This is a genomic window from Streptomyces sp. NPDC002926, from assembly GCF_053591755.1.
Window position 1 is genome coordinate 170,444 of the sequence record NZ_JBSFUK010000010.1, and the last position, 55,779, is coordinate 226,222.

General features: G+C 70.4%; 49 protein-coding genes, 1 tRNA gene, 2 pseudogenes and 1 riboswitch (2 of these 53 only partly in view). Of the genes and pseudogenes, 32 read left to right on the plus strand and 20 right to left on the minus strand.

The features are described from left to right. From ACWDZ6_RS18580 to ACWDZ6_RS18635, 12 genes are all read left to right on the plus strand, one after another. Window positions 1-96 carry the end of a nucleoside triphosphate pyrophosphohydrolase gene (locus tag ACWDZ6_RS18580; RefSeq protein WP_451503720.1) on the plus strand. 909 nt of this gene lie to the left of the window's left edge, so 96 of the gene's 1,005 nt are visible here — the last part of the coding sequence; its start codon lies beyond the left edge, outside the window; the stop codon is at window positions 94-96. A gap of 212 nt (window positions 97-308) precedes the next feature. Beyond that, complete coding sequence (locus ACWDZ6_RS18585) at window positions 309-2,147, plus strand: pentapeptide repeat-containing protein (protein WP_451503721.1); 1,839 nt, start codon at window positions 309-311, stop codon at window positions 2,145-2,147. Window positions 2,148-2,228: 81 nt separating this feature from the next. Continuing rightward, the gene (locus ACWDZ6_RS18590) at window positions 2,229-3,497 is read left to right on the plus strand and encodes a cytochrome P450 family protein (protein ID WP_451503722.1); all 1,269 of its coding nucleotides are present in this window, start codon (window positions 2,229-2,231) and stop codon (window positions 3,495-3,497) included. Window positions 3,498-3,662: 165 nt separating this feature from the next. After that, window positions 3,663-4,553 carry a transglycosylase family protein gene (locus ACWDZ6_RS18595; protein WP_451503723.1) on the plus strand — a complete coding sequence of 297 codons (891 nt, stop codon included), beginning with the start codon at window positions 3,663-3,665 and terminating at the stop codon, window positions 4,551-4,553. Window positions 4,554-4,819: 266 nt separating this feature from the next. Beyond that, a riboswitch (cyclic di-AMP (ydaO/yuaA leader) is annotated at window positions 4,820-5,002 on the plus strand. A 3-nt stretch (window positions 5,003-5,005) separates the two neighbouring features. Continuing rightward, on the plus strand, window positions 5,006-5,689 hold the full coding sequence (locus tag ACWDZ6_RS18600; protein ID WP_366731847.1) for a transglycosylase family protein: 684 nt from the start codon (window positions 5,006-5,008) through the stop codon (window positions 5,687-5,689). Window positions 5,690-5,986: 297 nt separating this feature from the next. Next, entirely contained in the window at window positions 5,987-7,273 is a 1,287-nt protein-coding gene (gene eno / locus ACWDZ6_RS18605) for a phosphopyruvate hydratase (RefSeq protein ID WP_326650368.1), read from the plus strand. A 138-nt stretch (window positions 7,274-7,411) separates the two neighbouring features. Then, complete coding sequence (locus ACWDZ6_RS18610; protein ID WP_451503724.1) at window positions 7,412-7,885, plus strand: FtsB family cell division protein; 474 nt, start codon at window positions 7,412-7,414, stop codon at window positions 7,883-7,885. 24 nt (window positions 7,886-7,909) lie between these two features. Continuing rightward, complete coding sequence (locus ACWDZ6_RS18615; RefSeq protein ID WP_451503725.1) at window positions 7,910-8,506, plus strand: DUF501 domain-containing protein; 597 nt, start codon at window positions 7,910-7,912, stop codon at window positions 8,504-8,506. Continuing rightward, a complete protein-coding gene (locus ACWDZ6_RS18620; RefSeq protein WP_389182355.1) occupies window positions 8,503-9,417 on the plus strand; it encodes a Ppx/GppA phosphatase family protein in 915 nt (304 codons plus the stop codon). The genes ACWDZ6_RS18615 and ACWDZ6_RS18620 overlap by 4 nt, the downstream gene beginning before the upstream one ends. 358 nt (window positions 9,418-9,775) lie before the next feature. After that, entirely contained in the window at window positions 9,776-11,173 is a 1,398-nt protein-coding gene (locus ACWDZ6_RS18625) for an NAD(P)/FAD-dependent oxidoreductase (RefSeq protein ID WP_351455910.1), read from the plus strand. A 274-nt stretch (window positions 11,174-11,447) separates the two neighbouring features. Further along, window positions 11,448-12,749, plus strand: a complete 1,302-nt coding sequence (locus tag ACWDZ6_RS18630; protein ID WP_451503726.1) for a class I SAM-dependent methyltransferase — start codon at window positions 11,448-11,450, stop codon at window positions 12,747-12,749. A gap of 185 nt (window positions 12,750-12,934) precedes the next feature. Further along, window positions 12,935-14,155: a phospholipase D-like domain-containing protein gene (locus tag ACWDZ6_RS18635; RefSeq protein WP_451503727.1), complete on the plus strand. Its 1,221-nt coding sequence runs from the start codon at window positions 12,935-12,937 to the stop codon at window positions 14,153-14,155. Window positions 14,156-14,355: 200 nt separating this feature from the next. On the opposite strand, the gene ACWDZ6_RS18640 is transcribed toward ACWDZ6_RS18635, so the two are convergent. Together ACWDZ6_RS18640 and ACWDZ6_RS18645 are read right to left on the minus strand one after the other, a co-directional pair. Next, a complete protein-coding gene (locus ACWDZ6_RS18640) occupies window positions 14,356-16,902 on the minus strand; it encodes an ABC transporter permease (protein WP_451503728.1) in 2,547 nt (848 codons plus the stop codon). A gap of 49 nt (window positions 16,903-16,951) precedes the next feature. Beyond that, window positions 16,952-17,722 carry an ABC transporter ATP-binding protein gene (locus ACWDZ6_RS18645; RefSeq protein WP_326650360.1) on the minus strand — a complete coding sequence of 257 codons (771 nt, stop codon included), beginning with the start codon at window positions 17,720-17,722 and terminating at the stop codon, window positions 16,952-16,954. A gap of 352 nt (window positions 17,723-18,074) precedes the next feature. On the opposite strand from ACWDZ6_RS18645, the gene ACWDZ6_RS18650 reads away from it, so the two are divergent. Continuing rightward, a tRNA-Leu gene (locus ACWDZ6_RS18650) sits at window positions 18,075-18,157 on the plus strand. 166 nt (window positions 18,158-18,323) lie between these two features. Next, window positions 18,324-19,190 (plus strand): Bax inhibitor-1/YccA family protein, encoded by an 867-nt coding sequence (locus ACWDZ6_RS18655; RefSeq protein WP_389182341.1) that lies wholly within the window; start codon window positions 18,324-18,326, stop codon window positions 19,188-19,190. 81 nt (window positions 19,191-19,271) lie between these two features. Here the strand turns inward: ACWDZ6_RS18655 and ACWDZ6_RS18660 are convergent, their stop codons facing one another. Further along, a complete protein-coding gene (locus ACWDZ6_RS18660; protein WP_326650358.1) occupies window positions 19,272-19,502 on the minus strand; it encodes a DUF4287 domain-containing protein in 231 nt (76 codons plus the stop codon). A 99-nt stretch (window positions 19,503-19,601) separates the two neighbouring features. Here ACWDZ6_RS18660 and ACWDZ6_RS18665 point away from each other — a divergent pair, with 99 nt between their 5' ends. After that, window positions 19,602-19,928 carry a hypothetical protein gene (locus tag ACWDZ6_RS18665; RefSeq protein ID WP_451503729.1) on the plus strand — a complete coding sequence of 109 codons (327 nt, stop codon included), beginning with the start codon at window positions 19,602-19,604 and terminating at the stop codon, window positions 19,926-19,928. An 18-nt stretch (window positions 19,929-19,946) separates the two neighbouring features. Here the strand turns inward: ACWDZ6_RS18665 and ACWDZ6_RS18670 are convergent, their stop codons facing one another. From ACWDZ6_RS18670 to ACWDZ6_RS18680, 3 genes are all read right to left on the minus strand, one after another. Further along, on the minus strand, window positions 19,947-20,762 hold the full coding sequence (locus tag ACWDZ6_RS18670) for a hypothetical protein (protein ID WP_451503757.1): 816 nt from the start codon (window positions 20,760-20,762) through the stop codon (window positions 19,947-19,949). Window positions 20,763-20,996: 234 nt separating this feature from the next. Next, the gene (locus tag ACWDZ6_RS18675) at window positions 20,997-22,217 is read right to left on the minus strand and encodes an acetyl-CoA C-acetyltransferase (RefSeq protein WP_366731858.1); all 1,221 of its coding nucleotides are present in this window, start codon (window positions 22,215-22,217) and stop codon (window positions 20,997-20,999) included. A 136-nt stretch (window positions 22,218-22,353) separates the two neighbouring features. After that, the gene (locus ACWDZ6_RS18680; RefSeq protein ID WP_389182338.1) at window positions 22,354-23,346 is read right to left on the minus strand and encodes an SGNH/GDSL hydrolase family protein; all 993 of its coding nucleotides are present in this window, start codon (window positions 23,344-23,346) and stop codon (window positions 22,354-22,356) included. Between the two features lie 162 nt (window positions 23,347-23,508). On the opposite strand from ACWDZ6_RS18680, the gene ACWDZ6_RS18685 reads away from it, so the two are divergent. Beyond that, window positions 23,509-24,897: a cystathionine beta-synthase gene (locus ACWDZ6_RS18685; protein ID WP_366731860.1), complete on the plus strand. Its 1,389-nt coding sequence runs from the start codon at window positions 23,509-23,511 to the stop codon at window positions 24,895-24,897. 431 nt (window positions 24,898-25,328) lie between these two features. Here the strand turns inward: ACWDZ6_RS18685 and ACWDZ6_RS18690 are convergent, their stop codons facing one another. After that, window positions 25,329-25,745, minus strand: a complete 417-nt coding sequence (locus ACWDZ6_RS18690; protein ID WP_389182335.1) for a hypothetical protein — start codon at window positions 25,743-25,745, stop codon at window positions 25,329-25,331. A 274-nt stretch (window positions 25,746-26,019) separates the two neighbouring features. Continuing rightward, window positions 26,020-26,268: pseudogene (locus ACWDZ6_RS18695) on the minus strand (glycine betaine ABC transporter substrate-binding protein); the annotation flags it as partial. A 142-nt stretch (window positions 26,269-26,410) separates the two neighbouring features. Here ACWDZ6_RS18695 and ACWDZ6_RS18700 point away from each other — a divergent pair. Continuing rightward, window positions 26,411-27,925 (plus strand): aromatic amino acid ammonia-lyase, encoded by a 1,515-nt coding sequence (locus ACWDZ6_RS18700; protein ID WP_451503730.1) that lies wholly within the window; start codon window positions 26,411-26,413, stop codon window positions 27,923-27,925. Continuing rightward, window positions 27,922-28,758, plus strand: a complete 837-nt coding sequence (locus ACWDZ6_RS18705) for a MurR/RpiR family transcriptional regulator (protein ID WP_366731863.1) — start codon at window positions 27,922-27,924, stop codon at window positions 28,756-28,758. Before ACWDZ6_RS18700 ends, ACWDZ6_RS18705 begins: the two co-directional genes overlap by 4 nt. Before the next feature lie 147 nt (window positions 28,759-28,905). On the opposite strand, the gene ACWDZ6_RS18710 is transcribed toward ACWDZ6_RS18705, so the two are convergent. From ACWDZ6_RS18710 to ACWDZ6_RS18730, 5 genes are all read right to left on the minus strand, one after another. Next, window positions 28,906-29,280 (minus strand): hypothetical protein, encoded by a 375-nt coding sequence (locus ACWDZ6_RS18710; RefSeq protein ID WP_326650350.1) that lies wholly within the window; start codon window positions 29,278-29,280, stop codon window positions 28,906-28,908. A 57-nt stretch (window positions 29,281-29,337) separates the two neighbouring features. Beyond that, window positions 29,338-29,766 (minus strand): roadblock/LC7 domain-containing protein, encoded by a 429-nt coding sequence (locus ACWDZ6_RS18715; RefSeq protein WP_326650348.1) that lies wholly within the window; start codon window positions 29,764-29,766, stop codon window positions 29,338-29,340. A 37-nt stretch (window positions 29,767-29,803) separates the two neighbouring features. Next, complete coding sequence (locus ACWDZ6_RS18720; protein ID WP_451503731.1) at window positions 29,804-30,622, minus strand: transcriptional regulator; 819 nt, start codon at window positions 30,620-30,622, stop codon at window positions 29,804-29,806. After that, the gene (locus ACWDZ6_RS18725; RefSeq protein WP_451503732.1) at window positions 30,619-31,053 is read right to left on the minus strand and encodes a hypothetical protein; all 435 of its coding nucleotides are present in this window, start codon (window positions 31,051-31,053) and stop codon (window positions 30,619-30,621) included. The genes ACWDZ6_RS18720 and ACWDZ6_RS18725 overlap by 4 nt, the downstream gene beginning before the upstream one ends. Before the next feature lie 326 nt (window positions 31,054-31,379). Continuing rightward, window positions 31,380-32,699, minus strand: a complete 1,320-nt coding sequence (locus ACWDZ6_RS18730) for a diaminopimelate decarboxylase (RefSeq protein ID WP_451503733.1) — start codon at window positions 32,697-32,699, stop codon at window positions 31,380-31,382. A 118-nt stretch (window positions 32,700-32,817) separates the two neighbouring features. On the opposite strand from ACWDZ6_RS18730, the gene hutU reads away from it, so the two are divergent. The 4 genes from hutU (at window position 32,818) to hutI (ending at window position 38,336) form a co-directional block, all read left to right on the plus strand. Then, window positions 32,818-34,482 (plus strand): urocanate hydratase, encoded by a 1,665-nt coding sequence (gene hutU / locus ACWDZ6_RS18735; RefSeq protein WP_451503734.1) that lies wholly within the window; start codon window positions 32,818-32,820, stop codon window positions 34,480-34,482. A gap of 56 nt (window positions 34,483-34,538) precedes the next feature. Further along, window positions 34,539-35,729 carry an allantoate amidohydrolase gene (locus ACWDZ6_RS18740; protein ID WP_451503758.1) on the plus strand — a complete coding sequence of 397 codons (1,191 nt, stop codon included), beginning with the start codon at window positions 34,539-34,541 and terminating at the stop codon, window positions 35,727-35,729. Next, entirely contained in the window at window positions 35,726-37,069 is a 1,344-nt protein-coding gene (locus ACWDZ6_RS18745) for a formimidoylglutamate deiminase (protein WP_451503759.1), read from the plus strand. Before ACWDZ6_RS18740 ends, ACWDZ6_RS18745 begins: the two co-directional genes overlap by 4 nt. A 94-nt stretch (window positions 37,070-37,163) precedes the next feature. Next, window positions 37,164-38,336: an imidazolonepropionase gene (hutI, locus tag ACWDZ6_RS18750; RefSeq protein WP_451503735.1), complete on the plus strand. Its 1,173-nt coding sequence runs from the start codon at window positions 37,164-37,166 to the stop codon at window positions 38,334-38,336. Here hutI and ACWDZ6_RS18755 read toward each other — a convergent pair. The 3 genes from ACWDZ6_RS18755 to ACWDZ6_RS18765 all read right to left on the minus strand — a co-directional run bounded on the left by ACWDZ6_RS18755 (window position 38,315) and on the right by ACWDZ6_RS18765 (window position 40,690). Next, window positions 38,315-39,181 carry an SDR family oxidoreductase gene (locus ACWDZ6_RS18755; protein WP_451503736.1) on the minus strand — a complete coding sequence of 289 codons (867 nt, stop codon included), beginning with the start codon at window positions 39,179-39,181 and terminating at the stop codon, window positions 38,315-38,317. The two genes, hutI and ACWDZ6_RS18755, sit on opposite strands and share 22 nt — an antisense overlap. Window positions 39,182-39,310: 129 nt before the next feature. Further along, window positions 39,311-39,745, minus strand: a complete 435-nt coding sequence (locus tag ACWDZ6_RS18760; RefSeq protein ID WP_451503737.1) for a DUF6196 family protein — start codon at window positions 39,743-39,745, stop codon at window positions 39,311-39,313. A gap of 45 nt (window positions 39,746-39,790) precedes the next feature. Continuing rightward, the gene (locus ACWDZ6_RS18765; protein ID WP_451503738.1) at window positions 39,791-40,690 is read right to left on the minus strand and encodes a hypothetical protein; all 900 of its coding nucleotides are present in this window, start codon (window positions 40,688-40,690) and stop codon (window positions 39,791-39,793) included. A 95-nt stretch (window positions 40,691-40,785) separates the two neighbouring features. Between ACWDZ6_RS18765 and ACWDZ6_RS18770 the strand changes: the two genes are divergently transcribed. Further along, on the plus strand, window positions 40,786-41,481 hold the full coding sequence (locus ACWDZ6_RS18770; RefSeq protein WP_451503739.1) for an aspartate/glutamate racemase family protein: 696 nt from the start codon (window positions 40,786-40,788) through the stop codon (window positions 41,479-41,481). A 21-nt stretch (window positions 41,482-41,502) separates the two neighbouring features. Here ACWDZ6_RS18770 and ACWDZ6_RS18775 read toward each other — a convergent pair whose 3' ends face one another. After that, window positions 41,503-42,708 (minus strand): cytochrome P450 family protein, encoded by a 1,206-nt coding sequence (locus ACWDZ6_RS18775; protein WP_451503760.1) that lies wholly within the window; start codon window positions 42,706-42,708, stop codon window positions 41,503-41,505. A gap of 164 nt (window positions 42,709-42,872) precedes the next feature. Between ACWDZ6_RS18775 and ACWDZ6_RS18780 the strand changes: the two are divergent. From ACWDZ6_RS18780 to ACWDZ6_RS18810, 7 genes and pseudogenes are all read left to right on the plus strand, one after another. Continuing rightward, window positions 42,873-42,932: pseudogene (locus ACWDZ6_RS18780) on the plus strand (lasso RiPP family leader peptide-containing protein); the annotation flags it as partial. Window positions 42,933-43,061: 129 nt separating this feature from the next. Further along, window positions 43,062-44,171: a GNAT family N-acetyltransferase gene (locus ACWDZ6_RS18785; protein ID WP_451503740.1), complete on the plus strand. Its 1,110-nt coding sequence runs from the start codon at window positions 43,062-43,064 to the stop codon at window positions 44,169-44,171. Window positions 44,172-44,205: 34 nt separating this feature from the next. Further along, window positions 44,206-45,732 carry a glycosyltransferase gene (locus ACWDZ6_RS18790; RefSeq protein ID WP_451503741.1) on the plus strand — a complete coding sequence of 509 codons (1,527 nt, stop codon included), beginning with the start codon at window positions 44,206-44,208 and terminating at the stop codon, window positions 45,730-45,732. A 17-nt stretch (window positions 45,733-45,749) separates the two neighbouring features. After that, window positions 45,750-46,541: a polysaccharide deacetylase family protein gene (locus tag ACWDZ6_RS18795; RefSeq protein WP_451503742.1), complete on the plus strand. Its 792-nt coding sequence runs from the start codon at window positions 45,750-45,752 to the stop codon at window positions 46,539-46,541. Between the two features lie 117 nt (window positions 46,542-46,658). After that, window positions 46,659-48,602 carry a hypothetical protein gene (locus ACWDZ6_RS18800; RefSeq protein WP_451503743.1) on the plus strand — a complete coding sequence of 648 codons (1,944 nt, stop codon included), beginning with the start codon at window positions 46,659-46,661 and terminating at the stop codon, window positions 48,600-48,602. After that, window positions 48,599-48,997, plus strand: coding sequence for a hypothetical protein (locus ACWDZ6_RS18805; RefSeq protein WP_451503744.1), 399 nt, complete (start codon window positions 48,599-48,601; stop codon window positions 48,995-48,997). Before ACWDZ6_RS18800 ends, ACWDZ6_RS18805 begins: the two co-directional genes overlap by 4 nt. Continuing rightward, complete coding sequence (locus ACWDZ6_RS18810) at window positions 48,997-50,136, plus strand: glycoside hydrolase family 26 protein (protein WP_451503745.1); 1,140 nt, start codon at window positions 48,997-48,999, stop codon at window positions 50,134-50,136. The genes ACWDZ6_RS18805 and ACWDZ6_RS18810 overlap by 1 nt, the downstream gene beginning before the upstream one ends. Here ACWDZ6_RS18810 and ACWDZ6_RS18815 read toward each other — a convergent pair. The 3 genes from ACWDZ6_RS18815 to ACWDZ6_RS18825 form a co-directional block, all read right to left on the minus strand. Beyond that, a complete protein-coding gene (locus ACWDZ6_RS18815) occupies window positions 50,111-52,330 on the minus strand; it encodes a lipopolysaccharide biosynthesis protein (protein ID WP_451503746.1) in 2,220 nt (739 codons plus the stop codon). The two genes, ACWDZ6_RS18810 and ACWDZ6_RS18815, sit on opposite strands and share 26 nt — an antisense overlap. After that, window positions 52,323-53,501 (minus strand): DegT/DnrJ/EryC1/StrS family aminotransferase, encoded by a 1,179-nt coding sequence (locus ACWDZ6_RS18820; protein WP_451503761.1) that lies wholly within the window; start codon window positions 53,499-53,501, stop codon window positions 52,323-52,325. The genes ACWDZ6_RS18815 and ACWDZ6_RS18820 overlap by 8 nt, the downstream gene beginning before the upstream one ends. A 174-nt stretch (window positions 53,502-53,675) precedes the next feature. Next, window positions 53,676-54,584, minus strand: a complete 909-nt coding sequence (locus ACWDZ6_RS18825; RefSeq protein ID WP_451503747.1) for an RNA polymerase sigma factor SigF — start codon at window positions 54,582-54,584, stop codon at window positions 53,676-53,678. Window positions 54,585-54,900: 316 nt separating this feature from the next. Here ACWDZ6_RS18825 and ACWDZ6_RS18830 point away from each other — a divergent pair, with 316 nt between their 5' ends. Together ACWDZ6_RS18830 and ACWDZ6_RS18835 are read left to right on the plus strand one after the other, a co-directional pair. Then, the gene (locus ACWDZ6_RS18830; RefSeq protein ID WP_389182284.1) at window positions 54,901-55,269 is read left to right on the plus strand and encodes an STAS domain-containing protein; all 369 of its coding nucleotides are present in this window, start codon (window positions 54,901-54,903) and stop codon (window positions 55,267-55,269) included. Between the two features lie 155 nt (window positions 55,270-55,424). After that, a protein-coding gene (locus ACWDZ6_RS18835; protein ID WP_451503748.1) for an ATP-binding protein crosses the window boundary here: on the plus strand, window positions 55,425-55,779 show its 5' portion. It continues 134 nt past the right edge of the window; only the first 355 of its 489 coding nucleotides appear in the window; it begins with the start codon at window positions 55,425-55,427; its stop codon lies off the right edge, out of view.

The window sequence follows — 55,779 nt, forward strand, 5'->3', positions numbered from 1 at the left end:
GCGGAGGCGGCCGGCACCGATCCGGAGGCCGCGCTGCGCGCCGCCGCCCGGGCTTACCGGGATGCGATCCGCGCGGCGGAGGGGCATGTCGGTTAGTCCCGTTGCCGGACAGTGGTGCCGCGGGGGTGCCGGCATGGGGCCACCGACGGATTCATCCACCTTCGGTTTCAGGGACTCAGGCCCCTGGCGGATCCCGCGATGATGCCGCCGGGTTCGCTGGAGTGCCGGCCAGGGACCGGTGCCGACCGAGCCGGGAAAGGTCGACCGCCTGCGGCAACCGGGCATCGGCCCGGAACGTCCCAGCGGACATGACGACCACCGGCACACCGCTCTCCTTGTCTGCGCCGACCTGGCCGTACTGCGCACGCGGTGCGGACCCGACCAGCGACCCGGTCGGCTGCCGCGGCCGTCAGGTAGAGCCGTACGGCGCATGTCTCGCTCACCTCACGAACGCCGATCGGGCCACCTACCTCGGCGCCCTGGCGCCCGGCAGCGACCTTGACCACCGCAGCACCCCCATCTCGCAGAGCCTGCTGCGGCAACTCCTGGACGCGCTCCGCGAGCCCACCACCGGACGACCCCGCCTTGGCGACGTCAGGTTCGGCGGGGCGGCGTTCTCCGACGGCGCCGGGTTCGAAGAGGTGACGTTCTCCGGTGACACCGTCTTCAGCGGGGCGACGTTCTCCGCCGACGCCCGGTTCGACGAGGCCAGGTTCTCCGGCTACGCCGCGTTCAGCGGGGCGACGTTCTCCGCCGACGCCCGGTTCGACAGGGCAATGTTCTCCGGTGACACCGTGTTCGGCGGGGCGGCGTTCTCCGACGGCGCCGGGTTCGAAGAGGCGGCGTTCTCCGGCTACGCCGGGTTCGACGAGGTGACGTTCTCCGCCGACGCCAGGTTCAACAGGGCAACGTTCTCCGGCGTCGCCGGTTTTGACGAGGCGACGTTCTCCGCCCGCGCCCGATTCGGCGGGGCGACGTTCTCCGCCCGCGCCGGCTTCGATCGGGCGACGTTCTCCGCCCGGGCCGGCTTCGACGGGGCGACGTTCGAGACGGCCTCGCAGCTGGGCCCCCTCGTCTGCAAGGGAGCCCTCGGCCTGTCCGGAGCACGGTTCGGCAGCCCCGTAACCGTCGAGGCAGCAGCAACCCGCCTCGAGTGCCGGCGAACGAGGTGGGACTCCACCGCCGCCCTTCGGCTGAGATACGCCACTGTCGACCTCAGCGACGCGGTATTCGAGTATCCGCTGAGCATCACCGCTCGGACCGCCCCCTTCACCGATACGGCCGGAACAGCCTTGGCGGAGGAGGATCTGGTCAGCAGTGATCCAAGGGTACGAATGGCGTCCCTGCGGGGAGCGGACGCGGCGCACCTGGTGCTCCACAACGTGGACCTCAGCGCCTGCCTGCTGTCCGGCACAGTGCACCTCGACCAGCTGCGGCTGGAAGGGGAATGCCGTCTTGCCCCCGCCCCGTCCGGTCTGCGACGGCATGGGCTGCTTCTTGCGCGGTGGACCGCACGGCAGACGCTGGCCGAGGAGCAGCACTGGCGTGCCGCACGGGGACGGTCGGGATGGACGGCAGCGCCGGCCGGGCTGGAGGTGGTGGGTCCGGCGGGACTGGCGCCGGTGTACCGGCAGCTGCGGAAGTCCTTCGAGGACAGCAGGAACGAGCCGGATGCCGCCGATTTCTATTACGGCGAGATGGAGATGCGACGCCACGACCACCAACGGCCCGGTGCCGAGCGCGCGCTGCTGGCTTTGTACTGGGCGATGTCCGGGTACGGTCTGCGGGCGTCGCGCGCGCTGGGCTGGCTGCTCGGTTCCATGGCTGCCACCGTGCTGGTCATGATGCTGTGGGGGCTTCCGGCGGACGATCCGAAGCCCGCCACCACCGGACGGGTGACCGGGCAGGACATCTCACTGACCACCGACAAGCCCGACCCGGTCAACCCCACCGGCCCGCTCTCCTTCCGGCTCACCTCCGATCGGTGGGAGAAGTCCCTGCGTATCGTGGTGAACTCGGTCGTCTTCCGCTCCTCGGGCCAGGACCTCACCGCCGTCGGCACCTACACCGAGATGGCATCCCGGCTGGCCGAGCCCGTGCTGCTCGGCCTCGCCGTTCTCGCCGTCCGCGGACGGGTCAAGCGGTAGGCGTGACCAACAGCATTCCGGCGCACCGCAGGTACTCGACGCGAAGCCGGGGAACGTCGCGAAGCCGGATAACGTCGGGGCGTGAATGACGCCGCATCCGCCCCCGAACTCTTCACCTGGGAGTTCGCCACCGACCCCTACCCCGCCTATGCCTGGCTGCGTGAGCACGCTCCCGTACACCGCACCCGGCTCCCCAGCGGGGTCGAGGCATGGCTGGTGACCCGGTACGCCGATGCCAAGCAGGCGCTTGCCGACCAGCGGCTGTCCAAGAACCCGCTGCACCACGCCGAGCCCGCGCACGCCAAGGGGAAGACGGGTATCCCGGGCGAGCGCAAGGCAGAGCTGATGACGCATCTGCTGAACATCGATCCGCCGGACCACACCCGGCTGAGGCGGCTGGTGTCGAAGGCGTTCACCCCGCGCCGGGTCGCCGAGTTCGCGCCGCGGGTGCAGGAGTTGACGGACCGGCTCATTGACACAATCTTCGAAAATCAGCACAGCGCGGAGAAGGGGGAGGCGGACCTCATTCATGAGTTCGCCTTCCCGCTCCCCATTTATGCCATCTGCGACATGCTCGGCGTCCCGCGTGAGGACCAGGACGACTTCCGTGACTGGGCGGGGATGATGATCCGGCACGGTGGCGGGCCGCGCGGCGGTGTCGCTCGTTCTGTGAAGAAGATGCGTGGCTATCTCGCGGAACTCATCCACCGCAAAAGGGAAGGCCTGGGGCAAGACGGGGACGACGACCTCATCTCGGGTCTGATCCGCGCCGGCGACCACGGTGAGCACCTCACCGAGAACGAAGCCGCGGCCATGGCCTTCATTCTTCTCTTCGCGGGCTTCGAGACGACGGTCAATCTCATCGGCAACGGCGTGTACGCGCTGCTGCGCAACCCGGGGCAGCGGGAGCGGCTCCAGGTCTCGCTCGCGGCGGGGGAGAGTGAGCTGCTCGAGACGGGTGTGGAGGAACTGCTGCGGTACGACGGGCCGGTGGAGCTCGCGACCTGGCGGTTCGCCACGCGGCCGCTCAGCATCGGTGGACAGGACATCGCCGCCGGTGACCCCGTCCTCGTCGTGCTCGCCGCGGCCGACCGGGACCCGGAGCGGTTCACGGACCCGGACACTCTCGACCTCTCCCGGCGCGACAACCAGCATCTCGGGTACGGGCACGGCGTCCACTACTGCCTCGGTGCGCCGCTCGCCCGGCTGGAGGGGCAGACGGCACTGGCGACGCTGCTCCGCAGGATGCCCGACTTGCGGCTTGCGGGGGATCCAGACGATTTGCGGTGGCGTGGGGGGCTCATTATGCGCGGATTGCGCACTCTGCCCGTTGAGTTCACACCTCGATGAATCTGACGGTGCGTCAAGACTGTGACTTTCACGTTATCTCCGCTGCATCGACTTGTGACTCACGTTCGAATGCCGCTACGTTCACCGTCGTCCCACCAGTCACGTCTGCGGCAGGTCCGCAGGCATGGCTGTTGTCACGTCTGTAGTCACGCGAAAGGCAACCGCATGCGCTCCGGGAACGGACGACACCGCCGACCCCGCCAGGCTCCGGCCATCGTCGTCGCGGCAGGAGTGACGGGATCGGCCATCGCCATCCCGCTGCTCGGCGCCGGGTCGGCCTCCGCCGCCGATGCCGCCACGTGGGACCGCGTCGCGGAGTGCGAGAGCGGCGGCATGTGGAGTGCCGACCTCGGCAACGGGTTCTACGGCGGTCTGCAGTTCACGCAGGAGGCCTGGCAGGACTTCGGCGGGACGGCGTACGCGCCCACCGCCGACCTCGCGAGCCGCTCCCAGCAGATCGCGGTCGCGGAGAAGGTCCTCGACGCGCAGGGTCCGCAGGCGTGGGCCACCTGTTCGCTGATCGCGGGGCTGGCCAACGACGGCGCCGCGACGGGCGTCGACCCCGGCGCCATGCCGTCGCCCGGGCAGAGTGCTCCCGCACAGTCGGCCACGACCGCGAAGCCCTCCGCCGGGGCCGCCGAGTCCGCCGAGCCGTCCGCGGACCCCTCCGCGCCGTCGACCCCCAAGGCGTCGACCCAGCCGTCCGGGTCGGCGGATCCGGGCACGGGGCAGGACGCCGACGCCGACAGCGGCACCGGAAAGCACCGTGGCACCCCGGAGGAGACAGAGCCGGGCAATACGGACAATCAACGCGAAGATGCCCGCCATGCCTCGCGGGGTGACGGTGCGGCACGTGACGAGGCCGGCAAGACAGGCAGTGCGGACGCGGTGCCCGGCGAGTACACCGTCCGCCCCGGCGACAGCCTGTGGGCCATCGCCGACGAGCAGAAGCTGGCCGGTGGCTGGTCCGCGATCTACGAGGCGAACCGGAAGACCGTCGGTATCGATCCGGACCTGATCCACCCTGGCCAGAGCCTCGATCTGGATCTGAGGTAGCGGCAGTTAGCGGATATATGTCCGAGTTTGACCAAGTGAGACATGGGTCTCTTTGTCCCAACTGACATATCTCGCCCCCCTGATTGGGTCGTTCCGCTTCTCACCTGCGAAAACGAGAGTTCCCCGAGTGGCGGAATGGGCGATTTCTCCCCGATGTTCGTCTTTGAACATCGGGGAGAGCTGTGTCTACGGTCTGAACCGCTCGCCACCGCGGGCACCACTGACCGTCACGCCGAATCCTGCCGCCGGTCGGGGGGAGCAGTCGTTCGCACAGAGCGCCGAAGGCAGGAGCGGGGGACCCAAGGTAAGTGCCGGGCCCGGCCGTTGAGAGCAGTACGCAACGGCCCACGGACCGGCTTGGGGTGAAGCCGCGCGCCACGACGCGCGGCCGGGCAACTCACTTGGCCCGAACCCGACAGCTCACCTCGCAGGCGTCGGTGAGGAGTCGTTCCATGCTGTTTTCCAGCAAGAGCAAGCACCGCCGCCCGGCCGCCTTCAATCGGACTGCCCGTATCGCCGCGCTCGCCGGTGTCACCGGTGCCGTCGTCGCCGCCCCGCTGATGGGCGCCACCTCGGCCTCCGCCGCGACCGCCTCCGAGTGGGACCGGGTCGCCCAGTGCGAGGCCGGCGGCAACTGGTCCATCAACACCGGCAACGGTTTCTACGGCGGCCTGCAGTTCTCGGCCTCCACCTGGGCCGCGTACGGCGGCACGGCGTACGCCTCCTCCGCCGACCAGGCCTCCAAGTCCCAGCAGATAGCGGTCGCCGAGAAGGTTCTGGCCGGCCAGGGCAAGGGCGCCTGGCCCAACTGCGGCGTCGGCCTGTCCAACACCCCCTTCGACGGCGGCTCCGCCGACTCCGGCACCACGCAGAAGGCGCAGCCCGCCCCGAAGCGCGCCGAGGCCCCCACCACGCGCTCCGAGCGCCCCGCCGCCCCGGTGAAGTCCGCGAAGCCCGCCGCCAAGGGTTTCAAGAAGGGTGACGGCGAGTACAAGGTGAAGGCGGGCGACACCCTCGGCACGATCGCCGAGACCCAGAAGGTCAAGGGCGGCTGGAAGAAGCTGTTCGACCTCAACAAGGACATCGTCGAGCGCGCCGACGTGATCTTCCCGGGCCAGCAGCTCCACCTGAGCTGACCCCGGGTCCCCAACGCCCCGGTCCGGCGCGTCTTCCCCCGTACGCGCCGGGCCGGGGTTCTGTCTGTCCCCGGCCGGGTTCTGTCCCCGGCCGGTACCGGTGGCCGCGAGTGTCTCCGTCGGCTCCCGTGGCGTTACCCGCAGGTAGTTCACGTGCTGTTTGTCCTGCGTCGCGAGTCTTCGCGCCGTTTTTCGTCCCAGCGGGCGGGCAACGGCCGACCGACGCCGTGGAGCCGGTTAGGCTCATGTCGCAAGGCCAAGAGACCCTGCATTCTCAGCGTCACATCCCAGAAGGAGATGCTCGTGCCGTCCATCGACGTCGTCGTAGCCCGGGAAATCCTGGACTCCCGAGGCAACCCCACGGTCGAGGTCGAGGTTGGCCTCGACGACGGCAGCACGGGCCGTGCTGCTGTTCCGTCCGGCGCCTCCACCGGTGCGTTCGAGGCTCTTGAGCTCCGCGACGGTGACCAGAACCGCTACCAGGGCAAGGGCGTGGAGAAGGCTGTCCTCGCCGTCATCGAGCAGATCGGCCCGGAGCTCGTCGGCTACGACGCCACCGAGCAGCGCCTGATCGACCAGGCGATGTTCGACCTGGACGCCACTCCGGACAAGTCCTCCCTCGGTGCCAACGCCATCCTCGGCGTCTCCCTCGCCGTCGCGCACGCCGCCTCCGAGGCGTCCGACCTGCCGCTCTTCCGCTACCTCGGCGGCCCGAACGCGCACCTGCTGCCCGTTCCGATGATGAACATCCTGAACGGCGGCTCGCACGCCGACTCCAACGTGGACATCCAGGAGTTCATGATCGCGCCGATCGGCGCCGAGTCCTTCTCCGAGGCTCTGCGCTGGGGCGCCGAGGTCTACCACACCCTCAAGTCCGTCCTGAAGACCAAGGGCCTCTCCACCGGCCTCGGCGACGAGGGCGGCTTCGCGCCGAACCTGGAGTCCAACCGCGCCGCCCTGGACCTCATCCTCGAGGCCATCAAGCAGGCCGGTTACGCCCCGGGCAAGGACATCGCGCTCGCGCTCGACGTCGCCGCGTCCGAGTTCTACAAGGACGGCCTGTACGAGTTCGAGGGCAAGTCCCGCTCCGCCGCCGAGATGACCGAGTACTACGAGGAGCTCGTGGCGGCCTACCCGCTCGTCTCCATCGAGGACCCGCTCTTCGAGGACGACTGGGCCGGCTGGAAGGTCCTCACCGACAAGCTGGGCGCCAAGGTCCAGATCGTCGGCGACGACCTGTTCGTCACCAACCCGGAGCGTCTGGCCCGCGGTATCGAGGACGGCGCCGCGAACGCCCTGCTCGTCAAGGTGAACCAGATCGGTTCGCTGACCGAGACCCTGGACGCCGTGGAGCTCGCCCAGCGCAGCGGCTTCAAGTGCATGATGTCCCACCGCTCCGGCGAGACCGAGGACGTCACCATCGCCGACCTGGCCGTTGCCACCAACTGCGGCCAGATCAAGACCGGCGCCCCGGCCCGCTCCGAGCGCGTCGCCAAGTACAACCAGCTGCTGCGTATCGAGGAGATCCTCGACGACGCCGCGGTGTACGCCGGCCGCTCCGCCTTCCCGCGCTTCAAGGGCTGATCACCGGCTGAGGCCCTGCCGTTCGCCCTTGCATCCAGAGAAGTGAATGGGTCGCAAAGGCGTAGTGAAGCCAAGCGTCCCCGGTCGCGGTCCCGTACCGTGTCCGGGGACGTATGCGCGTAAAGGGGAGGCGAGACCATGGCACGCAAAGGGGACCAGGACCGGTTCTCCACCGCGACCAGGCTGCGGCTGCTCGGCGAGCAGACCGCGGCTCGCGTCTACCGCTCCCAGAACCGCCGGCAGGACCGCCGCTCCCGGCTCACCGGCCGGGCGGCGTTTCTGACCCTGGTGATCTGCTCGCTGGTCGTGGCGCTCGCGTACCCGATGCGTCAGTACGTCTCCCAGCGCGCCGACATCGCGGACCAGAGGCGCCGGATGGGCGACGCCAAGCAGCAGGTCGAGCGGCTCAGGGACGAGAAGGCGCGCCTCCAGGACGACAGGTACGTCGAGCGGCTGGCCCGCGAGCACCTGCACTTCGTGCTCCCGGGAGAGACTGGGTACACGGTGATCGACCCGGAGGCCGCCGAGCGCCGCCGTACCGACGAAGGGGCGGCGGACCGCCCCTGGTACTCGAACGTCTGGGACGGCGTCGACAACGCCGACCGCAAGTAGCAGTCAAGTAGAACCAAGGCAGGCATGGAAACGCCCCCTCCCACCACCGACCCCACTCCGCCGACCGACGCGGACATCGCCGCGTTCAAGGAGCAGCTCGGCCGCCCGCCACGCGGTCTGCGCACGATCGCGCACCGCTGCCCGTGCGGACAGCCGGATGTCGTCGAGACCGCTCCGCGGCTCCCGGACGGCACCCCGTTCCCGACGCTGTACTACCTGACCTGCCCGCGGGCCGCGTCGGCGATCGGCACGCTCGAGGCGAACGGTGTCATGAAGGAGATGACAGACCGTCTCGCGACCGACCCGGAGCTGGCCGCCGGGTACCGCGCCGCCCACGAGGACTACATCGCGCGCCGCGACGCCATCGACGTGCTGCAGGGCTTCCCCAGCGCGGGTGGCATGCCCGACCGGGTGAAGTGCCTGCACGTGCTGGTCGCCCACTCGCTCGCGGCCGGCCCCGGGGTCAACCCGCTGGGCGACGAGGCGATCGCCCTGCTCCCCGAGTGGTGGCGCAAGGGCCCCTGTGTCGCGCCGTGCGGAGAGGTCGCGCCCGGCGGCGAAGAGGTCGCGCCCGGTGAAGAGGGGGACGTCGTGTCCGGTGAAGAAGGGGACAAGGAGTGACCCGGGTCGCCGCCATCGACTGCGGTACGAACTCCATCCGCCTCCTCGTCGCCGACGCGGACCCGGAGACGGGCGAGCTGGTCGACCTGGACCGGCGGATGATCATCGTCCGGCTGGGCCAGGGCGTGGACCGCACCGGACGGCTCGCGCCCGAGGCGCTGGAGCGGACCTTCGCCGCCTGCCGCGAGTACGCCGCCGTCATCAAGGAGCACGGTGCCGAGAAGCTCCGCTTCGTGGCCACCTCCGCCTCGCGTGATGCCGAGAACCGTGACGAGTTCGTCCGTGGCGTCATCGACATCCTCGGCGTCGAGCCCGAGGTGATCACCGGCGATCAGGAGGCGGAGTTCTCCTTCACCGGTGCCACCGGGGGCCTGCCCGGCCACGAGGAGCGTCTCGTCGTGGACATCGGGGGCGGCTCGACCGAGTTCGTCGTCGGCGAGGAGCGCGTACTGGCCGCGCGGTCGGTCGACATCGGCTGCGTACGGCTGACCGAGCGGCACATCCACAACGATCCGCCGACGGCCGCTGAGATCGCCGCGATCCGCACGGACATCCGGGCCGCGCTCGACGTGGCGGAGGAGACCGTCCCGCTCCGCGAGGCGCGCACCCTGGTCGGTCTCGCCGGATCGGTGACGACGGTCGCGGGGATCGCGCTCGGCCTCGACTCGTACGACTCGGCGAAGATCCACCACGCCCGGATCCCGTACGAGCAGGTGGTGAGGATCAGCGACACGCTGCTGGAGTCCACTCATGAACAGCGCGCCGCGTACCGGGTCATGCACCCGGGCCGGGTGGATGTCATCGGGGCCGGAGCACTGGTACTGAGGGAGATCATGGAGCGGATCGGCGCGCGCGAAGTGGTCGTCAGCGAGCACGACATCCTTGACGGGATCGCCTGGTCCGTCGCCTAGGGACCGGTCTTTCGACTGCGGCGCGACGAACTTCGTGAAGTTCTTCACAAGGAATTCGGCCATGTTGGGGGCCGTGGGGGGTCGAAAGCCCTCCGCGGCCCGCCCGGCGGCCCCGGGCACGCGCATTCCGGACAGAACCAGGAGTGTCGCGGGGGAGTGGGCCGGGGCAGTGGTCCACCTCCGGAAGGCCCCTTAGGGACCAGCTCACGAGGGGCGAACAATGTTTGCCTTTACACCGTGGTCCCCCTCCGGCGCCATGACCTCGGTCACGTGGGCGGGGCAGTGTAGCAGAGGTGTGCCGAGACCTTGTGAAGGGGCTCACGAGCACCCCCTCCGAGGGGGGTGGATACTCGATGGCATGAGCACCACGGAGCGTCCCAGGATCCTCGTTGTAGGCGGTGGGTACGTAGGCCTGTACGCAGCTCGACGCATTCTGAAGAAGATGCGTTACGCGGAAGCGACCGTCACGGTCGTGGATCCGCGCTCGTACATGACGTACCAGCCCTTCCTCCCCGAAGCCGCCGCCGGCAGCATCTCGCCGAGGCACGTCGTCGTACCGCTGCGACGCGTCCTGCCCAAGGCCGAGGTGCTCACCGGTCGGGTTACCACCATCGATCAGGACCGCAAGGTCGCCACGATCTCGCCGCTCGTCGGCGAGGCGTACGAGCTGCCGTTCGACTACCTGATCGTCGCGCTCGGCGCGGTCTCCCGCACCTTCCCGATCCCCGGCCTCGCCGAGCAGGGCATCGGTATGAAGGGCATCGAGGAGGCCATCGGCCTCCGCAACCACGTACTCGAGCAGCTCGACAAGGCCGACTCGACGACCGATGAGGACGTCCGCCGCAAGGCGCTCACCTTCGTCTTCGTGGGCGGTGGCTTCGCCGGCGCCGAGACCATCGGCGAGGTGGAGGACCTGGCGCGCGACGCGGCCAAGTACTACACGAACGTCAAGCGCGAGGACATGCGCTTCATCCTGGTCGACGCGGCCGACAAGATCCTTCCCGAGGTGGGCCCGAAGCTGGGCAAGTACGGCAAGGAGCACCTCGAGGGCCGCGGCATCGAGATCTACCTGTCGACGTCGATGGACTCCTGCGTGGACGGCCACGTGGTGCTGAAGAACGGCCTCGAGGTCGACTCCAGCACCATCGTGTGGACCGCCGGTGTGAAGCCGAACCCGGCGCTGGTCCGTTACGGCCTGCCGCTGGGACCGCGCGGTCACGTCGACACCACGACGACGCTGCAGGTCCAGGGCACCGACTACGTCTGGGCCGCCGGCGACAACGCCCAGGTCCCGGACAGCGCGGCCCGCAAGGCCGGCGTGGAGAACGCCTGGTGCCCGCCGAACGCCCAGCACGCGCTGCGTCAGGCGCGGGTCCTCGGCGACAACGTCATCTCCGGTATGCGGGGCTTCCCGCAGAAGGAGTACAGCCACGCCAACAAGGGTGCGGTGGCCGGTCTCGGCCTGCACAAGGGCGTCGCGATGATCGTCATGGGCAAGGTGAAGATCAAGCTCAAGGGCCGGCTCGCCTGGTACATGCACCGTGGCTACCACGGCATGGCGATGCCGACCTGGAACCGCAAGATCCGGGTCTTCGCCGACTGGACGCTTGCGATGTTCCTGAAGCGTGAGGTCGTCTCCCTCGGCGCGATGGAGACGCCGCGCGAGGAGTTCTACGAGGCCGCGAAGCCGGCACCGGCGGCCGTACCGAAGCCGGAAGTACAGAAGGCGGAAGCCGAGAAGGCCAAGGCCTCCTAGCCGCAGCAACACGTCCTGCCCCGAAGGGGCCGCCCGCCATCCGTGGTGCGGGCGGCCCCTTCGGCGTGCGCGGTGCACCTCGCCGTCGCTGAGCGGCCTCAGACAGCCGGCCCGTCGTCCGGACGGGTATGTGTGGCATGCAGGTGATTTGCTCGGGCATTGCGTGATGTCGGGAAGCGCGCAAGGTGGTCGGATTGTTCTCTGGAGTGCACCGCGCGGCTTCGGGGCGTGGTGCGCAGCATTTCTGGGATCCACCGTCACGGAGGTGTGCGCCATGGCCGACGCCGCGCTGCGGCTGACCACTCTTGCCGAGGAGTTGCTCGGCGACCCGCTACCGGTCCGTATCCGGGCCTGGGACGGCAGCGAGTCCGGGCCGCCAGGCACTCCCGTTCTCGTCATCCGGCACCGGCGTGCGCTGCGCCGGCTGTTGTGGCGGCCGGGAGAGCTGGGGCTGGCCCGGGCCTGGGTGGCCGGGGAGATTGATGTGGACGGCGATCTGTACACCGCGCTCGACCTGCTCGCCGGGGTCTTGTGGGAGCGCGGCGGCGAGACCAAGGACCGCGCTCACGCCGTCCTGGACCCGCGGCTCCGCGCCGCCGCCCGCGGGCTGCTGAAGATCGGCGGGACGCTGCCGCCGCCGCCCCCGCCCGCCGAGGAGGTCCGGCGGCGCGTGGGGCCGCTGCACACCAAGCGCCGTGACAAGCAGGCCATCAGCCACCACTACGACGTCGGCAACGACTTCTACGCGCTGATGCTCGGGCCTTCGATGGTCTACTCGTGTGCGTACTGGGAGCACGAGGACAGCAGTCTCGAAGACGCTCAGCGCGACAAGCTCGACCTCATCTGCCGCAAGCTCGCCCTGAAGGAGGGGGACCGGCTCCTCGACGTCGGCTGCGGCTGGGGTGCCATGGTGATCCACGCAGCCCGCGAGTACGGCGTCCAGGCAATCGGCGTCACCCTCTCCCATGAGCAGGCAGTCTTCGCCCGCAAGCGCATCGCCGAGGAGGGCCTCACCGACCGAATCGAGATCCGCGTTCAGGACTACCGGGACGTCAGGGACGGTCCGTACGACGCCATTTCCTCCATCGGTATGGCTGAACACGTCGGTGAGGTCCGCTATCACGAGTACGCCGAGCAGCTCTTCTCGCTCCTCAAGCCCGGCGGCCGACTGCTCAACCACCAGATCGCCCGCCGTCCCGAGAAGGACGAATCCGCCTACCAGGTCGACGAGTTCATCGACCGGTACGTTTTCCCGGACGGCGAGCTGGCCCCGCTCGGCCGTACCGTGGGCGCGCTCGAGGAAGCCGGCTTCGAGGTCCGCGACGTCGAGTCGATCCGCGAGCACTACGCGCTCACGCTGCGCCACTGGGTCGCCGGCCTGGAGGCCAACTGGCGCAAGGCGGTGCGGCTGAGCACTCCTGGCCGCGCTCGTGTCTGGCGGCTCTATATGGCCGCCTGCGCGATCTCCTTCGAGCGCAACAGGATCGGGGTCAACCAGATCCTGGCCGTGAAGACGCCGGAGAGCGGGAACTCCCGGCTGCCGCTGCGTACACGCGAATGGAACGGGACCGGGTGAGCCGACCGGGGGTCAACTGCCCTTCGAAAGGGCGAGGTTGATACGTTCGACCCTTCAGGCTCGGGAGACCGGGGCGGGGGCGCTGAGGCCGAGAGGCCCCGCGCCCCCGCCTCCTTTTGTGTGCGCACGGGCGCACCCCGCTGTCTGATTTGTCATGTATGCGTAATAATGAAAGGAAGAGCCACTTGCGCCGCCACACGAGATGGCTGCTGGGCCTCACCGCCGCGCTCCTGTCCGCCGCCACGCTCTCCACGGCCACCGCCTCCGCGGGAACCGACGCGCTCGCCGTCACCACGACCGCCACCTTCAACAACCCGGCAGGTACCACCGCCGAACAGGACAAGGTCCGCGACCACATCGTGAACCTGATCAATGACGCCCAGTCGGGCACCTCGATCACGGTGTCGATGTACAACTTCACCGACGATGTCGTCAGTGCCGCGCTGGTCGCCGCCAAGCAGCGCGGCGTCTCGGTCCGGGTGATCCTCGACCACACCACCCTGACAACGGACGGGAACGAGTACGCCACGCTCACCGGCGGACTGGGCACCGACCGCACCAAGACCTCGTGGGTCTACGCCTGTCCCGCCGGACGCGGCTGCATCGGCAGCCGGAAGCTGCCCGGCGACGACGGCGCGATCAACCACAACAAGATCTTCCTGTTCTCCCGGGTGGGAGGCGCGGACAATGTCGTCGTACAGGCTTCGGCCAATATGACCGGCCTCCAGCGCACCGAGCTCTTCAACAACGCGGTGACGATCGTCGACTCCGGGCTCTACGGCATCTACCAGGCCTACTTCGCCGACCTGCTCAAGTACGGCACATCGAGCGGTCTGAGCGACTACTACCAGACCCCGTCGAGCGGCCCGTACAAGGCGTACTTCTTCCCGCGCAAGGAAACCGCGGGCACCCAGTTCGACGGCGACGCCGCCACCGACACCGTCAAACTGATCCTCGACAAGGTCGGCTGCGCCGGCGGCACCGAAGTACGGATGGCGGCCAACCTCTTCTACCGCAAGGAGGTCGCCACCAAGCTCGTCTCTCTCGCGAGCGCCGGCTGCTCCGTGAGCCTTGCCCACGACGGGAACCCGGGAACGGCGGATACGCCGGGCTCGCTGGGCAAGACCGTGGAGGGCATCATCTCCGGCAAGCTCACCAAGCGCGTGGAGTGCTGGGAGAACTCGCCGTCGGGCGCCAAGATCGGTCTGCACTCCAAGTACCTGATGGTCAGCGGCACATACGACGGGGTGGCCGGCAAGAAGCTGGTCTGGACGGGCAGCCACAACTTCTCGTATCAGGCGCTCCGCTCCAACGACGAGACGCTGCTCAAGATCGACAACGTGGCGCTCTACAACCAGTTCAAGGCCAACCACGATCAGCTGATGAGCTACTGCGCCGGCACCTGACGGCGTCGGGCGGCGATCCGGGCGCACGCGATCCGGGCTCACGCGATCCGGGCGCACCTGACCGGGCGCACCTGATCCGGGCGCACCTGATCCGGGCACATGCGATCAGGACACACGTGTTCCGGGCGCGGGGGATCCGGACGGGAGCACAAAGGCCCCGCGACCTGCCCAGGTCGCGGGGCCCCTTGTGCGTACCGGACTTACTCGGTCTTGATCGCCGTCAGCATGTTCAGCCTGGCGGCACTGCGCGCAGGCCACAGCGCGGCCAGCACCCCGACCACACCGGCGAGCAGCAGGAAGATCCCGATCCGGTCCCACGGCACGACCAGCGCGTACCCGGGGATCTCCTTCCTGATCGTCTCGCCGATCGCCCAGGCCAGGAAGGACCCGAGCCCGACACCGATCACCGCGCCGAAGACCGAGATCACCACCGCTTCCAGGCGGATCATCCGCTTGACCTTGCCGCGGTCCAGGCCGATCGCGCGCAGCATGCCGATCTCCTGCTGACGCTCGAAGACGGACATCGCGAGGGTGTTGATGACGCCGAGCACCGCGATGATCAGGGCCATCGCCAGCAGTCCGTACATGATGTTCAGCGCGGTGTTGATGAAGCCGCCGAACGTGTTCCGGATGTCCTGCTGGTCCTTGATGCTCATCGCCGGGCTGTCACCCAGCGCGTTCACCAGCGCCCGCTCGTTCGCCTCGGTCGGTCCGCCGTCCATCTTCACCCAGACCTCGGGGATGTACGGCTTCGCCTCGTACGGAGCGACGACGTCCGTGGACACCAGCACCGGCGAGAGGAACTCGTTGTCGGCGTAGACCGCGCCGACCGTCAGGTTCTTCGTCGCGGCCTTGCCGCCGTCGCTGTCGGTCCCGAACTTCACCGCCAGCGAGTCACCGGTCTTCCAGCCGTTGGACTTCGCGGTCTTCTCGGCGACCGCGATCCGTCCCTCGCCGAGGGTGGCCAGGGAGCCGGAGACCGTCTTGAGGTCGAAGACCTTCTCCACGTCGCCCGGAGTGACGGCGGAGGCGGAGTGCCATTCGCCCTTGATCTCCAGCGAGGTGGCCTGCTGCGGGGAGACCGCGCTGACGCCCTTCGCCTTCTCCAGCGCGGTCAGCGCCGACTTGTCCAGCGCACCGCCGCCGGCCATCGTCACCATGTAGTCGGCCTTGATGTTGTCCGTGGTCATCTTGTCCACGGCACGGCCCATCGTGACGCCGAGCACCGAGAGGCCGGTGACCAGGGTCAGGCCGATGGCCAGCGCCGAGGCGGTGGCTCCGGTACGACGCGGATTACGGACCGCGTTCTGGCCGGCCAGCTTGCCGGACACCCCGAACACACGGTGCAGCAGCGGACGCGCCAGCGCGATCACGGGACGGGACAGCAGCGGAATCAGCACGATGATGCCGATCATCGCCAGGAACGCGCCGGCCCCGATGAGCATCCGGCCGTCCTTGCCGGCCGCCGCGCCGCCGAGGATGCCGGCCGCGCCGAGCAGCGTGATCGCGCCGCCGATGGAGTTCCGTACGACCAGCGACTTGGTGGTCGCCACCGCGTGCACACTGCTCATCGCCGCCACCGGCGGGATCTTCGCGGCCCGGCGGGCGGGCAGCCACGCGGCGAGCACGGTGACCAGCACACCGACCGCGAGGGCGGAGGCGATCGCGGTCGGCGAGATGATCAGCGGGCCCGCGGGCACCTTCGCACCGAAGGAGCTCATCGCGGACCGCAGCCCGGTCGCCAGCCCGATGCCGAGAACGAAACCGATCACGGAGGCGAGCGCGCCGACGACCAGCGCCTCGAGCATCACCGAGCGCTTGACCTGGCGGCGTGACGCACCGACGGCGCGCATCAGCGCCAGCTCCCTGGTGCGCTGGGCGACCAGCATGGTGAAGGTGTTGGCGATGAGGAAGACGCCGACGAAGAGTGCGATGGCGGCGAAGGCGAGCAGCATCGTGTTGAGGTTGGACAGTCCATCCTCGATCATCCTGGCCTGGTCGTCGGCGAGCTGCTTGCCGGTCTGCGCCTCGGCGTCCTTGGGCAGCAGCGGCGTGACCTCGTCCAGGATCTTCTGGTCGGAGGCTCCGGCCGCGGCGGCGACGGTGACGTCCTTGAAGTAGCCGGGCTGCAGATACAGCTTCTGCGCGACCGGGGTGTCGAAGAGGACGAGGCTGCCGCCGGCGTTGACCCCGCCGTCCTCGGTGGTGAAGACACCGGAGAGGGTGTACTCCTTCACCGGGCCGTTGGTCGCGACCCGCACGGTGTCCCCGACCCGGTACTCGCCCTTGGCCGCGGAGTCCTGGTCGAGGGCGATCTGACTGTCCTTCACCGGACCGGAGCCGTCGGTGAAGGTGTACTGGGCGTCCTTGCCGTCCTTGCCGGGGGCGAAGTTCGCACCGGTGTTGGACCAGCCGTTGCCGATCAGCTTGCCGTCCTGGTCGGCGACGCCGGCGAAGCCGGAGACCCGCCCGGTGGCGTCGGCGACCCCGTCCAGACTCCGGATCTTCTCCAGGGTCCTGGTGTCGATCCCGGCCTTCTTCTTGCCGTCGCTCTGGCCGGTGTACGTGGTGACGGCGACCGCGACGTTGTCGTAGCTCTTGGCCGACTGCTTGCGGTAGGCGTTGCCGAGGGTGTCGGTGAAGACCAGGGTGCCGGAGACGAAGGCCACGCCGAGCATCACGGCGAGTACGGTCATCAGCAGTCTGGCCTTGTGCGCGAGCACATTGCGCAGGGCGGTACGGAACATGTCTGTGTCAGTCCTGTGTGAGAGCCGGAGTCTGCGTGTCAGCGGTCGTTCAGCTGGTCCGGCCCTTGGCGTCGAACTCCTTCATCCGGTCCAGGACGCCGTCCGCGGTGGGGTGCAGCATCTCGTCGACGATCCGGCCGTCGGCCAGGAAGATCACCCGGTCGGCGTAGGAGGCGGCCACCGGGTCGTGCGTGACCATGACGACGGTCTGCCCCAGCTCCCGTACGGAGTTGCGCAGGAAGCCCAGTACCTCCGCGCCGGAACGCGAGTCCAGGTTTCCGGTCGGCTCGTCACCGAAGATGATCTCCGGCTGCGAGGCCAGGGCGCGGGCGACGGCGACGCGCTGCTGCTGGCCGCCGGAGAGCTCGGTGGGGCGGTGGCTGAGGCGGTCCTGCAGGCCCACCATCTCGATGACCTGCTGCAGCCACTGCTTGTCGGGCTTGCGGCCCGCTATGTCCATCGGGAGGGTGATGTTCTCCAGACCGGTCAGCGTCGGCAGCAGGTTGAACGCCTGGAAGATGAAGCCGATCTTGTCCCGGCGCAGCTGGGTCAGCTGCTTGTCCTTGAGCGACCCGAGCTCGGTCTCACCGATCCGCACGGACCCGGAGCTGAAGCTGTCCAGTCCGGCCACGCAGTGCATCAGCGTGGACTTGCCGGAGCCCGACGGGCCCATGATCGCGGTGAACTCCGCCTGCCGGAAGTCCACGGTGACCCGGTCCAGCGCGACCACCTGGGTCTCGCCCTGTCCGTACACCTTGGACAGATCCGTGGCGCGGGCGGCCACTGCGGTGGCGCGGTGAGCGAGGGGGGTGGTCGTCACGAGGTGAGCTCCTGTCGAGGTGTGCTGAGGGGACCACCCCATCCTGTCCGGCGCCCCGCCGCGGATCGTCAGTCCCGGTGCCCGTTCCCGGGGCCCACTTGGGTCGGACCGCGCGGCCCGTCCCTCCTCCTTTGGTATGACGGCGTCCCTGAGACGCGAGGAGGCGAGTTTCCGTCATTCCCTGGTGGGTGCGGGGGCGGCCGGCGGCCGTGCGGGGCGGGTAGGAATGCCCCTCTACCTGCACTGACGCACCCTCAGAAGCCAATAAAATAAGACAACATCGGGCCACAGGGCCCGCAGGGAGGTAGATCAACCCGGATAGGCTCAGGGGCTGAAGCGGACCGCACGCCATGCCCGGATGGTGGAATGCAGACACGGCGAGCTTAAACCTCGCTGCCCCTCGGGGGCGTGCCGGTTCAAGTCCGGCTCCGGGCACTTCATCGCCCGTTCCACCTGCCGCCGACCGCCCCGACGGGGCGCCGTCCTGGATGCGGTCCCGGTCACGATCCTGGAAAGATCCTCCCCGAGCACTAGAGTGTTCCTTTTGCCTTCGCATTACTCTTATCGTCAAGGCCGCGCAGGGTGGCCATGGAGGAGTGAAATGAGGAGCAGTAACCCGGTCTTCTCGCGACGGGGGTTCAGCCGCGACAACGGCTACGCGGGGTTCAACGCGCAGCAGCCGCAGGCCGGGGGCCCCGCCGTAGGAAGCAACCCCTACGCGACCAACCCTTACGCACCGGCGGACACGCAGTACGGAGCCGGTCCACAGGCTCCCGCCCGCCCCAATGCGATGACCATCGACGACGTCGTGGCGCGTACTGCCATGACGCTCGGTACGGTCGTCCTCACCGCGGTGCTCGCCTGGGTCCTGCTGCCCGTCGACTCAGCCAATATCGGCAAGTCGTACGGCATCGCGATCGGCGCGGCCCTGGTGGCCATGGTCCTTTCGCTCATCCAGGCGTTCAAGCGCAAGCCGGTGCCGGCGCTCATCCTGGCCTACGCGGCCTTCGAGGGTGTCTTCCTCGGAGTGATCTCCAGCGCCGTCAGCACCTACATCGGCCCGGGCACGGTGGTGCAGGCCGTCATGGGCACCATGTGTGTCTTCGTCGGTGTGCTCATCGCGTACAAGACCCGGCTCATCCGGGTCAACCGCCGCTTCTACGGCTTCGTGATGGCGGCAGCCATCGGCTTCCTGCTGCTCATGGCCGTGAACCTGCTGTTCGCCGTGTTCGGCGGCGGTGACGGCCTCGGCTTCCGCAGCGGGGGCCTCGGCATCCTCTTCGGTGTCATCGGCATCCTCCTCGGAGCGTGCTTCCTGGCCCTCGACTTCAAGCAGGTCGAGGACGGGGTCACATACGGCGCTCCGCGCGAGGAGTCCTGGCTGGCGGCCTTCGGCCTCACCATGACCCTGGTGTGGATCTACCTGGAGATGCTGCGACTGCTGTCGATCCTCAACGGCGACGACTGACGCAGCCGGCTGTACTTGTGCGAAGGGCCCGCAGGCAACCGCCTGTGGGCCCTTCGGCGGTTTCGGCACACCTGGAGCGGACTAGAGCAGTTTGCGGGCTGCCCGCCTCAGGTCGTACTCATGGATGATCGCTTTGGCATGTCCGTAGGCGAGGTTGTGCTCGCTCCGGAGCCAGCTGACCTTCTCCTCGAAGCGGAAGAGCGATGGCCCTTCATCGACGGTGCGAAGCCAGTCGGAGATCTCACGACCGGTGCAGTGGGGGATTCGGGAGAGCAGATTTCGATGGGTCTCATCGGAGAAGACTTGGGACATCGGCGCCTCCGGACGCGTTGCGCGTGTGCTCCTTCCCGCCACCGTGCCTGAGCGTTCGCGTATTGGCAACAGTCCGGTGGCGGCGCGTAGGGTCGCGGCGTGTTTGATACGACTGAGCTGACGGCCGCCGTGGACCGCTTCGCCGACCGGTTGCGGGCGGCTCCGCAGAGCCGTCTGCAGCGTGGTGCGGCCGCCGAAGGGCTGGCGCTGGCCAGGGAATTGGCGCTGCGGGCCCAGCGGATCGAAACCCCGGACGGGGCGCCGCGGATCATGCCCGACGTGGGTCCGTTCGCGGTCGCGGATCAACTGATTGTGGCCGGGCACGATTTGGCCGAGGCATTGCGAGCGGCCCCGTCCGATTCCCTGGCGGAGGTGGCCGAGGCCGTGAGTCTGGTGCGGGCGGCGGCGGCCCGGGCAGGGTTGTAGCCCGGCCGGGGGACCGGGCTAGAGGGACGCGATCACGCGGTCCGCGAGGATGTACACGCTCTCCTCGCCGCAGGCGAAGGTCAGGGCGTACGCGCCGGAGACACCGGAGCCGCCCAGCAGCACGGGGCCGTCGCCCACGCGCACCGCCTCGGCGAGCCTTTCCGCCGTCTCCCGGTGGCCGGGGGTCAGGCAGAGCGTCGTGCCGTCGGCGAAGGCGTAGACGTCGAGCGTGCCGAGCGGGCCGGGACGTACGTCCGTGAGCTCCGTACCCGTCTCCGCGAGCTCCTCGAGGCGGGCCACGGTGCGCTCGTGGTCGGTGACCACCGGTGTCTGGACCGGCACGAAGTCGGGGTGCGAGGGGTGGCGGCGGCGGGCGGCGGCCAGCTCCGGGGAGTCCTCGGCGAACTCCGTCACCTCGGGCAGGTCCGCCATGTCGTCGAACGCCTCGGCCGCCTCGAAGTCCATCGCCTCCAGGCCGACGAAGTCCGACTGGCGTGGTACGTAGAACGGGAGCTCCTCGCCGGGCGAGGACAGGCCGCCGAGCAGCGAGGGGGCGTCCGCCGCGTCGCGGGTCTCCTGCGCCGCCCAGAAGGCACGGGCCTCGGCCAGCTCACGCTCCCGCTCCTCGGCGAGTGCCTCCGCGACGGCGGCGCGTATCTCGGCGGCGGGGGTGGAGCGAGCCTGCGGTACGACCGCGAGGCGGCTGCTGCCGTGCGTAGCGGCCAGCTCTGCGCGCAGAGCGGTTACCTGCCCGCGCAGACGGTGTGCGGCGTGCAGGGCGGCGGCCCCCACGGCCGTGGCGGTGGCCGTGGTAAGCAGCAGGACAAGAGGCATGGCGCTCACTGACTTACTCCCGGTTTCATCGATCCCCCCCGACTTCCTACATCAGCTTGCGGTGAACCCGCTCGTCCTGTCAGTGCATTACGTCACGAATTGGACAGGACTTTTGCCCCTGTGTTTAGCGGGAAAACCACTCTGACCTGGGGAAACGAGTCTCCCCCAGGGGATAGGTCACATCCTGGGGGAGATTCAGTCACGACTTGAGCTCCGAGGGGCCCGGGAAGTGCCTCAGCTCAGGCGCTCGATGACCATCGCCATGCCCTGGCCGCCGCCCACACACATGGTCTCCAGACCGAACTGCTTGTCGTGGAACTGCAGGCTGTTGATGAGCGTGCCGGTGATCCGCGCGCCCGTCATGCCGAAGGGGTGGCCGACGGCGATGGCGCCACCGTTGATGTTCAGCTTGTCCAGCGGGATGCCGAGGTCCCTGTAGGAGGGGATCACCTGGGCGGCGAAGGCCTCGTTGATCTCGAACAGATCGACGTCGTCGACGGACAGTCCGGCGCGGGACAGGGCCTGCTTGCTGGCCTCGACGGGTCCGTAGCCCATGATCTCGGGGGAGAGGCCGGAGACGCCGGTGGAGACGATCCGCGCCAGCGGGGTAAGACCGAGTTCCCGTGCCTTGGTGTCGCTCATGATGACGAGCGCCGCGGCGCCGTCGTTGAGCGGGCAGCAGTTGCCGGCCGTGACCAGGCCGTCGGGACGGAAGACGGGCTTGAGGCCCTCCACGGCCTCCAGGGTGACTCCGGCGCGCGGGCCGTCGTCCTTGGAGACGACGGTGCCGTCCGGGGTCGTCACCGGAGTGATCTCGCGCTCCCAGAAGCCGTTCTTGATGGCTTCCTCGGCGAGGTTCTGCGACCGTACGCCGAACTCGTCCATCTCCCGGCGGGTCACGCCCTTCAGGCGGGCCAGGTTCTCGGCGGTCTGGCCCATCGCGATGTACGCGTCGGGCATCAGCCCGTCCTCACGCGGGTCGTGCCAGCCCGCGCCCTCGCTCTGGGCGACGGCGGCGGTACGGGCCTGGGCCTCGTCGAAGAGGGGGTTCTGGGTGCCCGGCATCCCGTCGGAGGAGCCCTTGACGGTGCGGGACACCGTCTCGACACCGGCCGAGATGAAGACGTCGCCCTCGCCGGCCTTGATGGCGTGCAGCGCCATGCGGGAGGTCTGCAGGGACGAGGAACAGTAGCGGGTGATGGTGCAGCCCGGCAGGTGGTCCATGCCCATCTGCACAGCCACGATGCGACCCAGGTTGTGACCCTGCTCGCCGCCGGGACCGCCGCAGCCGAGCATCAGGTCGTCGATGTCGCGCGGGTCGAGCTCGGGCACCTTGGCGAGCGCGGCCTGGATGATCCCGGCGGTCAGGTCGTCCGGCCGTACCTCCTTCAAGGACCCCTTGAAGGCGCGACCGATGGGTGAGCGGGCAGCGGAGACGATCACGGCTTCGGGCATCACGGACTCCAGAGGGCGAGGGTACGCAGGACTGTCTGGGAAGTTACCCGTACGTATCGCCTGGGTCACCGTGCGAGCCGTGTGATGCGGACCTCTTTTCTAAGCGTCCGCTCAGTCCGGACGTTCCGGTGTCCGGTTACGCCCGGTGTGCCTCCGATGCCGCCGGCTCCGTCGTGGGTGAGGGCGCGGGGAGGCGCCTGCGCCTGCGGTGCTTCAGCAGTGCCCACGGCGCCCTCGCGGCCGTGACCTCGGTGCCCGCCTCCGCCGCCGCTGTCGCAGCCGCCCTGGCAACCGGCAGCATGCCTTCGTTGCGGTCCGCCTCCGGGTGGTCCGACTCCGGCCACAGGCCCAGCACCGCACAGAGCGTCGGCAGCATCGCCATCGCCGCCGTCGCGTATCCCTCCGCCGAAGGGTGGTAGTTGTCGGCGCCGAACATCTCGCGCGGGTTCGCCGCGAATTCCGGGCCCAGCAGGTCACCCAGCGACACCGTGCGGCCGCCCTGCTCCACCACCACGATCGTCTGCGCCGCGGCCAGCTGCCGCGAGACCCGGCGGGCCAGCCAGCGCAGCGGCTGGTACACCGGCTCGATCGTGCCCAGATCGGGGCAGGTGCCCACCACCACCTCCGCGCCCGCCGTACGCAGCCTGCGCACCGCGGAGGACAGATACCGGACGGATTGCGTGGGTGGCATCCGGTGCGTGACGTCATTCGCGCCAATCATGATCACGCAGACGTCGGGCGTCCGGGTCCGGTCCGCCAGCAGCAGCGTGACCTGGCGCTCCAGATCGTCCGACATCGCACCCGGAAGCGCGATATTGAGTACCTCCACCGGCCGCTCCGCCACCGCCGCCAGGCCCGACGCGAGCAGCGCCCCCGGCGTCTGGCCGGCCCGGCGCACGCCCTGACCGGCCGCCGTCGAGTCGCCGAGTACTACCAGGAGCAGCGGATCCGAGCGCCCGAAGTCCAGTCCGTACATGCCGTCGCCGCGCGGCGGGACGGGGGCCTTGCCGCCGCCCACCGAGCGTTTCGCCAGCTGTACCTCGGCCAGCACCAGCCCCACGGCCGCCGCCCCGAGCAGCCCGATGCTGCCACCGCCGTAGGCCGCACCAGCGGCGATGCGTCGTGCCACCCTCGCCCTCGACACAGTCCGAGCCACCTCCTCGTAGCCACCTCGTAGCCGAACGTCAGCCATCGGCAGTCATCAGCTAACTGCCCCGTAGGTACCGTCGCCCAATCCCGCGCTCGTCCGCTTACGCTGGCGGCACCACTACGGAGATCCCGGAGAAACATTGTGCGCATCCACCACTCGATGATCAGTCTTGTCGGCAATACCCCGCTGCTGAAGCTGAACAGCGTGACCGCAGGCATCCAGGCGACCGTCCTGGCCAAGGTCGAGTACTTCAACCCCGGCGGCTCGGTGAAGGACCGGATCGCCCTGCGCATGATCGAGGCGGCCGAGCAGAGCGGCGCGCTGCAGCCCGGCGGCACGATCGTGGAGCCGACCAGCGGAAACACCGGTGTCGGGCTTGCCATCGTGGCCCAGCAGAAGGGCTACAAGTGCATCTTCGTCTGCCCGGACAAGGTGTCCACGGACAAGATCAATGTGCTCCGTGCGTACGGTGCCGAGGTCGTCGTCTGCCCCACGGCCGTCGACCCGGACCACCCTGACTCGTACTACAACGTCTCGGACCGGCTGGTGCGGGAGACTCCGGGCGCCTGGAAGCCCGACCAGTACTCCAACCCGAACAACCCCCGTTCGCACTACGAGAGCACCGGTCCCGAGCTCTGGGACCAGACGGACGGGCGGATCACCCACTTCGTCGCGGGCGTCGGCACCGGCGGCACGATTTCCGGGACCGGCCGCTACCTCAAGGAGGTCAGCGACGGGACGGTCCAGATCATCGGCGCGGACCCGGAGGGCTCCGTGTACTCCGGCGGCTCCGGCCGGCCGTATCTCGTCGAGGGTGTCGGCGAGGACTTCTGGCCGAGTGCGTACGACCGGACGGTGACCGACGAGATCGTAGCCGTCTCCGACAAGGACTCCTTCCAGATGACGCGCCGCCTCGCCAAGGAGGAGGGGCTGCTCGTCGGCGGCTCCTGCGGCATGGCGGTGGTCGCGGCGCTGCGCGTGGCCGAGCGGCTCGGCCCCGACGACATCGTGGTCGTCCTGCTGCCGGACAGCGGTCGCGGCTACCTCAGCAAGATCTTCAACGACGAGTGGATGGCGGACTACGGCTTCCTGGAGGGTGAGGGCCCGTCCGCGAGCGTCACCGAGGTGCTCAGGCACAAGGAGGGCGGCAAGATCCCGAGCCTGGTGCACATGCACCCGGAGGAGACCGTCGGCGAGGCGATCGAGGTGCTGCGCGAGTACGGCGTCTCGCAGATGCCGATCGTCAAGCCGGGGGCGGGACATCCGGACGTGATGGCCGCGGAGGTCATCGGCTCGGTCGTCGAGCGGGAACTGCTGGACGCGCTGTTCACGCAGCGCGCCTCGCTGACCGACCCGCTGGAGAAGCACATGTCCTCGCCGCTGCCGCAGGTCGGCTCGGGCGAGCCGGTCGGCGACCTGATGAAGGTGCTCGGCGAGGCGGACGCGGCGATCGTGCTGGTCGAGGGGAAGCCGACGGGTGTGGTGAGCCGTCAGGACCTGCTGGCGTTCCTGGCGATGGGCGGCAAGTAGCGGCACAACCGCACACGTTTGCCGCTGTGCCTTCCCGGGAGGCAACCTCCCGGACCTCCCGGTCGCGAAAAAGGTACGAGCGCGTCACGTTCGCGCAGCACCCGCTTAACACGAGTCAGGCACATTGGTGGATGTCGGCAGGGGGACCGGGCAGGTAACCCGGCCGGCACCCACAGCGGCGTCTAGGACCTCCGGAGCGGCTCCCGGACCTCCCAAGACGCCCTGGACGCGGCGACCGGCCCTGACCCGGGACCGTGTCCCACGCGGGGACCGCCGTCGTCCCGCCCTCCGGCTCGCCGGGGGTGCGGCGGTCCCCGCCAAGACTTTTCGGCCCGCGCCCCAGATGGGTTCGCCTCCGGGGCGCCGTGGCCGAGCCCGGTTCCGGGGTGCGGACCACCAGCAGCCGGTGCCGCCCGGCAGGCGTACGGGTGCTAGTCCTCCCAGTCGGACTTCTGAGGCTGCTGCCGGCGGATCCACGGCCAGCCCTTGGCCGCGTGTACCGCGTTCACGCCGACGATGCCGAGCCAGGTGACCACCAGCCCTTTGAAGTCGGCGTTCACCACGCCGATCGCCGACAGCGGGATGGCCAGGATCATCGAGATGATGCCGAAGCCGAAGCGCTCCCCGAAATTCGCTTCCCCGGATGGCGGGCGGGCGCCACGGGCGACCACCATCTGCTGCTCGGCGAGCTGACGCCGTACGCGGCGGTCCACCGTGCCGTCGAGTCGCTGCTCGACCTTCTCCAGGAACGATTCGACGAGCGCGGACTCGTATTCCTCCCCCAGCTCGCGGCGGGCGTGCAGGGTGGCGTCGAGCTCTTTCTTGAGCTCAGGGTCGCGGGCTTCCATAGTCGTTCACGCTACGTGCGGCGGGCGGTCGCGTCAGTGGGGCTAACCCCTGTTTTTCCCTGGGGGTACCCGGTGGATGGACAGCGGGTACCGCTGGGGCCACGGCGCACGCGGCGTGGCCCACGGCGCGGGCAAGGAGAAGAGCCCGCCTGGGGACAAGGAGAAGAGCCGCCGCGGCAGGACGGGATGCCGGACCGTCGTCGCCCCACCCCGTCAGGATCTGCCGCTGCGCCGGGGTGGGGTCGGAGCCGGTACGGGCGCGCTGCTTCCCGGTGAGGCCGTGCTGCTTCGCCCAGTCGTTCGCCACGTCCTCCGGGTCCTTCTTGTGCTTGTCGACCAGCCGGTTGAGCTCCGTCAGCTGCTCCGTCGTCAGTACGGCGCCGAGCCGGGCCAGTGCCTTGCGGACGGTGGAGTCGGCCTTGCGGTCGGCGATCGGCGGGACTACGTGCCGGCCGGGCACGAGGTTCTTCGGGTCGGCGAGGACCACCCGGCCCTCGGCGGCGATGTCGGTGTCGGTGGTGAAGGGGTCGTCCCTTGCCGGGCCTGCATATGGTCATGCAGAGTTCTCGGTGTCTGAATAGATTGTCGATGCCCCGGGGTAAATCACTGCTGACGGATGCTCGGGAAGCAAGATGAGCCGCCCGAAAAGGAGGGGATTACGCGTGATGTCGTCCCACATCGTGGACACGCCCACCGACATCGTGGTCCTCGACGGACAGAGCCTCCCGGTCGCGGACATCGTCCGACTGGCCGATGGCACGGCCCGTCCCGTACCCGGATCCGAGGCGATCAAGCGCGTCGAGGTCTCCTGGGACGCGGCGCGGGAGCTCGCCGCTTCGGGCCGGGTCTACGGGCGCTCCACCGGCGTCGGTGCCAACCGGAACGAGGATGTGCCGACCGGGGCCGCCGCCGATCACGGGCTGCGGCTGCTGCGCTCGCACGCCGGCGCGATCGGCGATCCGCTGCCGGCCCGACAGGTCCGCGCCATGCTCGCCGTACGGGCCAACCAGTTGCTCGCGGGCGGTGCCGGGCTGCGGCCCGGCGTCGTCACCGCGCTCTGCGAGGCGCTGCAGAGCGGCGCGTATCCCGTCGTCAACGAGTTCGGCTCGGTCGGCACCGGCGATATCGCGGCCCTGGCCCAGATGGGCCTCGCGCTGGCCGGCGAGCATCCCTGGGAGGGCGGCCCGCCGCCCGAGGCGCAGGTCCTCGACAACAACGACGCCCTGGCCCTGATCAGCTCCAACGCCCTCACCCTCGGGCAGGCCGCGCTCGCCCTGGACGAGCTGCGCGCACTCGTCTCGGCCACCGAGCTGGTCGCCGCGCTCTCGCTGCTCGCGGTCGACGGCTCGTACGAGGCGTACGCCGAACCCGTGCACGCGGCCCGGCCGCACCCCGGCACGTACGCCGTCGCCGCCAGGATGCGGCGGCTGCTCGGCGCGCCCGGGCGGCCCACGCCGCCGCTCGGACGGATACAGGATCCGTACGGATTCCGCTGTCTGCCGCAGATCCACGGGCCGGCGCAGGGCGCGGCGGACGCGCTGGAGCGGACCCTCGCCGTCGAGATCAACGCGGCCGCCGAGAACCCGCTGATCTGCGCCGCCGACATGGCCGCGTATCACCACGGCGGCTTCTACATGGCCCAACTCGCCCTGGACCTGGACCACTTCAGGCTCGCGATCAGTCAGACCGCGCGACTGTCCACCTCCCGGCTATCCGCTCTGAACGAGCCCGCCTTCACCCGGCTGCGGCCCTTCCTCGCGGACACGGAGGCTGCGAGCTCCGGCGTGATGATCCTCGAGTACGCCGCCGGCGCGGCCCTCGGCGATCTGCGGGCCTTTTCCGCACCCGCCTCGCTCGGCCACGCGGTACTGTCCCGGGGCGTCGAGGAACAGGCCAGTTTCGCCTCGTTGGCGGCGCGCCAGACTCTGCGGGCGGGCGGCGCGTACCGGCTCGTCGTCGGCTGCGAACTCGTTGCCGCGGTACGGGCGTTGCGCCAGCGCGGGCTGCGGCCTGATCCGGACCTTCCGGTGGGCAGGGCCTTCGAGCTGGCCGAGGCCGCACTGGACGACGAGCTCGCCGACCGGCCGCTGACCGATGATGTGACGGCGGCGGCCGCGCTGCTCGACCGGTTCACGGACCTGGCGACGGAGATGACGGACCTGATGAGGGGGATGGCATGAGCGACAGCCCTGCCGCACGGCTGCAGCAGCTCTTCGAGGGGCACCGGCTCACTCCCACCCAGCGGCGGATCGCACACAGCATGGTGCGCCGGGCCGGCGACGCGCCCTTCCTGTCCAGCGTGGAGCTCGCCGAACTGGCGGGGGTCAGCCAGCCGTCCGTCACCCGATTCGCCGTCGCGCTCGGCTTCGACGGCTATCCGGCGCTGCGCAAGTATCTGCGGGAGGTCGCGCCCGCGGAGAGCGAGGGCGGGAAGGCCGGGTACAACGAGTACCAGCAGGCGGTGCAGGCCGAGATCGAGAACCTCTCCCATCTGGCCGAACTGCTCGCCGATCCGGCCCCGGTCGAGCGCGCGGGCCGGCTGCTCGCCGCGTCCCGCCCGCTCCCGGTGCTCGGCCTGCGGGCCGCGTCCTCGCAGGCCCGCGGCTTCGCGTACTTCGCGGCCAAGGTGCATCCGGATGTGCGCCTCCTCGACGAGGGCGGCACGCTGCTCGCCGACCGCATCGACGCGGCCCGCAGGGCCGGCGCGAGCGCGCTGCTCTGCTTCGCACTGCCGCGCCACCCGAAGGAGGTCGTGGAGGCGCTGGCGTACGCGCGTTCGGCGGGTCTGAAGGTGGTGACGGTCGCGGACTCGGCGTTCGCACCGGTGGCGGGCCACAGCGACCTGCTGATCCCCGCGGCGGTCGGCACGGGGCTGGCCTTCGACACGGCGTGCGCGCCGATGCTGCTGGGCCGGGTGCTGCTGGAGGCGATGTGCGACGACCTGCCGGACGCGCAGGCGCGCCTGGAGGAGTTCGACACGAGAGCGGCGGCGCGGGGGCTGTTCGTGGAGTAGCCGGGCCGGTTCGTGGAGCGGCCGGGCCTGTTCGTGGAGCAGCGGGACTGCGTGGAGCAGCCGGGCTGCGCACCGTAGCCCCGCTGCTCCACCGCCGGGACGGGCCTCATGAGGAGCCCGTCCAGGCGGTGGATGACACAGGAGCGGTCAGACCTCCAGCTCGGCCTCGATCTTCCTCAACTGGTGCCTGGCCATGGCAAGGTTCGCGCGGTCCTTGTCGAGTGCCAGGTAGAGGAAGAGGCCGTTGGTCCCGCGGCCCTTGAGCAGCCGGATCAGGTGGTACTGCGAGCTGAGGGTGATCAGGATGTCCTCGATACCGTCCTTGAGGCCGAGCTGCTCCATGGTGCGCACCTTGGCGCGCACCACATCGGTGTTGCCCGCCGCGGCGACCGACAGGTCCAGGTCCTTTCCGCCGCCGACAGTGCCGAGGGCCATTCCGCTGGTGTAGTCGACGAGTGCGGCGCCGATGGCGCCCTCGATGACAGTGGTGGCTTCCTTGAGGGCGCGTTCGGTGTTGGCCATGAGATGCGCACTTCCTTTCCGTCTGCTGGGTGTTCGTGATGGTGTGTCGGTCATGGGTCAGGTGTTCTCCGGTCGTTCGAGTGCGCCGTCGACCAGCTCGCCGATGCGGGCGCCGGAGCGGCGGGCCTCGAGGTGGAGCCGTCCCACGTTGATGCGTGGCTCGGCCAGGAGGGTGAGGACGGCCGAGGAGCCCGCCGCGTAGGTCGCGACGTATCCCCGTTCGCCCCGGACCAGTAGCTCGCGGAAGCCCCCCTGCCCGGTGGCCTCGGTCAGCCGCAGCGCGACGCCGAGGGCGGCGGCGGTCAGCGCGGCGACGCTCTCCGCGTCCGTGGAGTCCGCCGCCAGCACGAGACCGTCCGTGCTGGCGGCGAGTACGCCGGTCAGCTGCGGCACGCGCACGCGCAGTTTCTTCAGTTCAGCGAGCACGTCGGCCTCGGCCGTCATGAGCTGTCTCCTCTCGGCGCGCAGCCTCAGTGCGCGCCTCATGACGGTGTGCAAGGGACCTGGTGGGCGGAGCGGTGCGTCACAGGGTTGCCTCCAGGGCGTCGCGGAGCCGGCGGAGCAGGGCGGAGTCCAGGACGGACGGGGGCTCGGCGGTCTCGGGGACGGCAGCGGGCTTGCCGGGCGCCGCGGACGGGGCGGGCGCCGTGGACGTGGCGCGGGCCACGGACCGGCCGGGCAGCACGGACTCGCCGGGCGTCGCGATGAGCCCCTCGGCGGCCAGCCTCCGTACCTCGAGCAGGGTGTTGAAGGCGGGACGTCCCAGTTTCCGGGCGACCGCGGCCGGCGTGCGTACGCCGTCGGCGAGGTCCAGCAACGACTGCCGGCGGGGGCCTACCGCCCGTCCCGCGGTGTGCGGGGAGCGCTCGAGCGGCGCGGTGTCGACCGCGGGGTAGGGCCATACGGAGTCCAGCAGCCGGCTGCGCCGCTGGGCCTCGCGTTCGACGACCTGTGTGGGCACCGGCCGCACCCGGCCGATCCAGTGGGCGACGCCGTAGCGGAAGCGGCTCGGACCACTGGCGGGCGCCAGGGCGAAGAAGGCCGCGTCGAACAGTGCGCCGAGATGGCAGATCTCCAGCTCGCCGCCCGCCACTTGGCCGCTGTCGACGAGGAAGCGGGCGACCTCGCGGCGCGACCCCGCCTGCGCCACCGCCTCCGCCCAGCTGCCGGGCTCCAGCCGGCCGCTCGCCGTCAGCAGGACGTCGAGTCCGGGCGCGTCGGGGCTCTCGGCGTGCACGACCTGGCCGTCGGCCAGATAAAGGGCGCCGTGGTCGCGTACGAGAACGCCGGTGGCCCGCTCGTCCGCGAGCCTGACGAGCATCGGGGATATGGCCGCTCTCATCCGAGCACCAGCCTTTCGGCCAGGTTCTGCAGGCGCAGCCGGGCCAGTGCGAGATTGCCCAGGTCCCGGTCGAGCCACAGATGGAGGAACACGCTGCTGTCGAAGGTGGTCTCCACGAAACGCATGACGTGATAGCCGGTGCGGGTGGTGACGATGAGGTCCTCGACGGGTGGCCCCTCGTTCTTGCTGCCGGCGTTGCCCCGGTCCGCGCCCTCGCTCCCGTACGCCGTGGGCTTCGCCGGCGCGAACGTCGTGTACTCGGTGGCCATCCGGGCCAGTTCGGCCGTCTCCGCGGCGGTGGCCTCGTGGTCGCTGCCCGGCGACTCGCCGACCGCGCCGAGAGCGAGCCCGCTGATCCAGTCCACGATGGATGCTCCGCGTGCGCCCGGCACCAGCATGGCTTCGAGCAGGCACTCGTCGATTCCGGGCACGCGGATTCCCCTCTCCGCCACGGCGCGCCGCGCACTGATGTGCGGCAGTGACGGAGAGGTTACGCAACGTGGCCACTGCTGGGGGGAGTTGGGGCATTTTCCATCGGAACATGCCGCTGCCCCGATAAGGTCCGCGGACCACCGCCTGCTCCTGAGTACCGGGAGCGGGCCCTGTGGCATGCCCGTACGCGGGCGGTCGGCTCAGTTCCCGGGGCCGATCGCCAGGACCGATCCGAAGATGATCCCGGCAATGGGCGTACGCCCGGAGAGCACCGTGCCCATGGCGCGCGGCAGGATGCGGCGTGAGCGGCAGGCGCTCGGGAGGTTCAGGGGGCGGTCAGCGCGTCCGCGTACGCGCCGCCCGACTCGGCGACGATCTCCTCCGGGCTCTGCGGGCCCCGGACGGTGGTGAACCGCACCGGCCCGTCCGCTGCGGTGACAAATCCGTGGACGCCGGGCCGGGGCAGGCTGTTGTAGCCGTAGTGGTTCGAGAAGTAGTACGCGCCGGTGTCCAGCGCCGCGATCACATCACCCTGCTCCAGCAGCGGCAGCGGGCGCGCCTCGGCGAGCAGGTCGCCCGCGAAGCAGGCGGGCCCCGCGATGTCCTGCACGACGGCCGCCCCCGCCTTCGGGCGTCCCCCGGCGTCGTACGCGACGATGCGCAGTGGCCACGAGGAGGGGTCGTACACGGTACGGGTCGCGATCTGGACGCCCGCGTGGGTGACCGCGATGGGGCGGGACCCGGCGGTCTTGGCGTACTCGACGCGGGCGAGGACCGTGCCGTGCTTGGCGAGGAGGGACCGGCCGAACTCGGTGACGAGGCCGTAGCGGCCGTCGAGCAGCCCGGGGACCTGCTCCTTCAGCAGCCGGGCGTACTCGGCGAAGGTGGGCGACTGTTCGTCGGAGGCGAAGTTGACCGGCAGACCCCCGCCGATGTCGACGGTGTCGATCTGCTGCCGCCCGGCCGCGGCGTTGATCTCCTCGGCCAGTTCGTACACGGCCTCGATGCCCTGCGCCATCAGGGTCAGCGGCATGCCCTGCGAGCCGGAGTGGGCATGCAGCCTGGTCAGCCACGGACGGTCGAGATACGCGCGTACGACCCGGCCGCGGGCGCCTTCGTCGCGCAGCGCGACACCGAATTTGGAGGTCGCGGTGGCCGTCGACAGGGCTCCGATGGCACCGCCGCCGACCTGCGGATTGACGCGCAGGCCGAGCGGGGACCGGATGGCGGTGCCCTGGACGAGGGCGTCGATGCGCGCGAGCTCCTGCCAGTTGTCGGCGTTGACGGCGATACCGAGTGTGAGGGCCTCGCGCAGTTCGGTGGGCGTCTTGGCGGGGGAGTCGAGGACCGTGTGGTCGCTCCCCACGCCGGCGGCGCGGGCCAGCGCCAGCTCACCCGGGCTCGCGACCTCCGCGCCGATGCCTTCGGCGTGCAGCAGTGCGAGCACGGGGACCAGCGGCGCCGCCTTCACGGCGAAGGCGTGCAGTACGGGGGCGTCGGTGACGGCGGCGAAGGCGGCCCGCAGCGCGGCGGCCGAGGCGCGGATGCCGGCCACGTCGAGGAGTGCGGCGACCGGCTGTGCCTCGCTGAGAAGTCCCTGCTCCACTGCCGCTCGTACGGCCTGATCCCGACGGTCTGAAGGCATGTGCGCCAGCCAATCACCCGGCGGGCCGCATCGCAGCTGTTGACTAAGACTATTCAGACGGAGAAGATGTGAATAGATAAGCCAACAGTCATGGTCGCAGTCGCGAGGAGGCATTGCCATGTCAGGACCCCGCCCCGTACGGGCACCGCGCGGTACGGAACTGAGCGCCCTGGGATGGCAGCAGGAAGCCGCCCTCCGCATGCTCCAGAACAACCTCGACCCCGAGGTCGCCGAGCATCCCGACAAGCTCGTCGTCTACGGCGGCACCGGCAAGGCGGCCCGCGACTGGCGCTCCTTCGACGCGATGGTGCGCACGCTGCAGACGCTGAAGCAGGACGAGACGATGCTGGTCCAGTCCGGCCGTCCGGTCGGCGTGATGCAGACGCACGAGTGGGCGCCGCGGGTGCTCATCGCCAACTCCAACCTGGTCGGCGACTGGGCGAACTGGGAGGAGTTCCGGCGGCTGGAGCAGCTGGGTCTGACCATGTACGGCCAGATGACGGCCGGCTCCTGGATCTACATCGGCACGCAGGGCATCCTGCAGGGCACGTACGAGACGTTCGCGGCGGTCGCCGCCAAGAAGTTCGGCGGCACACTCGCCGGGACGATCACGCTGACCGCCGGTCTGGGCGGCATGGGCGGCGCGCAGCCGCTCGCCGTGACGATGAACGACGGCGTCGCGATCTGTATCGACGTCGACCCGCGCGCGATCGAGCGCCGTATCGAGCACCGCTACCTGGACGTGCGCGCGAACTCCCTGGAGCACGCGCTCCAGCTCGCCGTCGAGGCCCGCGACGCCCGCAGGCCGCTCTCCATCGGCCTGCTCGGCAACGCCGCGGAACTGCTGCCGCGCATGCTCGCCGAAGGCGCGCCGATCGACATCGTGACCGACCAGACCTCGGCCCACGACCCGCTGGCCTACCTGCCCCTGGGCATCGACTTCGACGACATGGCTTCGTACGCCGCCGAGAAGCCCGCCGACTTCACACAGCGCGCCCGCGAGTCCATGGCCCGCCATGTGGAGGCGATGGTCGGCTTCATGGACGCCGGCGCCGAGGTCTTCGACTACGGCAACTCCATCCGTGGCGAGGCCCAACTGGCCGGTTACGAGCGGGCGTTCGCCTTCCCCGGCTTTGTGCCCGCGTATATCCGGCCGCTGTTCTGCGAGGGCAAGGGCCCGTTCCGCTGGGCGGCACTGTCCGGCGAGGCCTCGGACATCCACAAGACCGACAAGGCGATGCTCGAGCTGTTCCCGGAGAACGAGTCGCTGCACCGCTGGATCAAGATGGCCGGCGAGCGCGTCCACTTCCAGGGTCTGCCGGCGCGTATCTGCTGGCTCGGCTACGGCGAGCGCGACAAGGCGGGCGAGCGCTTCAACGACATGGTGGCCTCCGGTGAGCTCGCCGCACCGCTGGTGATCGGCCGCGATCACCTGGACTGCGGCTCCGTCGCATCCCCCTACCGCGAGACCGAGGCCATGCTGGACGGGTCGGACGCCATCGCCGACTGGCCGCTGCTCAACGCCATGGTCAACGTGGCCTCGGGCGCGAGCTGGGTGTCGATCCACCACGGCGGCGGCGTCGGCATGGGCCGCTCCATCCACGCCGGCCAGGTCTCGGTGGCGGACGGCACGAAACTCGCGGGCGAGAAGATCCGCCGCGTACTGACGAACGACCCCGGCATGGGCGTCATCCGCCACGTGGACGCGGGCTACGACATCGCCGAGTCGGTCGCGGACGAGCTCGGTGTGCGTGTACCGATGCGCGAGGGCGACCAGGCGTGACCGTGAACGCTCCCGGCAACACCCCCGCCGGACCGGCGGGGGCCTCCTTCCACGAGATGTGGCGCGACCTCGAACCCATCGGCCGCGACGCGGACACCCGCGGCTACCGCCGCTACGCCTGGACCGGCGCCGACGCCGACTGCCGCGCCTGGTTCAAGGCACAGGCCGACTCCCGCGGCCTGACCTACGAGCTCGACCGCAACGGCAACCAGTGGGCCTGGCTCGGCGACCCGCTCGCCGAGGGTGCCGTCATCACCGGCTCCCACCTGGACTCGGTCCCCGACGGCGGTGCCTTCGACGGCCCGCTCGGCGTGGTCTCCTCCTTCGCCGCGCTCGACGAACTGCGCGCCAGAGGAGCCCGGTTCACGAAGCCGGTCGCCATCACCAACTTCGGTGACGAGGAGGGCGCCCGCTTCGGTCTCGCCTGTGTGGGCTCGCGTCTCGCCTCCGGACAGCTGACGCGCGAAGCGGCGTACGGGCTGCGCGACGGCGACGGGGTGTCGCTCCCGCAGGCCATGGAGGAGGCCGGGTACGACCCGTCCACCATCGGTCCCGACCCCGAACGGCTCGCCCGTATCGGCGCGTTCGTCGAGCTCCATGTCGAGCAGGGCCGGGCGCTCGACCTGTCCGGTGATCGCGTCGGCATCGCATCCGCGATCTGGCCGCACGGCCGCTGGCGGTTTGACTTCCACGGCGAGGCCAACCACGCGGGCACGACGCGGCTCGTCGACCGCCGCGACCCGATGCTGACGTACGCCGAGACGGTCCTCGCGGCCCGCCGCGAGGCCGAACTCGCGGGCGCGGTCGCCACGTTCGGCAAGATCTCCGTCGAGCCGAACGCCGTCAACGCGATCCCGTCGCTGGTGCGCGGCTGGCTGGACTCGCGCGCCGCCGACCAGGCCACGCTCGACACGGTCGTCTCCGCGATCGAGCGGGCGGCGAAGGAGCGCGCCGAGCGGGACGGCGTCGACCTGCGTGTCGTGCGCGAGTCCTTCACCCCGGTGATCGAGTTCGAGCACGCGCTGCGCGACGAGATGAACAAGATCCTCGGCGGCTCCGTCCCCGTGCTCGGTACGGGCGCGGGACACGACGCGGGAATCCTGTCCGGCGCCATCCCGACAGCCATGCTGTTCGTACGGAACCCGACAGGCGTCTCGCACTCCCCGGCCGAGTCGGCGGCCGAGGACGACTGCGTCGCCGGGGTCATCGCGCTCGCCGACGTACTGGAGGGTCTCGCGTGCAGATGACGTACTGGCTGGAACATGCCTGGCTCGGCACACATGTCGAGCCGGGCGTGGCCCTGGACGTGGCGGACGGCCGGATCACGGCCGTACGCACCGAGGTCGGCACCCCGCCGCGGGGCGCGGTCGTGCTGCGGGGCTTCACGATCCCCGGCCTCGCGAACGCCCACTCGCACGCTTTCCACCGGGCCCTGCGCGGCCTCGTCCAGGTCGGGTCGGGGACCTTCTGGACCTGGCGCGAGTTCATGTACGGGGTCGCTTCGCGGCTGACACCGGAGACGTACCACGCGCTCGCACGGGCGGTGTACGCGGAGATGGCGCTGGCGGGCATCACGGCGGTCGGCGAGTTCCACTATGTGCATCACGCGCCGGGCGGCACGCCGTATGCCGAGCCCAACGCCATGGGAGAGGCGCTGATCGCCGCCGCCGCGGACGCGGGCATCCGGATCACCCTGCTCGACACGGCGTATCTGTCGTCCGCCATCGGGAACAAGCACACCGGGGAGCCCCCCACCGCGCATCAGCTCCGCTTCTCCGACGGCACGGCGGAGGCGTGGGCGCAGCGCGCCTCGCTGCTGAAGGACGGTGACATGGTACGGATCGGGGCGGCGATCCACTCCGTACGGGCGGTTCCGGCGGAGCAGCTGTCCACCGTCGCTTCCTGGGCAGCCGCACGGAACGCCCCCCTCCATGTCCACCTCTCCGAGCAGACCGCGGAGAACGACGCCTGTCTGGCCGCGCACGGGTGCACCCCGGCCCGGCTGCTCGCCGACCACGGTGTGCTCGGCCCCCGGACGACGGGCGTCCACAACACGCATCTGACGGACGAGGACATCGCGCTCGTCGGCGGGAGCGGGACGGGCACCTGCATGTGCCCGACGACCGAGCGGGACTTGGCGGACGGCATCGGGCCCGCGGCCGACCTCCAGCGCGAGGGCTCCCCGCTCTCGCTCGGCAGCGACAGCCACGCGGTGATCGACCTGCTGGAAGAGGCCCGCGCGATGGAGCTGGACGAACGCCTTCGGACCCGTACGCGCGGCCACTGGACGGCCGCGTCACTGCTGCGTGCCGCCACCGAGGACGGACACGCGGCGCTGGGCTGGGACGAGGCGGGGCGCCTGGAGGCGGGCGCGCTGGCCGACTTCACGACGGTGGCCCTCGACACCGTACGCACGGCGGGGCCGCTGCCGCGGCTGGCCGCGGAGACGGCGGTGTTCGCGGCGACGGCCGCGGAGGTGCGGCACACGGTCGTGGCGGGCCGCCACGTGGTCCGCCACGGCTCCCACACCCTGGTCCCGGACGTCCCGTCGGCGCTGTCGGAAGCGATCGCGGCCCTGCGCGCATGACGTTGAACTTCCCCCACCCCGCCCGTGTGTCCGGGGGCGAAGCCCCCAGTCACGGGAAGGGGCGGGGAAGGGCAAAGACCCTCGGAGAGGAACCATGACCACCACCGTCATCACCAACATCGGCAGCCTCGTCACCAATGACCCCGCCCTCGGCGACGGAACCCCCATCGGCCTCCTCCAGGACGCCGCTGTAGTCGTCGACGGCGACCACGTCGCCTGGGTCGGGCCCAGCGCCGAGGCTCCGGCAGCCGATGACGCCGTCGACGCCGCCGGCCGCGCTGTCATCCCCGGCTTCGTCGACTCCCACTCCCACCTCCTCTTCGCCGGCGACCGCACTCAGGAGTTCAACGCCCGGATGTCCGGCCGTGCCTACTCCGCCGGCGGCATCCGCACCACCGTCGCCGCGACCCGCGCGGCCGGCGACGAGGCTCTCGAAGCGAACCTCACGCACCACCTCCGCGAGGCACTCCGCCAGGGCACCACCACCTTCGAGACCAAGTCCGGCTACGGGCTCACCGTCGAGGACGAGGCCCGCGCCCTGCGCATCGCCGCGCTCCACACCGACGAGGTCACCTACCTCGGCGCGCACATCGTCCCGCCCGACTACGCCGACGACCCCGCCGGGTACGTCGCCCTGGTCACCGGCGAGATGCTCGACGCCTGTGCTCCGTACGCCCGTTGGGTCGATGTCTTCTGCGAGAAGGGCGCCTTCGACGGCGACCAGGCCCGCGCGATCCTCACCGCAGGCAAGGCGAAGGGCCTGCACCCTCGCGTCCATGCCAACCAGCTCAGCTACGGCCCCGGCGTGCAGCTCGCCGTCGAGCTCGACGCCGCTTCCGCCGACCACTGCACGCACCTCACCGACGCGGACGTCGACGCGCTCGCCAACAGCGCGACCGTCGCCACGCTGCTCCCCGGCGCGGAGTTCTCCACCCGCGCGCAGTGGCCCGACGCCCGCCGCCTGCTGGACGCGGGTGTGACCGTCGCGCTGTCCACGGACTGCAATCCGGGCTCGTCCTTCACGTCCTCCGTTCCGTTCTGTATCGCGCTCGCCGTACGGGACATGGGTATGACTCCGGACGAGGCGATCTGGTCCGCGACGGCCGGCGGCGCGGCGGCCCTGCGCCGTACCGACATCGGCCGCATCACCCCCGGCGCCCGCGCCGACCTCGCCCTGCTCGAGGCCCCGAGCCATGTCCACCTGGCCTACCGGCCGGGCGTGCCGCTCGTCTCGGAGGTCTGGCGTCAGGGCAAGAGGTGCCGGTAACTGCCCGGATGCTCGGCCAGGTACTCGGTGAGGCTCTGCGCCGGACGGCCCGTCAGCCGCGGCACAACGTCGGACACGGTGGCCGTCTCGCCGTTGGCGATGGCTTCGTAGGAGGACACCCAGCCGGCGACCTCCCACTCCTCCGCGCCGTACCCGGCCCGTGAGGCGTACGCCTCCTCGCGCGTCTCGGCCAGGTAGGTGACCTGACGACCGCCGACCCGGGTCAGCTCCGCGGCGACCTCGTCGAGGGAGAGCGCCTCGGGTCCGGTGACGTCGTACGTGGCCCCGTCGTGCCCTTCCCCGAGCAGCACGGCAGCGGCGACATCCGCGATGTCCTCGTGCGCCACCGCCCCGACCCGCCCGTCCCCGGCGGGCCCGCGGATGATCCCGTCCGCGGCGGCCAGGGCGGGCAGCATGGCCATATAGAGGTTGTCGCGGAGGAAGGTGTGCGCGAGCCCCGTGCCCCGGATGTACTCCTCGGTGTGCCAGTGATCGCGCGCGAAGGTGAAGGTGGCATCGGGCGCGGCGCCGACGAACGACACGTACACGATCCGCTCGACCCCGGCCGCGACGGCCGCGTCCACGACGGTGGTGTGTTCCCGCACCCGGTCGGCCGCCTCGTGTGCCGACACCAGGAAGAGCGTGTCGGCCCCTTCGATCGCCCGGCGCATGGCCTCCCCGTCCCCGTATGCCGCCGGCGGCGCCTTGACGCACCCGGCGAGGTCCGGCAGCCGTCCGGGATCCCGCCCCAGCAGCCGCGCGCCGACCCCCCGCCCGGAGAGCCGCCGCGCGACACGTCCGCCGATCTGTCCGCCCGCTCCGGTGACGGCGATGGCTGGGGGCATGGGCGCGTCCTCTCGTCGTGCTGCTTGCTCCGAGACTACGGCCGGGCCCCCGCAACAGCGCGCACGATCAGCGTGCGCCGGTCGACAGCTCGCCGGGACGTGGAAACAGCGGTCCCGGTGCAAGAACACTCAGGCCGCGCGGAGTTCCGCGATCACCTTGATGGCCTCGGCGGTCAGGTCGGCCGGGCACCCCCAGTAGTCGTAGATGCCGCCACGGCCACGGTTGCTGCCGCAGACGACGAAGACCCCCGTGCCCAGCCGCGCTTTGAGGCGAGTGGCCAGCCAGCCGACGAATCCGCTGTTGTCCGTGGCGTCGGGGAAGTGGAAGGAGAAGATCCCGAACCGTTCGGCATCACCACCGTCCGACGGGGCGGGAACCAGGCGGCACCAGCTGTCGGCGTCACGGACCATCGCCAATGTGTCGGCGGTGAGAGCCGGAGGCCGGTCGGCCGGGAACTCCTCGAAGGACCAGAGCCCCTCATGGACCATGAACTCGGCCTCGGAGACCACGCGTTGGAGACGCTCTTCGGTCTGCTGGGCGGTCTCGACACTGACACTGACCACGAGCGTGCTCCTCGATGCCTGGGATTCCTGCCGCGGAACCGAAGGCTAACTCCCCTTGTCCGAGGGCCCGGTGTCCGCCGTGCCCGCCGGTCCGGTGCCCGCCGCGCCCGTGGGGCCGGTACCGGCCGTGTCTGTGGGGCCGGTGCCCGCCTTGTCCGCCGGTCCGGTGCCCGACGTGCCCGCGGGTCCGGTTGCCGCCTTGTCCGCCGGCCCGGCACCCGCAGCGTCCGTCGGCCCCGTGCCCTCAGGGGGCGGGCCGGCGCCCGGCGTCTCCGCGGCACGTTCGAGACGCGCGTTCATGATCAGCACAACGCCCCCGCCCAGCGACCACACCCCCAGCAGCAGCGGCGTCAGCCACGCGGTCAACGGCCCCGCCAGCGACAGCACCGCCACCACGAAGCCCGCCCAGCCGAGCCACGCCGGGATCGTCCGGGTCTGCTGGCCCGCGCGCCAGAGCGCGAACAGCATCACCGCCGCTCCCGCCATCGCCGCGATCATCGCTCCGTACGCGACGTTCAGCAGCAGGAACGCGAGCAGCGCGGTCTCCGGGAGCACCGGGAACGCCGCGGAGTGGTTCGCCGTGATGCCGAAGATGTTCCCGGCCACCGCCCCGACCATGAGCAGCGCGGTGAAGGCCGTGCCGCCCACCAGCACCAGATGGGAGCGGTTGCCGGCCAGCCGGGCGAGGGCGACCACGAAGAACAGGAAGAGCAGGCCCGACACCAGAAGTACCAGGGCCGTGGCCTCCGACAGGCCCTGATTGCTGTCGTCGATGTAGTAGAAGAAGACGCGCCTGAGCGCGCCGCTTCCCCTGGTGTCCGGGGTGCCCATCCACAGAGCCTGCCCGGCGATCAGCAGCGCTCCGGCCACCAGCCCGGCTATCCCGGACCAGAGGTCCCTGTGCTGAGCGGGCAGGGCAGGTTCCGTGCCTTGCGACGCCATCATTGTTGCCTCCCGCGGGGTATCCCCGAGAAAGGGTCTTTGTCCCATTTTCTCACTGACTGCCGAGTCGGCACGGCGGGACGTGACAGAGTGAGCCGATGAGGACCATAGGGCTGATCGGCGGCATGAGCTGGGAATCCAGCGCCGAGTACTACCGGCTGCTCAACGAGCTGGTACGGGAACGGCTCGGCGGGCTGCACTCCGCCAAGTGCGTTCTCCACTCCGTCGACTTCGCCGAGGTCGAGGAGCTCCAGGTCGCGGGGGAGTGGGAGCGCGCCGGTGAGATCCTCGCCGAGGCCGCACAGGGGCTCCAGGCCGCGGGCGCGGACCTGTTGCTGATCTGTACGAACACCATGCACAAGGTCGCTGGACAGGTGGAGGCCGCCGTCTCCATTCCGCTGCTGCATCTCGCGGACGCCACCGCCGATGCCGTACGCGCGCAGGGGCTCGGCCGGGTCGGGCTGCTCGGAACCGCGTTCACCATGGAGCAGGACTTCTACCGGGACCGGCTGGCCGGGCACGGACTCGAGGTGCTCACGCCCGACACGGAAGGGCGCGCCCTGGTGCACCGGGTGATCTACGAGGAGCTGTGCCGCGGAGTCGTACGGGACGAGTCCCGAGCCGCCTATCGGGAGGTCATCGGCCGACTCGTCGCCGCCGGTGCGGAGGGCGTCGTACTCGGGTGCACCGAGATCGAGTTGCTCATCGGGGAGAAGGACAGCCCGGTGCCCCTGTTTCCGACGACCCGGCTGCATGCCGAGGCGGCCGTGGCCGCCGCTCTGGGCGGGCGCTGACGCCCGCCCGGAGCATGCGCCTCAGGGTCGGGGCCGTACCGGCAACTCCCGGACGCTGTTGCCCACAAAGCTCGCGTGCCTCCGCAACTCCGCCTCAGGGAGCGCCAGATCGAGCTCCGGGAAGCGCGTGAACAGCCGCTCCAGCGCGATGGTCGCCTCCATCCGCGCCAGCGGCGAACCCAGGCAGTAGTGCGGGCCGTGGCCCAGTGACAGATGCCGGGCGCCGCCGGTCCTGGTGATGTCGAAACGGTCCGCGTCCGGGCCGTGCGCCGACTTGTCACGACCGGCCGCCGAGTAACCGGCAAGCACCGGCGTGCCCTTGGGGATCACCGTTTTGTCGACCGTGAGATCCCGGGTCGGATAGCGGAACGGGAAGTAGCTGACCGGGCTGTCCCAGCGCAGCGTCTCCTCGACCACGTCCGACCAGGTCGCCTTGCCGGACTGCACCAGTTCCAGCTGGTCCCGGTGGGCGCACACCGCGCGTACGGCATTGGTGATCAGGTTCAGCGTCGTCTCGTGCCCGGCGATGATCATCAGCAGCAGGGTGCCGATCAGTTCGTGCCGGCTGAGCCTGTCGCCGTCCTCCTCGCGGGCAGCGATCAGCGCGCTGGTCAGATCGTCGCCCGGATTCTCCGTACGGGTCGCGGCGACGGTCCCGAGCACCGCCACCAGCTCGCGGTTCGCGTCCATCGCCTCCTCCGGGCCGATGGACGTGCTCACTACCTGGTTCGACAGATGGTGCAGCTGGTCCTGGTGCTCGGCGTCCACGCCGAGGAGTTCGCAGATCACCCCCATCGGCAGGGGCAGTGCGAAGTGTGTCCGCAGATCGGCGACGCCCCCGCCCGCGGCGGCCGCCTCGTCCAGGCCGTCGAGGAGCCGCGCCGTCAGTGTCTCGATCCGGGGCCTCAGCTCCCCCACCCGGCGGGCCGTGAACGCCTTGCTCACCAGCGAGCGCAGCCGCCGGTGGTCCGCGTCGTCGGCGGTGGTCATGCCTTGCACCGTCGCGAAGGTCCTCAGCGGCCAGCCGTCGGGTATCTCCCCGTCGCGCAGCGCGGTGAAGTGCGCCGCTCCCTTCGCCACGTCGGGATGGGCGAGGAACTCCTTGAGCGCGTCATGGCCGAGCACCGCCATGCCTGCCACTTCACCGGGGAGTACGACCGGTGCGACCGCGCCCTCGGCGAGCAGCCGGGCGTTGTCCGCGTGCGGGCAGCCTCCGGCCGGGTCCATCCGATGCGCGGTGTCACGTGAGGTGGTCAACTGGGCTCTCCTGACTGCGGCATGCGAGCCGGCCGGCCAGTGCGGCTGAGACGGCCGCGATCACCGCGGCGCACGGCCGGGCTCCGGGTCCGTACACGTCGAACGCCCCTGAGTGACCGGGAGCATTCAGATAGTACGAGCAGCCGACCTTGTTCGAATACGGGTCGTTCAACTCCTCCTGCATTGCTGAATAGTTGATTCCGGAACTCGAACACCTCGCGTATCCCGCTTTCTCACTCCTTCACGGAACGGTCACAAGAAGTGCGATGCTCCCTACCCTGTCGGGATATGGGCCGGTAGCGTCCTGTCCTGGGGAAAAGCTCATGGGGAGGGACCGGGGGGTCGAGTTGAGCGGTGTACGCATTCGTGTCGTGAAACCGGACGAGCTGGGCGAGAGAGAGATCGAGGCCTGGCGGGAGCTGCGCGCCAAGACCGGCGCACCCGCCAATCCGTTCATGGAGCCGGAGTTCACCCTCACCGTCGGCCGCGTGCGGCCCGCGGCCAGGGTGGCGGTGCTGTGGGAGGACAGGGAGCCCGTCGGCTTCTTTCCGTACGAACGAGGGCCACTGGGCCACGGACGCGCGATCGGTCTGGGGGTCTCCGACTGCCAGGGCGCCGTGCTCCGCTCCGGCCTCACCATCGCGCCCCGTGAGCTGCTGCGTGCCTGCGGGCTGTCGGCGTGGGAGTTCGACAACCTTGAAGCGAGCCAGGGCATGTTCGTGCCCGATGCCGCCGAGGAGTACGCCTCTCCCGTGATCGACATCGGCGCGGGATATCCGGCGTACGAGGAGGTCCTGCGCGCGCAGTCGCCCAAGTTCCTCAGGACCACCCTGGCCAAGGAGCGCCGGCTGGGGCGGCAGGCGGGCCAGGTGCGGTTCGTCTTCGACGAGCGCGACCCGGCCGCGCTGCGTGCGCTCATGGAGTGGAAGTCCGCGCAGTACCGCAGGACCGGCCGCCGGGACCGCTTCGCACAGGAGTGGATCAACACCCTGGTCCGGCTGCTGCACGGGACACGCACGTCCGGCTGCTCCGGAGTGCTGTCCGTGCTGTATGTCGCCGACCGGCCCGTCGCCGCACACTTCGGGCTGCGCTCGCGCACCGTGCTGTCCTGCTGGTTCCCGGCGTACGACGTCGAGTTCGCCAAGTACTCGCCGGGTCTGATCCTGCATCTGCGGATGGCGGAGTCCGCCGCCGCCGAGGGCATCGGAATGCTCGACCTGGGGCGCGGGGCCGCCGAGTACAAGGACGCGCTGAAGACCGGTGAGCTATGGGTCCACGAGGGCTCCTCGGTCCTGCCTGGGGCGCGGGCGGCCCTGTACTGGCTGAGCCGCGAACCGTCGCGCCGCGCGCACAGTTTCGTACGCAGCAGGCCGCGGCTGGCCGGATACGCGCAGAAGGCGCTGAATCAGGTCGGCAAGTTGCGGGGCAACTGAACAGCCGGAACATCCGAGCAGGCGGGGGATTCGCATGCCGAGCACACCACAGGGGCCACCGGGACCGCAGAGACAGTGGCCGGCCGAGATCCAGGTGGCCGAGCTGGATCTGGACGGCCCCGACGGCGCCGTCCTGCGGTTCGGACCCGCGCCGGGCGGGGGTCCGCCCGTGCGGGGCGGTGATGTCTACGCACTCGTCCGGCTCCGCGGCCGGCCCGTCGCCACCGTCGTCTGCGCCGTCCCGCCCGGCCGGGACCCGGCCGACGCCGTCGCCGCGGCCGCCCGCGCCAAGCTCGCACACGATGTGCCGCCGACCCCTTGGGCTGCCCACGAGGAAACCACCCATCGGGCGGCAACCTCCCCGGGTGCCCACGAGGAAACCCACCATTGGGCGGCAACCTCCCGGGGTGCCCACGAGGAAACCACCCACCGGGCAGCAACCACCAACGCCCCCGGCCCACCTGGGCCACGGGACCCCGCACAAGCCCCCGGCCCACCTGGGCCACGGGACCCCGCACAAGCCCCCGGCCCACGGTCACCACAGGACCGGGTGACCATCGTCGTCGCAACCCGCGAGCGCCCCGATCAGCTGGCCCGCGCGCTCGATTCGCTGCTCGCCCAGGACCACCCGGACTTCGAGATCGTCGTCGTCGACAACGCGCCCGTCACCAGCGCCACCCACGATCTGGTCGAGCACAAATACGGGGAGCGCGCCCGGTACGTCCGTGAGCCCGTACCGGGTCTCGCCGCAGCCCACAACCGCGGGGTCGCCGCCGCCGACGGCGCGGTCATCGCCTTCACCGACGACGACGTCATCGCCGATCCGCACTGGCTCACCGCGCTGACCGCGCCCTTCGCCGGCGATCCGGGCCTGGGCTGTGCGACCGGGCTGATCCTGCCCGCCCGGCTGCGCACGCCCGCGCAGATCCTCCTCGAGAGCCACGGCGGCTTCGCCAAGGGCTTCACACCGCGCCAGTACGACCCGGCGCACCCGCCCGCCGGCGAACCGCTCTTCCCGTTCACCGCGGGCAGTTTCGGCTCCGGCGCCAATATGGCCTTCCGCGCCACGGTGCTGCGCGAGATCGGCGGCTTCGACCCCGCCACCGGCACCGGCACCCCGGCCAGGGGCGGCGACGACCTGTACGCCTTCGTCAGCGTCCTCGCCGCCGGGCACCGGCTGCGCTACACCCCCGACGCGCTGGTCTGGCACCACCACCGCGAGAGCTGGCAGGACCTGAAGAATCAGGCGTACGGCTACGGCGCGGGCCTCACCGCGTATCTCACCGCCGTCCTGGTCCGCCGGCCCGCGCTGCTGCCCGCACTGCTGAGAAAACTGCCGCGCGGACTCGCGCACGCCCGATCCATCACCGCGCACCGCGACGTGGGCGGCGCAGCAGTGCCCGGGGAGCACGGGGTACAGGACTATCCGTGGCCGCGCCATCTCTCCCGGCTCGAGCGGCGCGGCATGCTGGCCGGGCCGATCGGGTATGCCAAGGCACGCCGACGAGTACGCGGCGTTCCGCTCCCGTGGGGCAGCAGGCCGCAACGGGACGACCGGTGAGAGGCGCTGGTACGACAATGCCCCGGATCCCCGTGCTGCTCTACCACGCAGTGATGGACGAGCCGCCCGACTGGATCGCCGAGTTCACCGTCACGCCACGGGAGTTCGGCGCGCAGCTGGACGCGATCGTGGCCAGCGGCCGCACCCCGGTCACTATCGGCGCGCTCGCGGACCAGCTCGCCGGCCGTGCCCCGGTGCCGTCCCGGCCCGTCGTCCTCACCTTCGACGACGGCTTCGCCGATCTGCCGCGGTCCACCGCCGAGGCGCTCGCCGCACGCGCACTGCCCGCCACCGCGTATCTCACCACCGGGGCCATCACCCCGGGCCGGCGCAGTCTGCTGCCGCCCGCGCCGATGATGACCCTCTCGCAGGCGCCACTGCTGGAGCAGCACGGAATGGAGGTGGGCGCGCACACCGTGACCCACCCCCAGCTGGACACCCTGCCGCCGCAGGCACTCCACCGTGAACTGCGCGAGCCCAAGGCGGTTCTGGAGGACGTCCTCGGCCATCAGGTGACGCACCTGGCCTATCCGCACGGCTACAACAGCCGCGCGGTGCGCGAGGCCGCCGCCCGCGCGGGCTACGCGTCGGCGGTCGCGGTGCGGCACGCACTGAGCTCGGACACCGACGAGACGTACCGCATCGCCCGCCTCATACTGCGCCGCAGCCACACCGTCGCGGACGTCGAGGCGTGGATGGACGGTCGCGGCGCGCCGGTCGCGCCGTTCCCCGACTCGCTGCCGACGGTCGGGTGGCGGCTCTACCGGCGGGCCCGCGCGGCCTTGAAGGGCCCGGTCTTCGCGGGGTAGCGGGGGCAGTGAGGCAACCGGGGCAGAGAGCCACGCAAACACGAAATCAGTTCCTATACTTCGCTGAAGGGACAGCGGCGTGACGGCCGCGACCACATCCGTGGGGGGAGTCGCACTGTGCGTCAACGCGTACCCGCACCGCTCACAGGGCGCAGCTCGCCCTCGACCGCCCTGGACGCCACCGGCCAGGAATCACCCGGCGACACCGCCCGGCCACGCACCCGCAGGCCGCCCGACCTGCTGCGACCCGACCTTCTTCTCAGCTGGCTGCCGCTGCTCCTCGGCATCGGCCTCTGGCTGTACGCGCTGCCGCGCATCGGATTCCGCTCCATGGGCGACTACGGCCTCCTCGACCGGCTTCCCGCCGCCTTCTACCTCTCGCTACTGGTTCTGACCTGCGGCTTCCTGCTCAGTCTGCGCCGCGCCGGTACCGCCCCCTGGTGGCCCGCCGCCTACTGCGTCGGACTGCTCTTCGCGCTCAAGGCGGCGCCCGCCGTGCTGTACGACTCGGTGCGCTACCCCTGGGCCTCCAAGCACGACGCGGTCATCAACCAGCTGCTGCTCAACGGCGAACTGCGGCCGAACGCCGCCCTGTCGGGCAACATGTCGGCGTACGACCAGTGGCCCGGCTTCTTCTCACTCAACGCCGCCCTGGTGCGCACCTTCGGCCTCCAGGGCGCGACCGCCTACCTCAACTGGGCGCCGATCGTGCTCGGCCTGCTGGTCATGCCGGTGCTGGTCCTGATCTACCGCACCTTCACCGAGGACTGGCGGCTGGTGTGGACCGCCCTGTGGATCTTCCAGGCCGCCAACTGGGTCGGGCAGGACTATCTGGCCCCGCAGGGCTTCGCCTATCTGCTGCATCTGACCGTACTGGCCGTGGTGCTGCGCCACTTCGTACGGCCGGGATCCGCGGGCAGACTGCGCGACCGTACCTGTCTCGATCCGGTGGCCGCCCCCGTGCCGCCGCCCACCGGGGTGCGCCAGCGGGCCGTCTGCATCGCCATCCTCGCCCCGCTCATCGCCGCGATCAACGCCTCCCACCAGCTCACACCGGTCATGCTGTGCGTCTCGCTGCTCGGCCTGACCCTCACCCGCCGCTACCGCAACTACGGGCTGCTCGTCGTCGCCGGGCTGCTGATGCTGATCTGGGACCTGACGATGGGGCGGCCGCTGTTCGTCGAGACGCTGGGCACCCTGCGCGACTCGATCGGCGATCTGATGCAGAACTCCCGGGCCGGGTATGCCGGTCAGCTCACCGGGCCCGGGCCCGAGCTGGCCGGGCGCGCCAATGTGGTGATGGTGCTTGCGGTCGCCGCCCTTGCCGGGATCGCGGTGGTGACGCGGCGCCGCCTGACCCGGAGCGCGTTGCCGCTACTGCTGGTGTCCGCCGCTCCCGTACCGATGTTCGCCGTCAACGACTACGGCGGCGAAATGCTGTTCCGCGTCTACCTCTTCGGGCTTCCGGGCGCGGCGTTCTTCGCGGCGGCGGCACTCGTTCCGGCTGTCGTAGGGGCCCGCAGGCCGCTCACCCGGGCCGGTGCCGTGCGGCGCCGGATCGCGGCCGTCGCACTGCCGCTGGTGCTGATGGCGCTGGTCGCGGGCTTCATGCCGTCGTACTACGGCAAGGAGAAGATGTACTACACGGCGCCCGCCGAGACGGCGATGGTCACCCGGACCATCGACCGGGCCGCGGAGGGCACGCTGATTCTCGCCACCACCGGCTCGTTCCCGCAGGCACTGCACCGCTACGACCGGCTGGAGCACTGGTTCTTCGCCGAGCAGGAACTGCCGGAGAACGAGAAGATGCTGAAGGACCCGGCCGGATATCTGGCCAAGGGGATCGCGCGCGGCACCAAGGCGTACGTCATCCTCACCCGGACCCAGGACATCTACACCGCGGGCGAAGGCCTGCTGCCGCCCGGCGGCTTCGCCGCGCTGCGCTCGCGCCTGTCTGCGTCACCGCTGTTCAAGGTCGTCGAGGAGCAGCCGTACGGCGTCGTACTCGAATACCGGCCAGGAGACCCACGAGGCTCCCGAAGCGGGGGGATCACCCGATGAAGGTCCATCAGAACCAGCTCAGAGCGGCCGTGGCGGTCTCCGGTTGGGTGGCCCTGGCCGCGACCCTGCTGCCCGGCGGTTCGCCGCTGCGCTGGATACCGGTGCTGCTCTTCGTCTGTTTCGGGCCCGGCTTCGCCATGCTCTATCCCCAGCCCAGCGGACTGCGGTCCGGCGCCCGGCTGGAGGCGTTCGCGCTGGCCGCGCCGATCAGCCTGTCGCTCGGTGTGCTCACCGCCACTTCGCTCTACCTGGTCAGGGCCTTCTCGGCCACCGCCTTCCTGGTGGCGCTGGCCGCCTTCGCGACCGTCGTCGCCGCGCTGCCCGGCCTGCCGCTGCCCGCCGCCACTCAGGGCGCCGCCGAGCGGGTCAAACGCAGGCCCGCGGGCGGTGGCTGATGAACGCCCGCCACGCGGGGCCCCACAAGCGGGCATACACCGCCGTCGTCCTGGTCGCCGTGGCGCTGCTGGTCGCCGGGCTCGGTGTCTGGGCGGGTGACCTCGACGGTACGGCGGGGAAGGGGGACGACGCCCGCTCGGCGGGCCGGGATCTGCCCCGGAACGCGGCGTCCGGCGAGCTGCCGACCGGGTCCTGCGCACCGGACGAGAAGCTGGTCGCACGATGCGGGGCCTGGTGGGGCGCCTACATCCCGTACGACCGGAACAGTTCCCTCACGGAACCGGTGTACGCGTTCGAGAAGAAGATCGGCCGCAAGCTGGATCTCGTCTATACGTACCACGACATGTCGGGTGGCAAGGCCGACGGCCAACTGCTCACCGCCGACGAGCAGGAGCTCGGCAGGGACCGCCTGCTGATGCTGGCCTGGGAGTCCACGGTGTGGAAGGAACCGCACCACGCGAACTACACGGAGACCCAGCTCGGCTGGAAGAACATCGCCTCGGGGAAGTACGACGCCGGGATCATCGACCCGCAGATCCGCCGCCTCAAGGCGTACGGCAAGCGGGTCTTCTTCTCCTTCGACCAGGAGGTCGACGCCCGTATCAAGGAGGGCGCGGGCACCCCGGCCGAGTATGTCGCCGCCTACCGGCATCTGCACGACCGGTTCCGGAAGCTGGGCGCCGGCAACGTCGTCTGGGTGTGGACGGTCTCCGGCTATCTGGGCAGCGCCGACGTGATGAAACAGCTCTATCCGGGCGACGACTACGTCGACTGGATCGGCATGGACCAGTACAACTACTTCGGCTGCCACGACACCACCGACTGGAACGACTTCGACGAGACCCAGCGGCCCACCTACGACTGGCTGCTGGAGAACATCTCGGCGGAAAAACCGCTGATGCTGGCGGAGTTCGCCACCGCGCCCGACCCGGCGGATCCGGACCGGCAGCGCGGCTGGTACTCGGCCATCCCCGAAGTCATCGGGACCATGCCGAAGGTGAAGGCGATGGTCCACTGGAACCGGGCGACCTCCGCCGAGGCGAAATGCGACCTCACCGTCAACGAGGGCCCGGCGCTGGAGGGTTACCGGAAGGCGGGCGCCGACCGCTACTTCAAGCAGGCGGTGCCGACCCGCTGACAGCACGTGGGCCGGTGCGGCGGCGCCGTATCGCGGCACCGGCCGCCGCTGCCGCGTACAGCCCGGCGAATCCGGCGAACACCGGCAGCGCGGCGGCCGCCACCGTGTCCTGTGCCGCCCACCCGGCCACCGCCAGCACCCACACCGCGCCCGCCGTGAGCCGCTCGCCCGCGCCCGTCGCGCGCAGCGTCACCGCCGCGAGCCCGAGGCAGAGCACCTGGAGCGCGGCGGGCAGCACGCTCAGGACGCCGGCCGGGCCGTCCAGGCCCGCCGCATCGGCGAGGAAGTCCGCGAGCGCTTCGGCCCACGAGCCCTCGGCCGGCTCCGGCCGGATACCGAGCAGCAGCGGCGAGGTGTGCAGCGCGGCGACGGTCACCAGCAGGGCCGCGCCGGTCAGGGCGGCCCGCGGCCGTTGGAGCGCGACGGCCGCGCAGTACACGACGACCAGCAGGATGCCCGCGGTGAGCGTGACCGGCGGCAGCGCGTCGAGCAGTTCGCCGCCGGACAGCCGGTGCCGGCCGAGGTCCTCGGCGCGGGAGAGCGGAGTCCAGAAGAGCGCGGCGGCCAGCCCGAGCCACAGCCACAGCCAACTGGTCAGCCCGACCTCGTCGCCGCCGGATGCGGCGGGCCGCTCGTTCGCGGGCTCGTGCACGTACACAGGAATGCCGAGTGCGGGTGTCGCCGTGTCGTGCCCGCCCCGCAGGTACGTGGTCCGGTGCGCCCAGTCGGATCCGAACTCCCGTTCGTCCCGGTCGGCCCGCTCGCGCCGCTCGGCGGCCTTCCGGGCCCAGTTCGTGCCGTACTCGATCTCCTTCCCGGGCCCCCGGTGCAGCAGCCGGCCCAGCCGCGAGGGCTTCGGCTCGCGGCCCGCCAGCGCGGCGCGCAGCCCCGGCGCCGACACCGCGGCCATCAGAGTCATCGAGAGCAGCATCGCCAGGCCCGCTCCGGGGATCCCGACGGTGCCGAGCAGCAGCGTGGCGCTGCCCAGCACCAGCGCGCACATCGCGCCCTGCAGCGCCGCGAGCACGCCCGTACGCCCCTGTACGCGCAGCACTCCTATGTACAGCTCGACCGCCACCCGCGGCAGCGCGGCCGCGGCCAGCAGCCGCAGCACCGTGGTGCCGTGCTCGGCGTAGGTGTGGCCGAACGGGGCGAGGATCTGCGGGGCGAAAAAGACGAGGAACAGCACGACCGGCACCAGCAGCACGGCCATCCGGCGCAGCGCGCCGCGCACCCCGGCGGCCAGCGTCTCCGGGTTGTGCGAGGCGTGGGCGGTCAGCGAGGAGGCCATGTTGATGGCCATGAACTCCATCGTCCCGCCGACGGTGTACGCGATGTAGAAGTACGCGTTGTGCGCGGCGTCGAAGTGGATCGCGACCATCACCGGCAGCAGATTGATCATCGCCAGCGAGAACAGCGACCCCACCGAGTCACCGGCGAGGAAGCGCCCGATCTCGCGGAGGCCGGGCGGTTCGCGGTCGCTGTCGGCCGCGGCCTGCCGCGGGATGAGCCTGCGGAAGATCAGCCAGCCCAGCGGCAGTACGGACAGGCCGATGGCCGCGGCCCAGGAGACGAAGATGCCGAGGACGGGCATGGCGGTGGCGAAGAGAGCGAGCAGCAGCAGCTTGCCGATGGAGAAGACGGCGTTGCCGACGGGCACCCACACGGCCTTGCGCAGCCCGGTCAGCACCCCGTCCTGGAGGGTCAGCAGCGCCCAGGCGACGCAGGACGCGGTGAAGACCGCGCCCGCCGTGAGTCCGCCGAGAGGCGCGTACGAAGGCCCCCAGAGGTCCAGCGTGAACAGGAACGCCACGGAGGCGAGGCACACCACCAGCGAGCTGGCCGCGTACGCCCGCCACACCAGCGGCCCGGTGGCCCGTCCGGCCCGTGGCACGTACCGCACCACCGCGCCGATCATCGTGGTCGCGGTGATGGAGGCCAGCAGCCGCATCGCGGCGATGGCGGCAGAGCCCTCGCCGACCGACTCCTTGGTGTAGTACCGGGCGGCGACCAGCCAGAAGCCGAGGCCGAGCGCGGCGGAGACGCCGGTGGAGAGCATCAGCGCGTAGGCGTTGCGGAACATGGAGTCACCGCTGGGTGCCGCGCTCACCGGCGCTTCGGCCGCCCCGGACAGGTCCGGGGCGGCCGGCGGCACGGCATCCGACGGCTTGCGCAGCCGGGTGGTGTCAGACACCGTGCTCGCCCTGTGTGGGCGGCGCGGTTCCGGCTCTTCCGGGCGGCCGGGCGGGCCGTGCGCGCAGTTCCGTGAGGACGGATATCACCTGTTCCGCGCGGAGCGGATCGACGGGCAGGGCGTGCCGGGCGAACCAGGCGGCCGGGCCCGGCGCGGGCGAGGGGTCGGTGAAGACCTCGCCGGCGTACGCGTCGAGCGGCGGGTCGTAGAGGTAGCCGACCGTGATCCGGCGGCGGGCGAGTGCGGCGATGGCCGCGTCACGGTCTTCGACCAGCAGCGGCACCCGGAACAGGGGCTGCGCCGGTCCCGGCCGCGGCAGCGCCCACTCGGTGGCGGACAGCCGCCGGGTGCCGGCGAGGTGTGCGGCCAGCCGGTGGTCGAGGCGGGTCAGCAGCCGATGCGTACGCCGCAGCCGCAGCCCGCCGGGTCTGAGCCGGTAGTCGTGCATGTCCACGCGTATCCAGGAGTGGAAGTCCGCGAGCGCGGGTGCGGCGGACATCGCCTGCTTGAGCTCGCCCGGCCGCAGTTCCATCCGGATGTCCTCGCGCTCCTCGAGACCGAGCAGCCGCTGGGTGGCGCGGGCTGCCCGGACGAGTCGCAGTCCGCGCACACCGGCCTCGGCGTACGGTCGCAGGCGGTAGGAGATCTCCGCCGACAGCCGTGCCGGTTCGAGGAGTTCGTCCCGTGCCCGCTCCAGTGCAGGCCGCAGCGCCGGATCCCCGACGGCGAGGAATCCGCCGGTCTTGGCCCCGGTGTGCTTGGAGAGGCTGAATACGGAGGCGTCACCGAAGGTGCCCACCGGCCGCCGGGCCACCTCGCTGCCGATCGCGTGCGCGGCGTCCTCAATGAGCGGGATACCCAACTGGTCGCAGCGGGCGCGCAGTTCGGGGACCGGATCGGGATTTCCGTAGAGATTGGTGGTGATTACGGCGGACAGCCCGCGCCATACGGAGTCGGGGACGGCGGCCGTGTCGATGGACCCGTCCTCGGCGCTGAGCGGGGCCTGGACGGGACGCAGTCCGGCGGCGAGCACCACGAAGAAGATGACGTCGTCGTTGACCGGTGACATCAGCACCCGCCCGCCGGGCGGGCACCAATGGCGCAGGGCCACATAGAGCCCGATACGGCACGACGGCACGTACAGACATTCCCTGCCCAGACGGCGGCCCATCAGCGCTTCCAGTGGTGCGTACGCCGTAGGGCAGCCCTCCCCAAGAGCCATGTTCGTCCCCCCACCTACCCCTGGCTCAATGTGGACCAATCAGGACTGCCCCGTCAATAACGGGGAAGGGCCCATTCCTTGACGGAATGGGCCCTTCCAACGGCCTGGGCGGCGCGTCCCCGTTCACTCCTCCAGCGTCAGGCCCTTCCGGAGCCTGACCAGCGTGCGGGACAGCAGCCGGGACACATGCATCTGCGAGATTCCGAGCTCCTCGCCGATCTCCGACTGCGTCATGTTGGCGACGAAACGCAGGGAGAGGATTTTACGGTCCCGTGGCGGAAGGCTTGCAATCAGCGGCTTCAGCGACTCGACGTACTCGATGCCCTCGAGTCCGTGGTCCTCGTAGCCGATGCGGTCCGCGAGCGCGCCCTCGGTCTCGTCCTCTTCGGGCTGGGCGTCCAGCGAGCTCGCGGTGTACGCGTTGCTCGCGGCCATGCCCTCGACGACCTCGTCGTTGCTGATGCCGAGCTGCTGCGCCAGTTCGCCGATGGTGGGCGCGCGGTCGAGCTGCTGGGCGAGTTCGTCGCCGGCCTTCGCGAGGTCGAGCCGCAGCTCCTGGAGGCGGCGCGGTACCCGCACGGACCAACTGGTGTCGCGGAAGAATCGCTTGATCTCGCCCACGATGGTCGGCATCGCGAAGGTCGGGAACTCGACGCCGCGGCTGAGTTCGAAGCGGTCGATCGCCTTGATCAGGCCGATCGTGCCGACCTGGATGATGTCCTCCATCGGTTCACTGCGGGAGCGGAACCGGGAGGCGGCGAACTTGACCAGCGCCAGGTTGAGTTCGACGAGAGTGTTACGCACGTAGGCGTACTCGTGCGTGCCCTCCTCGAGGGACTCGAGGCGCCCGAAGAGCGTCTTCGACAGGGCGCGCGCGTCAAGGGGCCCCACCTCGTTGAAGGGAGGGATCACCGGGAGCCCGTCCAGCCCGTCCGGGCTCTCCAGGTTCTCCAGGTTCTCGGATTCGATTGCGGGGGTGGGCAGTGCCGACGGCACGGTGGGGGTACGCGATGCGTCGAGCCGGGGTGCCATGGTCTCCTCCATCGTTCTCGGCATATGGCCGCCGATGCCAATACCTGTCTGCTGCGGTGAGCGGCGCCTCCAAAGCCGGCCGTGTCGGTTGTGTCTTTACTAGGCCTACCCGGTCGGCATGGACAGTTGCAAGTGTCATATGTCCTATGTGTCGGATTTGGTAGAGAGTTCGGCTACCCGTCGGCGTACGAAAGGCGTACTGTTCGTCGGGCGTCCGCGCTGTCCACCGACGGTGCTCGACGCAGGGAACGACACTCGGATGACATGACGGCGACGCGGCGCACGACGCAGCGCGACACGGCGAAGAGGGACGGGCATGGACCGCGGGACGGTCGGCAGTGCGAACCTGGGCCGGCTTCAGGTCGAGGTTCGCACCGAAGGTCACAGCGAGGTGGTGAAACCGGCGGGTGAGTTGGATCACCACACGGCCGAATTGTTGCGCGCGCCACTGGACGAAGCGCTCGATCAGGGCCGGGTACGACTGGTCATCGACTGTTCGGAACTCGAATTCTGCGACTCCACCGGGCTCAATGTGCTGCTCGGCGCGCGACTGAAGGCCGAGGCTGCCGGGGGCGGGGTCCATCTGGCGGGGATGCTGCCCGTGGTGGCCAGGGTTTTCGAGATCACCGGGGCAGAGGCGGTTTTCACTGTGCATGATTCCCTCGAAGCGGCCCTCTCCGGCTGATCGTCCCCCCTGTTGTCCGCATCACGCGCGCCGCGTAGGCGTGGTAGGTGTTGTCAGCATTCGGCAGGGCAGGAGAACCCCGCGGAAGGTTGATAACTCAGCACTCTGTGTAGTCATGTCATGGCAAATCGGTGAATCGGTGAGGTGAAGCGCTGATGAGCACCACCCGGCAGCAACCGCCGGGCGACGCCGGCCCCGAGCCGAACGGCGCCGGCCCTACCTCCCGGGCACCCGGCGGTGCGGTGCGCAGTGTTGCCCTGGGCAGCGCCAGCGGCATCGTTCCGCTGGCCCGCGATTTCACCCGTCAGGCGCTGCGCGACTGGGGCTGGCTGCCCGCCGCCAGCGCCGACCGGCGGGCGGCGGCCGAGGATGTGCTGCTGGTCGTCTCCGAACTGGTCACCAACGCCTGCCTGCACGCCGAGGGTCCGGAAGAGCTGAAAGTCCGCTGCGACGGGAAAGTGCTGCGCCTGGAAGTCTCCGACCGCGGCGCGGGCCAGCCCTCCCCGCGTA

Excerpts from the sequence above, each read along its gene's own strand:
- ACWDZ6_RS18585 (WP_451503721.1), top strand. The coding sequence starts at position 309 with ATGACGACCACCGGCACACCGCTCTCCTTGTCTGCGCCGACCTGGCCG.
- ACWDZ6_RS18595 (WP_451503723.1), top strand. The coding sequence starts at position 3,663 with ATGCGCTCCGGGAACGGACGACACCGCCGACCCCGCCAGGCTCCGGCC.
- ACWDZ6_RS18600 (WP_366731847.1), top strand. The coding sequence starts at position 5,006 with ATGCTGTTTTCCAGCAAGAGCAAGCACCGCCGCCCGGCCGCCTTCAAT.
- eno (WP_326650368.1), top strand. The coding sequence starts at position 5,987 with ATGCTCGTGCCGTCCATCGACGTCGTCGTAGCCCGGGAAATCCTGGAC.
- ACWDZ6_RS18610 (WP_451503724.1), top strand. The coding sequence starts at position 7,412 with ATGGCACGCAAAGGGGACCAGGACCGGTTCTCCACCGCGACCAGGCTG.
- ACWDZ6_RS18615 (WP_451503725.1), top strand. The coding sequence starts at position 7,910 with ATGGAAACGCCCCCTCCCACCACCGACCCCACTCCGCCGACCGACGCG.
- ACWDZ6_RS18625 (WP_351455910.1), top strand. The coding sequence starts at position 9,776 with ATGAGCACCACGGAGCGTCCCAGGATCCTCGTTGTAGGCGGTGGGTAC.
- ACWDZ6_RS18630 (WP_451503726.1), top strand. The coding sequence starts at position 11,448 with ATGGCCGACGCCGCGCTGCGGCTGACCACTCTTGCCGAGGAGTTGCTC.
- ACWDZ6_RS18640 (WP_451503728.1), bottom strand. The coding sequence starts at position 16,902 with ATGTTCCGTACCGCCCTGCGCAATGTGCTCGCGCACAAGGCCAGACTG.
- ACWDZ6_RS18655 (WP_389182341.1), top strand. The coding sequence starts at position 18,324 with ATGAGGAGCAGTAACCCGGTCTTCTCGCGACGGGGGTTCAGCCGCGAC.
- ACWDZ6_RS18660 (WP_326650358.1), bottom strand. The coding sequence starts at position 19,502 with ATGTCCCAAGTCTTCTCCGATGAGACCCATCGAAATCTGCTCTCCCGA.
- ACWDZ6_RS18670 (WP_451503757.1), bottom strand. The coding sequence starts at position 20,762 with ATGCCTCTTGTCCTGCTGCTTACCACGGCCACCGCCACGGCCGTGGGG.
- ACWDZ6_RS18675 (WP_366731858.1), bottom strand. The coding sequence starts at position 22,217 with ATGCCCGAAGCCGTGATCGTCTCCGCTGCCCGCTCACCCATCGGTCGC.
- ACWDZ6_RS18690 (WP_389182335.1), bottom strand. The coding sequence starts at position 25,745 with ATGGAAGCCCGCGACCCTGAGCTCAAGAAAGAGCTCGACGCCACCCTG.
- ACWDZ6_RS18700 (WP_451503730.1), top strand. The coding sequence starts at position 26,411 with ATGTCGTCCCACATCGTGGACACGCCCACCGACATCGTGGTCCTCGAC.
- ACWDZ6_RS18705 (WP_366731863.1), top strand. The coding sequence starts at position 27,922 with ATGAGCGACAGCCCTGCCGCACGGCTGCAGCAGCTCTTCGAGGGGCAC.
- ACWDZ6_RS18710 (WP_326650350.1), bottom strand. The coding sequence starts at position 29,280 with ATGGCCAACACCGAACGCGCCCTCAAGGAAGCCACCACTGTCATCGAG.
- ACWDZ6_RS18715 (WP_326650348.1), bottom strand. The coding sequence starts at position 29,766 with ATGAGGCGCGCACTGAGGCTGCGCGCCGAGAGGAGACAGCTCATGACG.
- ACWDZ6_RS18720 (WP_451503731.1), bottom strand. The coding sequence starts at position 30,622 with ATGAGAGCGGCCATATCCCCGATGCTCGTCAGGCTCGCGGACGAGCGG.
- ACWDZ6_RS18730 (WP_451503733.1), bottom strand. The coding sequence starts at position 32,699 with ATGCCTTCAGACCGTCGGGATCAGGCCGTACGAGCGGCAGTGGAGCAG.
- hutU (WP_451503734.1), top strand. The coding sequence starts at position 32,818 with ATGTCAGGACCCCGCCCCGTACGGGCACCGCGCGGTACGGAACTGAGC.
- ACWDZ6_RS18740 (WP_451503758.1), top strand. The coding sequence starts at position 34,539 with ATGTGGCGCGACCTCGAACCCATCGGCCGCGACGCGGACACCCGCGGC.
- ACWDZ6_RS18745 (WP_451503759.1), top strand. The coding sequence starts at position 35,726 with ATGACGTACTGGCTGGAACATGCCTGGCTCGGCACACATGTCGAGCCG.
- hutI (WP_451503735.1), top strand. The coding sequence starts at position 37,164 with ATGACCACCACCGTCATCACCAACATCGGCAGCCTCGTCACCAATGAC.
- ACWDZ6_RS18755 (WP_451503736.1), bottom strand. The coding sequence starts at position 39,181 with ATGCCCCCAGCCATCGCCGTCACCGGAGCGGGCGGACAGATCGGCGGA.
- ACWDZ6_RS18765 (WP_451503738.1), bottom strand. The coding sequence starts at position 40,690 with ATGATGGCGTCGCAAGGCACGGAACCTGCCCTGCCCGCTCAGCACAGG.
- ACWDZ6_RS18770 (WP_451503739.1), top strand. The coding sequence starts at position 40,786 with ATGAGGACCATAGGGCTGATCGGCGGCATGAGCTGGGAATCCAGCGCC.
- ACWDZ6_RS18775 (WP_451503760.1), bottom strand. The coding sequence starts at position 42,708 with ATGGACCCGGCCGGAGGCTGCCCGCACGCGGACAACGCCCGGCTGCTC.
- ACWDZ6_RS18785 (WP_451503740.1), top strand. The coding sequence starts at position 43,062 with ATGGGGAGGGACCGGGGGGTCGAGTTGAGCGGTGTACGCATTCGTGTC.
- ACWDZ6_RS18790 (WP_451503741.1), top strand. The coding sequence starts at position 44,206 with ATGCCGAGCACACCACAGGGGCCACCGGGACCGCAGAGACAGTGGCCG.
- ACWDZ6_RS18795 (WP_451503742.1), top strand. The coding sequence starts at position 45,750 with ATGCCCCGGATCCCCGTGCTGCTCTACCACGCAGTGATGGACGAGCCG.
- ACWDZ6_RS18805 (WP_451503744.1), top strand. The coding sequence starts at position 48,599 with ATGAAGGTCCATCAGAACCAGCTCAGAGCGGCCGTGGCGGTCTCCGGT.
- ACWDZ6_RS18810 (WP_451503745.1), top strand. The coding sequence starts at position 48,997 with ATGAACGCCCGCCACGCGGGGCCCCACAAGCGGGCATACACCGCCGTC.
- ACWDZ6_RS18820 (WP_451503761.1), bottom strand. The coding sequence starts at position 53,501 with ATGGGCCGCCGTCTGGGCAGGGAATGTCTGTACGTGCCGTCGTGCCGT.
- ACWDZ6_RS18825 (WP_451503747.1), bottom strand. The coding sequence starts at position 54,584 with ATGGCACCCCGGCTCGACGCATCGCGTACCCCCACCGTGCCGTCGGCA.
- ACWDZ6_RS18830 (WP_389182284.1), top strand. The coding sequence starts at position 54,901 with ATGGACCGCGGGACGGTCGGCAGTGCGAACCTGGGCCGGCTTCAGGTC.